This window comes from Acinetobacter gyllenbergii, assembly GCF_001682515.1.
In the GTDB taxonomy this organism is placed as follows: domain Bacteria; phylum Pseudomonadota; class Gammaproteobacteria; order Pseudomonadales; family Moraxellaceae; genus Acinetobacter; species Acinetobacter gyllenbergii.
Map to the genome: position 1 here is coordinate 1 of NZ_KV575269.1, position 57,671 is coordinate 57,671.

A 57,671-nucleotide genomic window follows, 5' to 3' on the forward strand; every position below is an offset into this window, starting at 1 on the left:
GTTCATAGCACGACCTTCTTTAGTTTTGTTGTCAGCAATCGGTTGATCCCAAGCGAAACCTTGAGTTGTCAAACGAGTTGCATTCACGTTGTATTCATTTACAAGTGCAGATTTAACAGAGTTAGCACGAGCCAAAGATAAACGTTCGTTCAACTTACGTGGACCAGTGTTATCTGTGTGACCTTCAATACGAGCTGTCGCATTCGGGTATTCAGCTAACTTCTCAGCAACCTTAGCAATTTCAGACTTGTATTGTGGTTTGATGTCAGACTTGTTCGTATCGAAGAATACGCGAAGTTCCATGTTAAGATCTTCAGTTAACTCTTGTGGTTGTGGAGCAACTGGAGTTGGTTCAACTGGAGCAACTTCTACAACTGGAGCAGCTGGCTTCAAGTGACCACCAAGAACTACGTTCAAACCAGCAAGCGCTGTATAGTTCCAGAAGTCTTCATCGATGTTATAAGTACCACGAGCTTCTGTACGAAGAGATAAAGCATCATTTAAGCGCCAGAAAGCACCAAAACCAGCATTACCTAAAGTACCTTCTTCTTTCAAGCCGCGACCAGCACGTCCGAATTCAGCAGCAGTAGCATCATCAAATTTGTATTTGTAATGACCAGCACCTAACAATACATATGGCTTGATTTTGCTGTCATAGTTTTTAGTGATCAAATCAGAAGTAACGTAGAAGTTACCATTGATTTGTTGTTGCTTATATTCAGCATTAGCAACAGTACCGTCAACATCACCTTTCACTTGGTTATATTCTGCTTCAAAACCTAACCATGGAGTTAATTCGATACCTAAAGCAGCACCAACAAATAAATCATCCTGAAGCTCAGGACCATTTGTTAGATGCTTATCACCATTATTGTGTTTAGTGTCTTGGAATGTGTAACCAAGCATTAATGGAGTTACTGTTACGCCCGCATTCGCAGCAGCTAACGGAGCAGCAACAAGCATAGCAAGTGCAATACGACTCAATTTCATGGATATCCTCCAGAGATAACAATTGTTTGTTGTGTAAGATCAGCCTATGGTTTTTCGCCCTGAGAACAGCGATGTTCTGCAGTATTATTTTTTCAGCTATTCACTTCACTTTGAATCATACAAACACTTGATCAATTTTCCAAGTGCTTGATAACTTTAACCTCGCAAATTATTGACAAAATTTCTTACAATTTCCGTTGTAGTTCAGTAAATTTTTAATTCCCATAAGATATCTGAATCGATTATTGTTCAGGGGCTTTTGCTTTAGTTTATTTTAATTTATTTTTTAGCAAAAATTAGCATAAAGATCGTGTTTTCACTTAACGCACTGTTAATAAAAAAATTAATAAAAATAGATAGGTAAAATATGTTTAAATCTTTTGGTTTCACTTTAATCGAGTTAATCATCACCTTAGGTGTTTTAGCAATTTTAAGCATCATTGCACTTCCTTATTTTCGTGAGACAATGATTGCAAATGAAGTAAAATTCCTCAAAAGAACTCTCACAATTCACATACAAAAAGCAAAAACGGATGCACAGCTTTATCATAAAAATGTGATGCTGTGCCCAAGTTTGGATTTTGAGAACTGCGACACAGATTGGAATAAGGGTTTTATTGGATTTATTGATACTAATCGAAATAGCCAACGCGATCCGAACGAAATACTACTTTTTATTGTTCCCCTGAATCATAAATATGGTCGCCTCAGTTTTAAGTCCTTTGGGCGAAGTCCCAACTCTCTTGTTTTTCAAGCTGAGAATGGCCTCCCCTTTGCCTCGAATGGCAGCTTTATCTACTGTTCCGAGTCCCCTCAGTACCATACTAAAATTGTCTTGAGCCGTATGGGCAATATTCGTTTTGAAAAGTTATCCAGTTGCTAAAAACTCTTCAGTCTAGCCTAAAATAAGTAAAACCCTTTATTCCAATCCTTTTTTTACTATACTGCTTAAGTTTGGAACATTTTTATAAATTATAAGTGTGGAGACACATCATGACTGATATCGTAATCGTTAATGGCGCTCGTACAGCAATGGGCGGCTTCCAAGGTGCATTATCTGGTGTTACAGCGCCAGAATTAGGTGCAGTTACCATTAAAGAAGCAATTGCCCGTTCTGGCCTGCAACCGACTGATGTAGAAGAAGTAATCATGGGTTGTGTTTTACCAGCAGGATTAAAACAAGGTCCTGCACGCCAAGCAATGCGTAAGGCTGGCTTACCGGACTCTACAGGTGCAGTGACCATTAACAAGCTTTGTGGTTCAGGCATGAAAGCTGTGATGCAAGCAGCAGACATGATTAAAGCCGGTAGTGCAGAGATCGTGGTTGCAGGTGGTATGGAATCAATGACCAATGCGCCATATGTTTTGCCGAAAGCACGTGCTGGTTACCGTATGGGTCATGGTGAAATTAAGGATCATATGTTCCTTGATGGTCTTGAAGATGCTGAAACAGGTCGCTTAATGGGATCATTTGCCCAAGACATGGCAAATAAACGCAGTTATACCCGTGAACAGATGGATGATTTCGCCATCCGTTCTTTGCAACGTGCACAGAAAGCGATTACTGAAGGATACTTTAAAGATGAAATCGTTCCTGTAACAGTTTCTACTCGCAAAGGTGATGTCGTTGTTGATCAAGATGAGCAGCCATTAAGTGCAAAAATTGACAAGATCCCATCATTAAAACCAGCATTTGCAAAAGATGGCACCATCACTGCTGCGAACGCAAGTTCAATTTCTGATGGCGCATCAGCGTTGGTCTTAACCTCAAGTGAAGTTGCTGCACAACGTGGTTTAAAACCATTGGCAAAAATTCTTGCGACTGCCTCTAACTCTCAACATCCTTCTGAATTTACCATTGCCCCTGTTGGTGCAATTGAAAAAGTATTGAAAAAAGCGGGTTGGGATGCGCAAGACGTCGATCTATGGGAAATCAACGAAGCCTTTGCCATGGTGACTATGTGTCCTATCGATGACTTCAAATTAGATGCAGAGAAAGTCAATATCAATGGTGGTGCTTGTGCATTGGGCCACCCTGTTGGTTCTACAGGTTCTCGTATCATCCTGACGCTAATTCATGCGCTTAAACGTACTGGCGGTAAAAAAGGTGTTGCAGCGTTGTGTATCGGTGGTGGTGAAGCGACAGCGGTTGCGATTGAATTAATCTAAGCCTTGTTAACGTAATAAAAATCCTGCTTGATGCAGGATTTTTATTTTTTGGATTACAAAAAATAATGCACCTATAGTCAAAATATCGATAAGTTATGCTGTGTATAAAAAAACAACAAGGAGTCCCATATGCAACTTAATCATTATCTAAATTTTAAAGGACAAACAGAACAAGCATTCAATTTTTATAAATCTGTGTTTGGTGGAGAATTTGCCATGCTCAGCCGTTATGGCGATATGCCACCTACTGAAGGTGTCAGTCTTTCAGAAGCAGATAAAAACTTGGTTTTACATGTTTCCCTACCCATCAATGAATTTACTGTATTGATGGCTTCGGATGTGAATGATCAATTCTGCGCTCAAAATAGTATATTCACACCAGGTAATAACCACTATATTTCAATTAATCTTGATCCAGATGAACAAGACGAAGCGCAACGACTCTTTAATGCTTTATCTGCAAATGGCCAAATTGAGATGCCCTTAGAAAAAACCTTCTGGGGTGCGCTCTATGGCGCTTTCACGGATCAGTTTGGGATTAAATGGATGATCAATTGTCAGTTAGATGGGTAATTGCTTGTATATAATGCCGCCATATAAACTTTATATGACGGCATTATACCCCTAAATATTTTCTAATATCTTCTTTACCCCAACATCTTCGAAAATCTCAGGATATTTTTGAGTAAAAGCAGGCAAATGCTGTTTCATTTCATTTTTCTGAGGTATGGTCCATCTTGGTGGATAAATTTCATAACTTAGAAATTGTAGCCGCCATCGTAAATTATAGGAAAAATTCTGCTGATCATTTTCAGTTTGTATATATTTTTGTTGAGTAACAAACCAATACAATTGGTCCCATAAACTATAGCCTTGAGTTAGATCTAATCTCTGCTGCAACGACAAATTTTCTTTGACCAAACATAAATATTGTTTGAGTTCATCCAAAGTTGGCTGAGCATCACTATATATTTTTGCTTTAATAAATTGATAAGGCAATAATATTTGTTTAGTTAATTGAATGTATTCTAAAAATTGAAGCAGATTAATCTGCTTCTGTTTCAAGGCAAATAGGACTAATGCATTTGCAATCTGTTTGGATTCAATTTTACCAACAATCTCAAAAAGATGAGATGACTCTCCTTTGTATAACACCCATTGATAAACCCGCTTTTTCAACTGTTGTTGATCCAAGCTATCAACAGAATGTTGAGAAAAATACTTTTCAAAGTCAAATTGGTGTTGCCTTAAAGCAAAATATGCATAATCCATAACTGCTAAAAAAGGACTATGCCAGAGGTAAATCAAATCATCTGTTGTTAAAAATTTTCTTTGATATAAAACATCAAATAAATGATATTGCACATCTCTAAGTCTCGATGCTTTAAGCTCGACCCTAATATCCTGATTAGATTGATGTTGAATAAAATGATCAAGCCAAAACTTGCGAACCATTTGGTCTTTCGCTGCTTTACATAACTCAATCAAACAATCCCGTTCAATCCATTTGTATTTATTGATATAGAGCAATAACATACGAGGCAACTTACCTTGTACTGAAATCAAGGTTTCTTGCAAATAAGCTGTATTATTGGCCACTTCTTGCAACAATAAAGTTTCAATTTCAGGAACAACACGCATGCGTTGTTGTATTGCCGCAATATCTAAAAAATAATCAATACAAAGCTGACTAAACTCAGACCTTTTGCTCCAACGTCGAAAGTGTGCAGCCGCTAATTGCTGGTTAATCGGTACATAATCACTTAAGCGAAATAATAAAGCAGGAAAAAGCTCAACCTCATAACAGTCTTGTAATGTTTCTAATGTCTGTTGACGTGTATATCCATCATAACTTCTAAGCTGCCAAAGCAACTCATCCAAATGATTCTGTTTAGAGTTTGCATTGCTTGTTTTTGCTACATTTACATCACAATCTTGTTCTTCAAATCCTTCAACAGCAGGTTTTTTTAATACTTCAACTGTATTTATATATTGCTCAGATGAGCCAAATATCTTTTTTAAAAATTTAAACATGTTCTTTCTAAATCAGAGAATTCATTTTTATAACAAATTATGAAATAGCTGTCATGCCCTGCCCCCAATTAAACATCAATGCAGCACAGGTAAAAGAAATAATATATAAAACTAGAGCAATACCTTGATCAAGCTTATTGACCAGTCTATTACCCTTTGCCGAGTAAAATGTCGAAAGTACATCCGTTGCGATCGCAAAGAGTAACTACCCCAGGATTTATTTTTAAAATAAGGTTCAACTTTTTATTCTTCAATTGAGTTGCTAAAAGCATGACTCATAAAAAAGCTGAACCATGGTTCAGCTTTTTTCTTTCAATCGGCTTATGCGCCAGTTTGATAACTTGCTTGTGGCACTGCGGTCGATGCTTGATAAGGATTGGTAAAATCCTGAAGCCCAGCAGCAGCTTCATGAATATCCTTACCTTCTTTCACCACAAATGTATCAAAGCCAGAACGTTTTAAATAGTTTAAAACATCCTTGAAGATATCGCCGACTGCGCGTAACTCACCTTGATACCCTTGGCGACGTAATAAGGCCGCAAATGAATAACCACGACCATCATTAAAACCAGCAAATTCAATAAAAATGGCATCAAGCTCATTCAATGGAAATTGATGGGTTTCAGGTGAATCATTCACAGTAATGTAAAGCGCCTTTTTGCCTTGTACATGTGCCAATTGATCCAACTGTTCAGTTGTCACAACCACATCACCTTGTGGAATCACGCCATCTTCAGCAATGACTTGATACGTATTGTCAGCAATTGTGCCATCTTTAGAGAGCACTTGTAGCGTTGTATTAAGCATAAGCACGCTCCTTAAATGGTTGAATACCAACACGGCGATAGGTATCGATAAAACGCTCACCTTCTGTACGTAAGTCAAGGTACGTATTCAAGATTTCATCAATCACATCTGGCACAACTTCAGCTGCAAAAGAAGGCCCTAAGATATCACCGAGTGATGCATCATGATCGGCATGACCACCTAAAGTGATTTGATAGAATTCCGCACCTTTCTTATCGACACCCAGAATACCGATATTTCCGACATGGTGATGACCACAGGCATTCATACAACCCGAAATGTTCAGATCAAGTTCACCCAAGTTATAAATGGTGTCTAGGTCATCAAAACGACGGCTGATCGCTTCTGAAATTGGAATCGATTTGGCATTGGCCAATGAACAGAAATCACCACCCGGACAGCAGATAATATCGGTAATAAAGCCAATATGTGCACGTGCCATGTCGCTGTGTTCAAGCGTTTGCCACAATTCAAATAGATCTTTCTGCGGCACATCGACCAATGAAATGTTTTGTTCGTGCGTGGTACGGAACTCACCGAACGTATATTTATCGGCCAAATCCGCAATTAAGTTCATTTCTTCACTAGTGACATCGCCTGGTGCAATACCTGCACGTTTCAAAGAAATCGTAACGATACGATAACCTTTCACTTTATGCGCATTGGTATTGACGTTAAACCACTGTTTGAATTTTGGATGTGCAGCGAATAAGTCGGTAAAGTCCTGATCTTCTAACTCTTGATAATCAAATGGCGTAAATTCTTCATCCAATTTTTTCAAGATTTCAGGCTGAATCTTCAATGTTTCACGCGTGTGCTCAAATTCAGCTTCCACTTTTTGTGCAAACACTTCTGGTGTTAATGCTTTCACCAAAATTTTGATACGCGCTTTATATTTGTTATCACGACGGCCATGTAAGTTATAAACACGTAAGGTCGCTTCTAAATAAGCAATTAAATCTTCGCGTGGTAAAAACTCACGGATCACGCTACCAATAATCGGGGTACGGCCGAGACCACCACCCACCATGATTTTATAGCCCATTTCACCGACATCATTACGTACCAGATAGACACCGATATCGTGAAATGCTGTTGCAGCACGGTCTTTTTCTTCTAAAGCCGATACCGCGATTTTAAACTTACGTGGTAAGAAGGCAAATTCAGGGTGGAAGGTACTCCACTGACGAATCAATTCACAGGTCGGACGTGGGTCCGCAATCTCACCAGCAACCACACCTGCAAACTGGTCAGTCGTTGTATTACGGATACAGTTACCCGAGGTTTGTACGGCATGCATTTGTACCGTTGCTAGCTCAGCAAGGATATCTGGTACATTTTCCAATGCTGGCCAGTTCAACTGAATATTTTGACGGGTTGAAACGTGGGCATAACCACGATCGTACTCTGTCGCAATTTCAGCAATTTTTCTGAGTTGTTTAGTATTCATCAAGCCATACGGCACAGCGATACGGAGCATAGGTGCATAACGTTGCACGTACAGACCATTTTGTAAGCGTAATGGACGATATTCGTCTTCTGTTAATTTTCCAGCTAAATAGCGTTCTGTTTGATCGCGAAACTGAGCAACACGTTGGTTAATCAGTTGTTGATCGAAATCCGTATATAAATACATGGCGTATGGCTAGTCATTCATTATAAAGGCGACTAGCATAGCGAGCTTTCATTCATCAACAAAATGCTTTTTTTGCATATTTAATAACGGTTTTATTGATAAGCCTATCTAGTTGCCACAAAAAGAAAAAGCCCAGACCAATCTGAGCTTTTTCAATCGTTTTCTAAATGAAATTAGTTCTTATCTGGCAATGCGTATGCCACAAGATAATCACCCATTTTAGTACCGAATGAACCATGTCCACCAGCCATAATCACCACATATTGTTTGCCATTGGCTTCATAAGTCATTGGTGTTGCTTGTCCACCCGCAGGTAAACGTGCTTCCCACAACTTATCACCATTTGAAACATTAAAGGCACGGATGTAATTGTCTTGTGTCGCACCGACAAACATCACATTACCCGCAGTTGAGATCGAGCCACCTAAACCTGGCACACCAATTTTCACTGGTGGTAATTGGAATAAGGTTGGCAAGCTGTCACGAATGGTACCAATACGTTTTTTCCAGACCACTTCATGTGTTTTTAAATCCACACCAGCAACAAAGCCCCAACCCGGTTGTTTACATGGTAAACCTAATGGAGATAGGAACGGACTGATATCAACACCATATGGCGTACCATACATCGGTTGCATGCCCTGCTCAGTACCTGCACCACGTGCTACAGGTTGACGGTTTGGATCTGCTGGAATTAAACGACTCACGAATGGCAAACCAATCGGGTTCATCACCGCAACTTGACGATCTGCATTCACAGACATACCGCCCCATTCAAACACACCCAAGTTTCCAGGGAAAACTAAAGTACCATTTTCAGAAGGTGGTGTATAAATACCGTCATAGTTCAAACTCTTAAATTTCACACGACACATTAACTGGTCAAACATAGTGGCACCCCACATGTCTTTATCAGTCAATTTATCTTTCGGTGCTAAATCAAAGTCAGAGAATGGTTGAGTTTTTGAGTAGAACTCACCTTTGGTTTGTGGTCCCCATTTCACCGTTTGTGGAACAGGTTTTTCTGTAATCGGCACAATCGGCTGACCATTACGACGATCTAAAACAAAGGCATTGCCTGTTTTAGTCAATACATAAATCGCTGGAACCGTTTGACCTGATTTATCTTGAATATCTGCCAATGAAGGTTGTGATGGTACGTCCATATCCCACAAATCGTGATGTGTAGTTTGGAAGTGCCATACCAGTTTACCCGTGGTTGCATTGATCGCCAGCATTGAATTGGCATAACGCTCTTTTAACTCTGTACGATCTCCACCCCAGATATCTGGTGTACCTACGCCTGTTGGAACATAGACGATATCGAGTTTAGAGTCATAGGCAAGCGGCGCCCATGCATTTGGTGAGTTATGTACAAACTGCGTGTCTTGACCTGGCATTGCATTTGGATCCGCTGCGCCTGTATCAAACACCCACAATAATTTACCGGTGTTCACGTCATAACCACGAATCACACCTGATGGCTCTTTATTCGAATGGTTATCGGTCACTGAACCCGCGATCACGACCGTTGTACCTGATACTACACCTGGTGAGGTTGGGTTATAACCGCCTGGATAAGCATATGGCATGAACTCTTGTAAATTTACTTCACCATTTTGACCAAAGTCAGAACATGCTTTACCTGTATCTGCATTGACAGCTACTAAACGGCCATCATTGACAGGTACGAACACTTTACGAGGACACTCGGTTGAGCTGGATTTTTTCGCCTGTAAGCTGGTTGCAAATTCAGTCGTGTTAGCTGCATCGTAGTACATCACACCACGGCAGGTTAAATGCTGGAAGGTTTTATCAGTTTTGAGTTTTGGATCAAAACGCCATTTTTCCTTACCCGTTGCAGGGTCAATCGAAATCAAATGTTGATGCGGCGTACACATAAACATGTTATTGCCGATTTTGATTGGCGTGACCTGATTCGTGGTTTCGCCTGAGTCATTTTCAGTTCGGAAATCACCCGTGCGTAATGTCCAAGCCACTTTCAGATCTTTCACGTTTTTATCGTTGATCTGAGTGAGTGGAGAATAACGCTCTCCCCCCTGACTACGACCATATGCAGGCCAATCTTCAGGGGCAATGCCATCCACTGCTTTCGCTTGTGCTGGCTGTGGCGTTTGAATGACACCATTAATTTCTTGTGGATCATTAAAGATCGAGTAGACCATCACCACAATTGCAATAGCTAAAGTCGATGACAGTGCCACTTTACTTGAAGTGAGGTTATCAATCCCACGTGTCACCGCTGGAATCAGCAACCACAAACCTAGAATACCGAGGATATCAAGGCGTGGCGCCAGTGCCCAGAAGTCAGTCCCAACTTCCCAAACACCCCAAACCACACTGCCTAACATCAACGCCGCATAGACCCATAATGGACCAGAGGCACGTTTATAGAGTTGTACTGCCACGATCAGCAACAGTACACCTGCGATCACATAATAAAAAGACCCGCCAATCGCTGCGAGCCAGATACCGCCAACAAGCAAGAACAATGCAATGAGGGCGATAATCACCACCGTCAAGGTTCTAAGCCCAGATTTTGAAGCAGATTGATTCATAAGATCACCTTGCATCTTTTATATTTTGGATCCACTAAAAAGATGATTTATCTATTCAATGGTCGAGTTCAAATCACAATAACAATCTTGCAGATATCGCCCATCATCTGGACTGCATCTGCAAAACTGCCCGAGTATCGAAATTAGAAAATGGTTTGGAACTTAATCCCGCCAACCCAAGTCTTATCGCCATCCTTCAATGCGCCAACATGGTGGACATATTGAATATTTGGACGAACCGTCAACCAGTTGGTGGCATGAATGCCGTAGTACAACTCAGTGTTATATTCTTCATCCAACAGACTGTTGTTTTTATCATTGGCATGAATACGAGCAACACCTATAGCCAGTTCATCTTGAGGACGTTGGTCCAATAAACCTTTATAGACTAAACCGACATTTTGCATGTCTTTGATGGCATTGGTTTTCGAATCATGTACCGTCACATTGACAAAGCCTGTCAGACCTCGATCTGATTGACCGTCATGACGAGTGAGCTGCTGCTTCGCAGTAAACCAGCCGCCTTGTTTATGTCCAGTTTTGGCAGGATTCTCAATTTCTGCGGCATCAGCTGTGCTGTAATAATAACCAAAGCGGTATTCACCAGGCAGAGACAATGCGCCTAATTTAGGATTCCAGACCACTTCTGCAGGAATAATCGCACCACGTGAACCATCGGTACTCAGGTTAAAACCTTTGCCACGTTGCAAGTTTTCAGGGTTATATTCATACGCCCCGATTTGTGCATATAGGTCTGGCTGCAAGTTATATTTAACACGCAATGCCCATTGGCTCACAGGCCAGTTGTACCATTGGTCACCGACCCAGTTACCGACCTGAGAACCGCATAGCGACAAGTTCTGGAAGTCACAGTCAAAGCTGTTGAAATCTTCACCTTCACCAAAACGACCGACTTTAATATCTAAGGCTTGATCTAAAAATTTCTTTTTGATCCAAAGGTCTGTTAGACGCCATGTTTGACCACGCCCCCAAACTTCCTGTACCGAACTTTGGTGACCTTGTAAGCCATCTGCAGTTTGTGACAAAGACTGACCATCACGATATGTCACCGTGATTTGTGCCTCTGTATCTTGCCAACCTAAAATTTTATTTAGGTCGAAGTGAGTACCTAAAGCCAATTGTCCAGTAAATTCACTGCCATGGCTTGAGTGTTGTTTAGAATCTAAAACCCCTGCGAATTCACCTGTGTAATCAGCAGAAAATTTGTAACCCTGTTCTTGCAACGCAGTGCGTTGACCGTTCCAATCACCAAACAGCCATTGACCATTTGGGTCAAATGCGGAAGAAGCTGCTTGAGTATGTTGTGTGAAAAGACTCAATGATAGAACGGATAAACAAGAAACAATCAAAGATTTAGAGATTGTCATGTTTACGTAACCTTTTATGTTATTGTGTATAAAAGGTTACTCTTATTTTTAAATTACAACTTATTCAAAATGTTAACAATCTGTACAATATTTTAACAATCAGTGATTAGTCGCACATATTTTCTACCATTTACCTTCACCCAAGCCCTGACCAATAAAGGCATACTTCATTTGTGAGCGAGAAAATTTAATTGGACAGGCCAACTGAGACTCAGTTTGTGCTGCATTTTCCGATACAGGTACGTCAACCACCCAGCCCCGTTGCTGCGCCATCGGTGAGACTAAAGCCTCGTCTAGGCTTAAAACAGGTTCTACACAGATATCCAAGCTTTGGAACAAGTGTTGCCATGCTGCAAAATCTTGGGTTTTGAACTTTTCTTGCAACGCCTGTTTTACGGTTTGGCGATCTTCAGGATCAAACGAGGTGCCTTTAGCAAGCAGTACAGGTAATTCTAAAGCTGCGGCTAAGCCTGCCATAAATTGTGGCTCTAGGCTTCCGACCGAGAAATAACGTCCATCTTTAGTTTGATAGTAATCATAGAAGCTTGCACCATTCAGCATGCCAGCCTCAGGTGCTTGTGGCGTTTGTCCTGCTAGACTAGCTGAAGCCGCCATACTATTCAGACTGGCCACACAATCAGTCATGGAAATATCAATATATTGCCCAAGACCACTGCGTTGACGTTCAACCACGGCAGCAAGAATACCAATCACTGCATGTAAGGAACCACCTGCCACATCAGCAATTTGAATACCTAAGGGCGGTGGCCCACCATCCTGACGACCGCTATGTCCAGAAACACCTGCCAGTGCCAAATAATTAATGTCATGTCCTGCCCGATCTTTATACGTGCCAGTCTGACCATAACCTGTAATTGAACAGTAGATTAAACGTGGGTTAATCTCGGCCAACGTTTCATAGTCCAAACCTAAACGGCGCATCACATCGGGACGAAACTGTTCCAGCACAATATCAAACTCAGAGATTTTATTTTTGATCAGCTCAATATTACTTGCATCTTTAAGATCAAGTGCAATCGACTGCTTATTTCGATTCAGATAACTATGCGCAGTGGCCTGACCATTGGCATAGGGTGGCATAATCCTTACCAGATCGGGACGCGTCGGAGATTCAACATGGATAACTTCTGCACCCATGTCCGCAAGGTACATACTGGCAAATGGTCCTGGTAATAAAGTCGAAAAATCGAGGACTTTCAATCCCTTTAGTGCAGATGGCATAATATTTTTTACTCAATTTGTTCAAATTTTCTTTTATACTAGGTGTGGATAAACACAAAAACAATGTCATGTTCAGCCATTTACCTTGATAGTTTCGGCAATTTAACATGTATACAAGGCGCAATTATTTTTCTTGTCAATTGCCATAGGGCTTGTTAATTGATCATATATATGTTGCGTTGTTGGCAAAAATTTTATTAGACGAGGCATGAAACGACAGGAATGACAATTCATTTCCGAGTTTTATAACGGTGTATGAGGAAATTTTTGTTACAACCCTACGGGACAAAGGCATTTTTTGATGCTACTGCGTTATGTCATGCTCATTTAGAAGTACTAAATTTCACAAGCCACGCCTTGTACCATCTAAAAAATGTCTATTGCCGCAGCTATATCTGATCAACTAACAAGCCCTTTTTATTTTAGACGGTTATTTAGGTCAATTATCGTGAATAGTAAAGAAACTGAAGGATTCAATATGAGCCGTGATACGATCAGCATCCACTTCGTGAATGCGGCTTTAACAGGTGTTAAACGCCTAGGCATGGACGTTGAAACGTTACTTTCACATGTCGGCATAGAGGCTGAATTACTGCGCCAACCGAAGGCTCGAATCTCTCCAGAGCAGTACACCCGTTTTGTAAAAATGTTATGGATGGTTACCCAAGACGAACACGTGGGCTTCGATGTACAGCCACGTCGCTTGGGTACATTTGCGATCATGTGCCAATTGATCATCCACTCAAAAACACTTGGACAAGCACTGGAACTCTCCTCTCAATTCTACAAACTGTTTGGAGATGAATGGTCTGTGAGCTTGGAACGTGACAAGCATGAAGCCCGTTTAGTACCGCATATTCCTAAAGCTTTAGATCCTGATCATTTCATTACTGAAAGTATGCTGATGATCTGGCATGGTCTTGCTTCATGGTTAATTGAACGTCGCCTACCTTTAGAGCGTGTGCATTTTGGTTATGAGCGTCCAAATCATGCTGATGAATATGATGCATTGTTCTTTGCACCTGTGATGCAATTCGATGCGCCACGAACCGAAATTACATTTGCAGCGGATTATCTAGACCTCCCAATCCGTCAAGATGAAAAAACTTTAGAAGAGTTCTTAAAAGCAGCACCTGCACAATTATTAGTGAAGTTCAAAAATACCAACTCATTGACTTCACGCATTCGCGATGTATTAAAGAGCCAGATTGGCGAAGAAATGCCAACGCTCAACGATGTGGCAGCAATGTTGTATTTATCGCCACAAACTTTACGTCGTCGTTTGGCTGCCGAAGGTAAAAGCTATCAAGGTGTTAAGGATGCCTTACGTCGTGATGCGGCGATTCATTTATTGTTGACTCCTAATCTCACTCTTGAAGATGTAGCACAGCAAGTCGGCTTTAGTGAAACCAGTACTTTCCACCGTGCCTTTAAAAAATGGACAGGTGTTACCCCTGGTCTATATCGCCAATTACACGGTCATCACAACTAAGAGTTTCAATGCAGTGTTTAACGTTATGTCGTTGAACACTGCAATTTAAATATGCTAATAATTAAGCAGACCTCTACAATTTGCTTGAATAACAATGATCATTAAAGAAGCTGACTTCTCTCACCCACAAGTTCAAAATTTGATTCATATCCATTTGCATGGCCTGCATCAAAACACTCCACTTGAACATAGTTTTGCTTTAGACCTCAGCAGTCTGCAACAAGAGTCAATTAGCGTCTATACCTTATGGAACGATGATGAATTACTGGGCTGTGGTGCAATTCAAGAACTGACATCCGACCATGCAGAACTCAAATCTATGCGGACTCATCCCGACCATTTGCGCCAAGGTGTCGCAAAGCAGTTGCTGGAGTATTTACTAAAAGTTGCTCAAGAGCGTCAATATCAACGAGTCAGTTTAGAAACGGGAAAAGACGTTCACTTTGATGCAGCAATCAAACTTTATAAGAAGTTTGGCTTTGTTCAAGGTGCAGCTTTCGCAGAATATACCGAATCAGCCTATAACCAATTCTTTCATTTAGATTTATCAAAGGAGTCCATAAACGCAAACTTGAGATGATCTAGTTATTGAATAGCCATTGCTCAATGCCTTTTGGATAAACAGGAGATTGAGTGAGTTTTATTTGTTCTTGACTCAACCACTGTGCGATATAGCGATATCCATTGGTTTCATTACCCTGTATTTCTTGCTTATTGTACACATCCGAATCGACAAATTTGGCATCATATATAAACACAATTTCATGGCCTTGCTGCCCATCAAAGCGAAATAGATTTTCCAACACACAGATAAGTTTTGGCTGTGTTATCTGCTGCTGAATTTCCTCTTCGACTTCTCGTTCTATTGCCTGCACAGAAGTTTCTCCAAACTCAACGCCACCACCAATTGGTCTGAAAAAATATTCGTCCTTGTTGGGATCATACGCTTTTGCAAGTAAGACCTTGTCATTGTGGCGAAATAGGCATAACGCTTTGGCGCGAATAGATGTCATTGTTTAGCCTTAATCTGCTGTAAAAACTCAGCTGCTTGTTTCGGGGAGCTTAAATGAACAAATCGAATTTGCTGGTATTGGGGATCATTCATCATCGTCAAATACTTTTTCCGATTTTTAGCATGATGACTAATCATCCATAAAATAATCGAATCTTTAGACAGAAAACTGCTCTTAAAACTTTCTCGATTATTCGAATTCGCCCACAATCTTTTTTGCGTTACTGCTCGACTGATCGCCCGTTTCACTGAGCGATACAGATTCAAGGAAAAGGAATAATCTAACCAAATAATCGTATCAACATATCTCAGCTTCAAATCCTGCGTTCGAGAATAATTACCATCAAGCACCCATCCAGCAGTAGCTTGCTCCATTTGAGCTTGTAATTTAGCAAAAAATTCCTGATCAGGTGTTTCCTGCCAATCATCCAACCAAAACAAATCATCCATTTCAATATGCGCCACAGCCAGCTTTTGAGCAAGCTGACGAGCAAAAGTGGTTTTCCCTGAAGCAGATGTTCCGACAACATTAATAAATTTCATCACTCCCCCCCCCTGATTGTATAACACATGATTTTACTTACACTGATGATGAGTATTTATAAGTGTAGACTTTCTAAAAAACGTCTGGTTTGCGTTGGTGTGGTTAAACGAATAAACCGAATATGCTGATAGTCTGGATGTTGCATCATGGCTAAATATCGCTGCTTATTTTGCGGATATTTCTGCAACATCCACAGAAAGATCGATTTCTTGGAGAACATCATTTTCCAACTCTCTCTGTTGTTTGAATCTTCCCATAATCGTTCTCGACTCAAAGCCCGCCATAAGGTTCGTTTTGTCAGTCGATATAAATTGATCGAAAATGAATAATCCAACCAGATCACCGTATCGACCTCAGACCAAATCCTATCGATACTACGCGTATACAGATTATCAATCACCCAACCTGCGGGTGCCGCGTCCATGCTTGATTTAAGCTTGCCAAAAAAATCATCATTCGGTGACTCCTGCCAGTCATCCAACCATAGTAAATTATCCAGTTCGATGTATTGTAATTGTTGTTTTTGCGCCAACTGTCGGGCAAGCGTCGATTTACCTGAGCCCGTGGTACCAATAATATTAATAAATTTCATTTGTTATTAGCACAATAAAAAGGCATGTGAGTTTATACAACTTGCATCAGCTTGTGAATCCGCAGACGCAAGTTGCAAATCAATTACTTATCTCTTGCGGCTTGAATAAGTTTCGCAGCATTTTCTCCAGTCACTTGCCAAGTGAGGCAACGCACGCTGCCACCCATTGGACAAACACTTTCAGCATTTACAGGAATAACCTTTTTACTGGTATTTTGCTTGATAATCGTGAGTGCTTTTTGGTCATGTGGCATATTAAAAGTTGGCACATAAATATTGTGAGGTGTGACTGTTGCATTTAAATTCACACCACAGGCCGATTCAAAACCTTCCCACTGCCCTTTTGGATTGGTCTTATATTCAACAGGTACTTCCACAATTTTTGCAGTTGGAAATGACGCTTTTAACTCCTTCATTACGGTGGTTCTAAATGATGGTGTTTTTGAATAGTCATTCACAAGCAAAGTATTTTTATCTACCCAACTAACCATGCCATCGGAATGTGCCAGCACTTCTTCATCTGGCTCTAGAATGGCAACTTCAGTTGCACCCAACGTGGCTTTTAACTCTTGTTTGGCCTCGTTATAACTAAGCTCATTATCTTCCATAAACCGTGTGGTAGTAATCACACGACCCGCATAGTCATCAACTAGGTTACCCCCATCTAGCATCAAATCAGTTTTGGCTCTTTGAATTTGATAACGGTCAGCAAATTGGCTAAAACTTTTTTGCACATCTTTACTTTGTTTCTGCGTCATCGACGCCCAAGTATAGGTAAATTGCACGGGCTGCATTGGATTAACCGTGGTGAAGTCGCGCATCCAGATATCACGCACATCATCCACCAGTAAAATGTCTTCTGGCACTTTGCCGGTGAAATACGGTTTGGTGTCTTTATCGACCACAATCACCACATTATCATTGCCCAAAATGGACTTGGCGTAATCAATTTGGAAATCGACAATCCGTTGAAAAGCAGACTTGTAATAAGGATCGTGTACAGAAGGCGCAGACAACACCAACAACATTTTGTCATCAGCAACTTGATTGGAATAGGTTTGACTCATCTTGTTTTTATCCTGCTTTGCTGTGCTGTTTTCAACATCCCGTCCAGATGTATCGCATCCAAAAAGTGACAAGATCAATGCCATCGCTGCATAGTGACGCTTGGTTTTTATCATGTGGTTTTGCCCATCATTTCTATCTCTCATTTTCAAGCACTAGTCTAATCGAAGACCCTGCCAGACATATTCAAAAGACACCAAAATTAACGATTGCCGATATTTCCAACTCCATTGGCGAAAAACATCAAACTTGTCAATGTTTATCATCATTGCACTGACATTTAAATTGAGTACACTCGATAAACAACAATTTTAAGGTGATACAAGGAAAACCTATGAGCGAGGCCTACATTATTGATGCCATTCGCACGCCACGCGGAAAAGGAAAAAAAGATGGCTCACTGCATGAAGTTAAACCCATTACTTTACTGACATCATTACTGAATGAATTACAACAACGTCACCAACTAGACACCTCAAAAGTCGATGACATCGTTTTAGGTTGTGTCACTCCAATTGCAGATCAAGGTGGCGATATTGCCAAAACCGCTGCGATTGCCGCAGGGTGGAATGATGATGTAGCAGGTGTGCAAATCAACCGTTTCTGTGCGTCTGGCTTAGAAGCCGTCAATTTGGCAGCACAAAAAGTCCGTTCAGGTTGGGAAGATGTCGTGGTTGCAGGTGGTGTGGAATCCATGTCACGTATCCCAATGGGTTCTGATGGTGGCCCTTGGGCACTTGATCCTGAAACCAACTTAAAATCTTCTTTTGTACCACAAGGTGTTGGTGCAGACCTCATTGCTACTTTAGATGGCTATAGCCGCGAAGATGTTGATGCATTTGCCGTCGGCTCACAACAAAAAGCAGCGGCAGCACAAGCCAACGGTTATTTCGATAAATCCGTTGTGCCTGTTAAAGATCATTCAGGTGTACTGATCTTAGAAAAAGATGAATTTATTCGAGGTGCGACCACAGTTGAAGGCTTGGCAAAACTCAATGCCAGCTTTGAAATGATGGGACAAATGGGCTTCGATGCAGTTGCTCTACAAAAGTATCCAGAAGCGCAAAAAATTAACCATGTACATCATGCGGGTAACTCATCAGGTATCGTCGATGGTGCAGCGGTGGTGTTATTGGCTTCAGAAAAAGCCGTCAAAGAACAAGGCTTAAAACCACGTGCCAAAGTATTGGCAACCGCATTGGTGGGTACAGACCCGACCATCATGCTGACAGGTCCTGCACCTGCTGCACGTAAAGCCTTGGCCAAAGCTGGCTTAACGATTGATGATATTGACCTATTTGAAGTCAATGAAGCATTTGCGGCCGTGGTGATGCGTTTTATCAATGAACTCAACGTTCCAGCCGAGAAAGTCAACGTCAATGGCGGTGCCATTGCCATGGGTCATCCATTGGGTGCGACTGGCGCGATGATTTTAGGCACTTTGCTGGATGAATTAGAGCGTCAAGGTAAAAAACGTGGCTTGGCTACATTATGTGTTGGTGGTGGAATGGGGATCGCCACCATTATTGAGTTGGTGTGAGGAGAACAACATGAGCGCTATTAAATACGAAAAAAACGCTGACAATATTGTAATTCTTACCCTTGATTCATCGGGTCAATCTGCCAATACCATGAATGCAGAATTCCGTGATTCACTCAATGACGTCAGCCAAAAGCTTAAAGCAGAAACCGATCTAAAAGGTATTATTTTCCGTTCTGCCAAGAAAACCTTCTTTGCAGGCGGTGACTTGGATGAGCTGATTCAAGTACAACCTGAACATGCCACTGAATTCTTCAAAATGATTGAAGAGCTCAAAGGTGACTTACGTGCGATTGAAACTTTAGGTGTGCCTGTTGTTGCTGCCTTAAATGGTACGGCACTGGGTGGTGGTTGGGAAATTGCATTGGGCTGTCACTACCGTATTGCCATCAATGATCCAAAAACCAAATTTGGTTTGCCTGAGGTCACTTTAGGCTTACTGCCAGGCGGTGGTGGTATCGTGCGTATGGTACGTTTGCTTGGCTTACAAAATGCATTTCCATTCTTGATGGAAGGTAAGCAGTTTGGCGTGGATAAAGCAAAATCGCTCGGCTTAGTTCATGACACCGCTGAAAATGAACAAGAGCTGTTAGACAAGGCGATTGCTTGGGTCAAAGCCAATCCGAAATCGCAACAACCTTTTGATGTCAAAGGCTACAAAATTCCAGGCGGCGATCCAAAAACGCCTGCGGTGGCACAAGTGCTTGCAATTGCCCCTGCGATGCTGCGTGACAAAACCAAAGGCTGTTACCCTGCGCCTGAAGCGATCATGGCGGCTGCGGTTGAAGGTGCGCAGGTTGATGTTGATACCGCTTTACGTATCGAATCACGTTACTTTACTCAACTCACAGTCGGTCAGATTTCTAAGAATATGATCGGTACTTTTTGGCATGGTCTCAATGCAATTAAGTCTGGTGCAAGTCGCCCTGCGGATGTTGCAAAATGGCAAGCGACTAAAGTCGGTGTGTTAGGTGCAGGGATGATGGGTGCAGGCATTGCCTATTCAACTGCAATCAAAGGCATTCCTGTCGTCCTCAAAGATGTTTCAGTTGAAAATGCAGAGAAAGGTAAAGCTTACTCACAAAAACTTCTCGATAAGCGTGTTTCTCAAGGGCGTATGAGCGCTGAGAAACGTGACCAAGTGCTGGCACTGATTACCGCAACAGCTGATGCAGCTGACTTGCAAGGCTGTGACCTAATCATCGAAGCAGTATTTGAGAACCAAGATTTAAAAGCCAAAGTGACCCAAGAAGCTGAACAATATTTGGCAGAAGGTGGAATCTTTGCATCGAATACCTCTACCCTACCCATCACTGGTTTGGCGACGGCGAGTAAAGATGCTCAAACGTTCATTGGACTACATTTCTTTAGTCCAGTCGATAAAATGCAGTTGGTTGAAATTATCAAAGGTAAACAGACCTCTGCTGATACATTGGCGAAGGCCTACGACTTTGTTCAGCAAATTGCCAAAATCCCAATTGTTGTGAATGACAGCCGCGGCTTCTTTACCAGTCGCGTATTTGGTACTTTCATCCAAGAAGGAATGCGTTTACTCGCAGAAGGTGTACACCCTGCCAAAATCGAAATGGCAGCATTGAAAGCAGGTATGCCTGTTGGTCCACTGGCGATTCAGGATGAAGTGTCTTTAACGTTGACTGAGCATGTTGCTGGGGAAACCCGTAAAGCCTTGCAAGCAGAAGGTAAAGATTTGCCAAAAACCCCTGTGGATGAAGTGGTATATACCATGATTCATGAGCTGAACCGTAAAGGCAAAGCAGCAGGTGCAGGTTTCTATGACTATCCTGAAAATGGTAAAAAACATTTATGGGATGGGCTCAGTCGCTGGCAGAAAGAGAACAACATTTCTGAACAAGACATGATTGATCGTTTCCTGTTTGTGCAGGCACTGGATACGTTACGCTGCTATGAAGAAGGTGTTTTAGAATCTGTGATTGATGCCAATGTCGGTTCAATTTTTGGAATTGGCTTTGCCCCTTGGACAGGCGGTGCCATTCAATTCCTGAATCAGAATGGTATTCAAGAATCCTTGCAACGTGCTGAGCAACTGGCGGCACAATATGGTGAACGTTTCACACCACCAAAGTTATTGAGAGAAAAAGCACAGCAAAATACTGTGATTCAATAATCTTGATTTAGCCAAGCCGATTAAGGCCCGTATGGAACTCCTTGTCTGTACGGGCTTTTTCATATGTTCGACAAAATCACAGCAAATCATCTGAGTAATGCATCACAATTTATGCTATAAGTTTAGTAATTCTGCTTTATTTTTTTGCATCATTTGGAAATTTCTTATGTCTGAAAAACTCTGCCCAGAAACTTCGCCTTGGGGCTGGAAAGCATTAATTATCACCACTATTCTTAGTTTTTTGTTTATGGTGATTTTCTACTTGGCTATTAACAATGAACCAGATTATATGCCAATGAATCAGAAGAAAGCGGCAACCCCTGCGGAAATGTCACAATCCTCAATGTCGACAGAAACTGGCTCAACTGAAGCACATCAACACAATCACTAAAATATTAGGGTCTGTCGACATTTCACCTTACGAGCTATAGCTCTCATTGCGACAGAGAATATTTTTTAGACGATACAAGGCATGTCTTATGCAATTTAGTTATTCTAAATAAATTAAGGCATAACGAAGTAGCGGCAAAAAATGTCCTTGTCCCGCAGGGTTATGGCTAAAACATCCATAAACTGCATTATGAAACTTGACAAGGGTATCGCCATTGCCTTCATTTCATGCCTTGTTTATGTCGTTTTAGCCGATAACGCAATGCATGGCTGAAATATCAACAGACCCTGTTGTCGAATATGATAAATCCGTGTAAAACATGGGTTTATCATGGTACTCGAGATTTTCAATGCTTCAACAAAATCGTCAGGCACTGGTCGTTGAAGGCGGTGGAATGCGCGGTGCATTCACCAGCGGTGTCTTAGATGCATTTTTACAGCAACAATTTAACCCTTTTGATCTCTGCGTCGGCGTCTCTTCAGGCTCAACCAATGTCGCCAATTACCTTGCCGCACAGCAAGGTCGTACGCTAAATCTCTACCTCGACCACTCGCTTCGTTCTGAATTTATCCAATATGGTCGCTTTTTCAAAGGTGGTGACTTACTGGATTTAAAATGGATGTGGGACATTGTCGAAAAAGAGCATCCGCTCAATCAAGCCCATCTATTTGCCAATCATCCTGAATTTTATATGGTGTTAACACATGCCATTTCGGGTGAAGCCACTTATATCAAAGCGTCCAAAGACAATATCCTTGATGGATTAAGAGCCTCGAGCTCGATTCCTGTATTAACACGTCAAGCGGTTGAAGTGTTTGGTGAGCCCTACTTTGATGGGGGTGTTGCCGATGCTTTACCCGTACATTGGGCGGCACAACAGCATGATGTCTCTAAACTCATGGTACTCAGAACTCGCCCGAAAAATTATTATAAGGCCAGCAGTAAAGGTGACCAATTGCTTGCCAAATACCTGTTTAAGCAGCAACGTGGTTTTGCGCATAGTCTTTTGACTCGCACACAACGTTATAACGATGCCGTCGAATTTACCCGCTCAGCCGCTAACCAGAAAATTTTGGAAGTGTGTCCCCCTGATTTAAAAAACATGGCAGGTCGTCTTTCTAAGGATAAAGCCAAGATTCGCTATAGTTATGATGTGGGTCTAGAAACAGGCTATAAAGCGATTGAAGACTGGAATACGCTTTAATCCTTATTCAGTCGACTTTGGATGGTGAAGCGGTTTTATTCTTAATACGCTTCCCTCTCTAAAGTATGAGCCCATTGCTGATCACTTTCCCCCAACTCCATATTTTTACTTGGCAAATCAGCCCAAAAAGGCGCAAAATCTAGTTTTGCTTTTTGTTATTTTTGGAATTTATTATGAATAACCAACCATCCCCCAAAAAAGATTCAAATGAAGAAACGGTATTGGGATGGAAATTTGTCATCATTGTCGGTGTACTCAGCACCATCTTTTTAAGCTTTTTCTATTTGGCCATGACCCAAGAACCTGATTATATGCCAGGTGCACAACGTAAAGCGCAACAGCAAGAACAGCAACACACTCAACAATCAGCCACTTCTGAAGTCGTAACAGAACAGCATTAACCAGTTTTGCCCCTGACAAACTTCTCTTATTGGGAGTTTGTCATCTGACTGGAAAAAATCAAAGTGTTCATCTTTATTCGTCTTTCCTCCAAAACTTCCACTTATCTTTTGGGCAGATATAGGCTTGCTCTGAGACAGGAACCAATTGCTTCGACGCTAAATCATAGACCTTAAATTGGCATTGCTGGTTTTCATTCTCTCCCAATATTTCATACTCGCGGCCTGCTTGCGGTTTAAATGAAGCTTCCGTATTCTCACATCCATCGACCACTTTGGCTTTGCCCGTAGTCTGCTCTGTACCCACTACAAATCCATGCAGATTGATCGGTTGATTGGCCGTTACCACATATTCCTTATAGGTCACCATCTGATAGGTATTAAAATTCTGCTCAATGTCCTTTTGTATGATTGTGCGTGGCATACCAATCGAATAATTCATATTGATTCGGGTATAGGTTTTGAAAGCATTCCATGCCCCGTAGCCACTTAAATTTTCACGTATCCCTTGTTTTCTACTTTTACAATCAAAAGTATGCTGCATATATATTTGCTGGCCATTTTGGCCATATAAACGAACTCTGGCTTGCGTTGAAGGATTAAAACTGACAACGCCCTTCTGATTGAGTGGACTCTCAAACTCTTTTGCTTCACTTAAATTGGAGAAGACCAAGAGCAAAACAGCGAGATACATTTTGTTTTTCATCATTGGAATGACTCGACTTGTTATTCTTCAATTTTTATTTACAACCCTATCGCATAAGTAACGATATCAACCCATATTGATTGATATCGTTAGATTTATCCAGCAATCAATTCATGTGATTAGCACTTACAACCGATATTCTCGATTGGCATTTGATCTTGCAATAACAACTCCAGACTTTGTTTTTCAATGCCATACATGGCTTTTAAGGCTTGGATTTGCTGCATGATCTTGGCATCTGGTTGCTGAATATCCTTTCGTTTCGTCGCCAAAATCATTTTATTCTTACTGGTATGCTCCAAAGATACAAACTCGAATACTTTGGTTTCATAACCATAAGCTTTTAACAATAAGGCACGTAAAGTATCGGTCAGCATTTCCGCCTGTTGCCCTGCATGAATCCCGAATTGCAACATCGGCTGTAACACCTCTGGACTTTTTAGCTGTGGACGGAGTTCCTTATGGCAACACGGCGCACACATAATCATCGACGCATTCAGACGAATACCGGTATGAATGGCAAAGTCAGTCGCAATATCACAAGCATGTAAGGCGATCATTACATCCAACTTTTCAGGTTGATAACTCCGCACATCCCCTTCAAAAAAATCAAGATGATTAAAACCGGTCTGAGCAGCAACATCTTGGCAAAACTCAACTAAGTTTGAACGCAGTTCAACCCCCGTAATTAACGGTGTTTTCTGTTGCGCTTGTAGATAGTCATACAAGGCAAAGGTTAAATAGCCCTTTCCTGAACCAAAATCGACAATATTCAATTCTTGCTGTGATGCATCAATCTGCTCATAGGCATGCGAAAAGATTTCAATAAATTTATTAATCTGCTTCCACTTACGCGCCATGCTTGGAATGATTTGCCCTTTTTCATCGGTAATACCGAGATACTTTAAAAATGGACTTTGTTGTTGTACATAACGCTGCTTTTCACGATCATGCTGCTGTTGCTCTACTTTGGCTGTAGGAACTTGTTTTTTCTGGCTATTCAACATCGCTTTCTTTTTATTTTTCTTGAGTTGAATATCTTGATCAGAAGTGAATAGATTGGCTTGCTTAGACAGGTTCAATAGCTCAGCAATTTTTTCTAAGCCTTCATCAATCGCATAGTTTTTGGTCATGTCTTGTGTGGTGTAATGATATAAACAAGATAAACTTGCCTGACCCTGTAGTTCAATTACACGGAAAGTCATCTTTTCTAATTGTGCCATTTCGCCTTTGTACTGACTCAAAATCAGACGATCAAAGCTTTTATTTTCAATAGCTTGCTGGATATCCAAGAAAAACTGCTGTTCTTGTTCAAAAGAAAATTTCGGCGCAAACATAATGAAAACCTGACAAATAGAAACTAAATTTTAAAGCGTCTTACTTTAAAAGGGAAATTGCATTACGATACAGTTGTATTTTTATGCAACCAGATCGCTTGATGAACACAAACACATTGCTGGACTATGACCCCAAAGAAGAACTGATTAATGCCTATAGTCATGGGGCTGGCGCAGTACTGGCTTTAATTGCCTCAATCTTTTTGATCATCAAAGGCTATGGCCTGCCTTTAGGGCAATGGATCAGTTTATGGGTCTATGGTTTTAGCTTGGTACTGTTGCTCAGTAGTTCCATGCTGTATCACTTTGCCCAAGACGAACGTAAACGCTATTGGTATAAGAAACTGGATCATACCGCGATTTACTATCTGATTGCAGGCACCTATACCCCTTTTCTCAGTATCGCCATCCCGACTGCCAAAGCGCATTATTTACTGATTGCCTTATGGGCCATTGCCCTGATCGGGACACTATTCAAATTGGTCTTCATTCATCGCTTCCAAAAGCTTTCTTTAGCCGCCTATTTAGTCATGGGTTGGCTGGCTGTTTTAGTCATGGATGATATGCAACGTTACCTGTCTAAAGAGGCGGTACAACTGCTGATTGCAGGGGGGGTGGCTTATACCATCGGCACATTGTTTTATGCCTTAAAAAAGGTAAGATATACCCACGCAATTTGGCATGTTTTTGTGCTATTAGGCGCAGGATTACACTTTTTGGCAATCTACTGTTATGTATTATAAGCCCATATGTAGCATTAAGTTTTCGAAGTAAAACTGCATATTCAAAAGGAATTTTCAAGACAGCCATTAGGGCTGTTGAGCTTTCATCCATACATTGCTTTATTGGCTAAAAAACACCCTCTATCGCAATGAGAGCTATAGCTCATAAAGTGAAATATCAGCAGTCCTTATATGTTCTTGAATGAATAACATGAAGGTCTTGTATGTCGTCAAGCACTACGACTGCCACTCCAGAAGTGGCCAGCAATTCAAAAGTACGAGTATTATTTGCCAGTCTAGTCGGTACCACGATTGAGTTTTTTGACTTTTATATCTATGCCACAGCAGCAGTATTGATTTTTCCACATTTATTTTTCCCTGAAAGTAGCGATGGTGCTGCGGTACTCAAATCACTGGCAACCTTTGCGATTGCCTTTATTGCTCGTCCCATTGGTGCAGCACTCTTTGGACATCTGGGTGACCGAATCGGACGCAAAGCCACGCTGGTTGCAGCCTTGCTCACGATGGGGATTTCAACCGTCTGTATTGGCCTGTTACCGACCTATGCACAAATTGGTTTGGCTGCACCGCTATTGCTTGCCCTATGCCGTCTAGGCCAAGGTTTAGGCTTAGGTGGTGAATGGAGTGGTGCTGTACTGCTAGCCACTGAGAACGCGCCAGAGGGCAAACGCGCTTGGTATGGCATGTTTCCACAATTAGGCGCCCCGATCGGCTTTATCCTTGCGACAGGCTCATTCCTATTACTCAATGCCTTTATGTCCGAACAAGCCTTTATGACTTGGGGCTGGCGTATTCCATTTATCGCAAGTGCAGTATTGGTTTTGGTCGGTCTCTATATCCGTTTAAAACTACATGAAACCCCCGCTTTTCAAAAGGTCTTGAATAAGCAGAAAGAAGTAAATATCCCTTTTAAAGAAGTGATGACCAAACATTTGCCGATGTTGGTACTTGGAACGATTGCCGCAATCTGTACCTTTGTGGTGTTTTATCTCACCACCGTATTTGCCTTGAACTGGGGAACAACAAAACTCGGCTATGCACGCGGTGACTTCTTGGTATTACAACTGTTTGCAACCCTCTGTTTTGCTGCCTTTATTCCTCTATCTGCAATTTTTGCAGAGAAATTTGGTCGTAAAAATACTTCGATTGTCGTGTGTATTCTTTCAGCCTTGTTCGGACTGTGTTTTGCGCCACTACTCGGCTCAGGTAGCCCAATTCTGGTGTTCTTGTTCTTATGTATCGGTCTTTCGATTATGGGCTTGACCTATGGCCCAATCGGTACGGTCCTGTCTGAGATTTTTCCAACCTCAGTTCGTTATACAGGTTCAGCTTTAACCTTTAACTTGGCTGGTATTTTTGGTGCATCCTTTGCACCGTATATTGCGACTAAGTTGGCAGAAAGTTATGGCTTAGGCGCAGTGGGTTTGTACCTCAGCTTAGCGTCGATCCTCTCTTTAATTGCATTTTTAATGATTCGTGAAACCAAACATGATGATGTAAATAACCAAATTTAATCATTATTTTTTCAGATGATCTGAGAAATATCACCGCTCAGATCATCTGAAATACCATTTAATTTCATAGTTTTTATCTTATAAAGTTGCTTTTACAACTGCATTCTTCCAAATATCTTTTGTGCTAAAATAACCGCCTTCATTTTTTTTAGACGATTGTGTTATGTACGCAGTGATTATCGTTGCCGTATTTTTAGTCAGCTTTTTGTATACTTATTTACGAGGCAAAGAACGATTAAAAGCATCTCGACAATTATTTGACCATTCGACATTTTTAGCGCCAATCAATATGTTTATGACTGGCTTTTCTAAATTGCCGAACCAACCTTTCTTCGATGTAGCGCAGTTTCCTGAACTCAAACCACTACAAGATAATTGGCAAGTGATTCGTGAAGAGGCCATCCAACTACAGAACCAAATTAAAGCGTCTGAAAAAAACAATGATGCCGGCTTTAACACCTTTTTTAAACGCGGTTGGAAACGCTTTTATCTGAAATGGTATCAAGACAGCCATCCATCAGCGCAACAACTTTGCCCAAAAACAGTGGCCTTATTGGAAAGCATTCCGTCAGTCAAAGCTGCCATGTTTACCGAACTCCCTTCTGGCAGTTACTTGGGTAAGCACCGAGACCCTTATGCAGGTTCAGTACGTTATCACCTCGGTCTCGTGACACCCAATAGCGATGATTGCTTTATTGAAGTCGATCAAGAGCGTTATAGCTGGCGAGATGGTGAAGCCACAGTCTTTGATGAAACCTTTGTACATTGGGCCGAAAATAAAACCGATGAAACTCGTATTATCTTATTCTGTGATATCGAACGTCCGATGAAATGGGGTTGGGCACAGACATTCAATCACTGGTTTGGTCGCAATGTCATGTCTGCGGCAAGCTCACCCAATGATGACCAAGACAAAACTGGTTTTATCAACCGTATTTTCAAATATGGTTATGCCGTGCATCACTATGGTCGTGGCTTAAAAGAGCGCAATCGCCCACTCTACTATGTATCCAAATGGTTGCTATTTGCTATTTTAATCGGTCTAATTTTGCTTCCAAGCTTCTTATAATAAAATTCATTCATAAAAAAAGAGATGCGATTGCATCTCTTTTTTTATTTCAAATCAATTGAAATTAATTTGCTTTTGCAGTCTGTGTACCTGCTGTTTGTGCCGCCGCAGCGTTGGCCGCTTGAACAGCTGTTTCACCAATTAAAGCAACCTTGGCTTTCTCTTGGCTCTGTGCAGATAATGCAGGATTTGATGCCACAATACGGTTGATATTGGCAGAGTTTGCAGGCGCAATTGCAGCCGTTTGCAATACGATTGGACGGTTGCCTGTATCACCTAGAGTATAGCGAATGCCAGTACGTGGACTAATCACAGTTGTGACTTCACGCTTGACTTGTGCTTCAGCTGTATTGGTGCCTTTTGCCGCTAAGACTTTATCCACAGTCGTGGTTTGTGGCGCATCGTCTGCAAATGCAAAACCCGATACCGCCGCACTTGCCAAAATTAAAAGTTGTAATGGTTTTTTCATTGTCTTCCCGCTTTTAATGCGAACTCAATCAAGATCTGTAAGTCCAATAATGAAACTACAAAGCGTGTCTGGACTCAAGTAAATTCTCGTAAAAAAAGCAGAGGCCAATGCTCTGCTTTTTTATTTCAGCCTAAATCAAGTCGAAACTTAGATTTTACCGTGACATTGCTTATACTTTAAGCCTGAACCACATGGGCAAGGTGCATTACGACTTTCAGGTACTGGGAATGCAGTATCACCTACATTTTCAATCTCTTCAGAAGCCGTCACTTCGCCCGTTAAACCATCGACATCATCATGTTCAAACGACAGACGCATTGATTCCGCCTGACGTTGTTGCTGTGCTTCAAGTTCTGCCAATTCTTCTGCCGTTGGTACATGAACACGAGAGAGATCGGTCACAACATCGGACTTGATCACACCCAACATATTTACAAACAAGTTGAATGCTTCTTTCTTGTACTCTTGCTCAGGATTTTTCTGTGCGTAGCCACGTAAATGAATCCCTTGACGTAAATAGTCCATCGCAGCCAAATGATCTTTCCAATGGCGATCAAGTGAGTTCAACATAAAGTGGCGTTCCAACATTGCTGCTGAATCATCCCCCATTTGCTCACGACGTTGGCGGTAGCGATTAATGACTTCATCAGAAATCCGAGCCACTAAACCTTCTTCATCCAAACGACGATCTTGGTCTAACCATTGCTGTACAGGCAGCTCAATACCTAAATCACTCTGTAAGGCACTTTCCAAGCCTTCGATATCCCATTGGTCATGAATCGACTCTGGTGGAATAAAGTTTGCGATCAGACCTTTCACCACTTCCTGATGCATTTCTTCAATATAATCTTGAAGTGTGCTTTCAGCTAAAACTTCATCACGTTGTGAATAAATGATTTTACGCTGTTCGTTGTTCACATCATCGTACTTCAATAAGTTCTTACGAATATCAAAGTTACGTGCTTCAACTTTACGCTGTGCATTTTCGATTGAACGACTGACCATTTTATGTTCAATTGCTTCACTTTCTTGCAAGCCCATTGCACGCATCATGGCAACCACGCGATCACCCGCGAAGATACGCATCAAATCATCTTCAAGTGACAAGTAGAAGCGAGATACACCTGGGTCACCTTGACGGCCTGCACGACCACGTAACTGGTTATCAATACGACGTGATTCATGACGCTCTGAACCAATGATATGTAAACCACCTGAACTTAAAACGTCTTCGTGATCTTTTTCCCACTGTGCCTGTAAGCGTGCTTCATCTTCTGGGGTTGGGTTTTCAATTTTGGCAAGCTTGGCTTTCCAGTTACCACCCAGCAAAATATCGGTACCACGACCCGCCATATTGGTGGCAATCGTTACCGCATTTGGACTACCCGCTTGCGCAATAATATCTGCTTCACGTTCATGCTGTTTTGCGTTCAAGACTTCGTGATGAATACCCGCTTGTAGCAATTTAGAAGACAAGATTTCACTGGCTTCAATCGTTGCTGTACCAATCAAGATCGGTGCAACACCCTGCTGACGAATATTGGTAATTTCTTCAATAATCGCAGTGTATTTACCATTCCGGTTTAAATAAATTAAATCGTTATGATCCTTACGAACCATTGGACGGTGTGTTGGAATAATCACAACGTCTAGGCCATAAATTTCTTTCATTTCAGCAGCTTCAGTATCGGCAGTACCGGTCATCCCTGAAAGCTTTTTATACAGACGGAAATAGTTCTGGAAAGTTGTGGTTGCAAGCGTTTGGTTTTCAGGTTGAATTTCCATGTTTTCTTTGGCTTCAACCGCTTGATGCAGACCTTCAGACCAACGACGACCTGGCATGGTACGACCCGTGCTTTCATCCACAATAATGACTTCTTCTTTTTGCGTCTGTGGATTCACACCGATAATGTAATGAACGTTCTTTTGATAAAGATAATGCGCACGAATCGCAGCGGTGACATGGTGAACCAAGTTGAGGTTAGTTGCTGAATACAGACTCTCACCCTCAGCCAACAAGCCCATTTCAATCAGTTTTTGTTCAACTGTTTCATAACCAACTTCAGTCATTTCAACTGAGCGTTGTTTCTCATCAACCCAGAAATGTCCGCCATCAGCCACTTTTTCTTCTTTCTGTGGACGTAATGTTGGAGGAATGCTGTTAATCAGTTGATAAAGATGAGATGAATCTTCACTTTGACCTGAAATAATCAACGGCGTACGTGCTTCGTCAATCAAGATTGAGTCGACTTCATCGATGATGGCATAACTTAAACCGCGTTGCTTTTTCTCTTGCAGAGAAAACACCATGTTGTCACGAAGATAGTCGAAACCAAATTCATTGTTAGTTCCGTAGGTAATGTCGGAAGTATAGGCTTGTGCTTTTTCATCCGGCATTTGCATCGAGTAAATCACACCAATGCTAAGACCTAAAAATTCGAATAATGGACGGTTTAACTCAGCATCACGTTGTGCCAAGTAGTCGTTCACTGTAATCACATGAACGCCTTGACCACTTAATGCATTGAGATAACAAGCCAAAGTACCCATCAGGGTTTTACCTTCACCTGTACGCATTTCGGCAATCTTACCTTCGTGTAAGGTAATACCACCAATCAACTGCACGTCATAATGGCGCATGCCCATGACGCGTTTTGCTGCTTCACGACACACCGCAAACGCTTCTGGCATAAGCTTATCTAAACTTTCGCCATTACTAAAACGTTGTTTGAATTCTGGAGTTTTTGCAGAGAGGTCTGCATCGTTAAGAGCAGATATCGTCGGTTCAAGCGCATTAATTTGTTCAACAATTTTACGCATGCGTTTGAGCTCACGCTCATTTTTTGTACCGAAGATACCTCCGATCAGACTTGCCAACATGAATAAACTCTCTAATCCTGTTTGTTATAAGGTTTGTCAATTTCAACAAACCCTAGGTCGGTTAATTTTTTCTTAGCTGTTATTATGGAGTCAGAAATAAGAACTACAAGTGCTTTGCATTCAAACAGGCAAAAAAATCTGCGAGGCGATTCTGACGTCACATCACTAAAGATGCGTTAATGTAGCAAATTTGCATTTAACTTACATCGACTTGAATGTGAATTTCTGATCATTTTTTTTACAAGATCAATAATCTATATCTCAAAAGTTCATAACAAAATACAAAAACAATAATTTTATTTATAAAGTAGATGCTGCATATTAATTGGAGATAGAAAACATAAAGAATGTATAGAGGACTGATCATGACACTACGTTTAGGCGACATTGCCCCGAATTTCCAACAACAATCAAGTGAAGGAGATATTGATTTCTATGGCTTTTTAGGGGATAGCTGGGGAATCCTTTTTTCCCATCCTGCGGACTATACCCCAGTCTGTACCACCGAACTCGGCTATACGGCAAAGTTGAAAGATGAGTTTGACAAGCGCGGCGTAAAAGCCATTGCACTGTCTGTGGATGATGTTGAGTCGCATAAAGGCTGGATTCAAGATATTAACGAGACACAGAGCACCACGGTTAATTTTCCGATCCTTGCCGACAAAGACCGTAAAGTGTCTGAACTGTATGGATTTATTCATCCCAATGCCAGTGAAACCTTAACCGTACGTTCATTGGTGATTATTGATCCGAACAAAAAAGTTCGTTTGATTATTACCTACCCAGCATCAACAGGTCGTAATTTCAATGAAGTACTTCGTGTGGTCGATTCACTGCAATTAACAGACAAGCATAAAGTGGCAACTCCGGCAAACTGGCAACAGGGCGAAGATGTTGTGATTGTGCCATCATTGAAAGATGAAGAAGAAATCAAACAACGCTTCTCGAAAGGCTATAAGGCCGTCAAACCGTATTTACGACTCACACCACAGCCTGAGTGAGGATCAAACGAGCAACGCTCGTTCCGAAACGCAAGTCGAACAGCTATGCTGTGAGTTAAGAAATTAAAGCGTATGCTTTAATCGCAGTGCAAGACAAACGGAGTGCGTAGTAATAAAAACGAGCAACGCTCGTTCCTGAGAAGCGACTAAAGCTTCGCAAGAAGTCGAACAGCTATGCTGTGAGTTAAGAAATTAAAGCGTATGCTTTAATCGCAGTGCAAGACAAACGCAGTGCGTAGCAATAAAGACAAGCAACGCTCGTTCCTGAGAAGCGGCTCAAGCTTCGCAAGAAGTCGAACAGCTATGCTGTGAGTGAAGAGATTAAAGCGCGATCACGTCTGCAATGAATAACTCGAATAAGATTGAATAACAATCGCTCCGCCTATCCCCCAGATAGGCTTTTTTATATCCAAGCTAAAATTGTTTTGGTATTTCTGAATCAATCGGTTATAAAAACAATTCGATCCGCTACACAATAAAAAAAGCATCATGATCTACAATATTCATCATCTGCATTGTGGCAGCTTCTGCCCGTCTTGTGCACCGCTGTTTGGACAAAAAGGCTGGAAAGCACATCTCGTTTGTCACTGCCTGCTGATTGAAACAGACCGTGGCTTAGTTTTAATTGATACAGGCTTAGGTCTTCAAGATTATTTGCATACAGAACAACGCTTAGGGCCTTTGCTCAAACGATTTGGTTCGATTGTGCCAAATCTAAAACTCACCGCTATTCAGCAAATTCAAAAACTCGGTTTTAATCCGAGTGATGTACAACATATTTTTGTGACCCATCTAGATTTTGATCATGCGGGTGGAATTTCAGATTTCCCCAATGCGACAGTACATCTTTTAGCTGCCGAGTTTAATGCCACCCAATCCCTCACAACCAAAGGCAAACTTCGCTATAAGACAGAGCAATTTAAACAACATCGTCACTGGAACTTTGCTGAGCATAATGATGGCGAAGCATGGTTTAACCTGCAAAAAGTCCAAGGGCTTCCGTTATTTCAAGATGAAATTTTAATGATTCCCTTGATCGGGCATACGGCAGGACATTGTGGTATTGCGATCAAAAAGGCGGATGGTTGGATGCTATTTTGTGGTGATGCCTATTACACCCATCTAGAGCTCAATCCGAAAAATAAACTGAGAGCCTTGGATCTGACAGAACGTTTATTGGCCGAAGATAACCAACTGCGTTTGCAAAATCTAAAACAGTTACAATATCTCGCTCAACATGAGCCAAGCATTGAGTTAATTTGTGCCCACGATCCAGTCGAATTCAGTCGCTATCAGTAATGAAGAAAACACTCCTGAGCCTCGTGCTCATTTCTACGCTCAGTATGGGCGGCTGCATGAAGCATGCCAGCCTAAATGATGAACAACGCCCCAAAAACTGGGGAACATTGATTTCCCATACGCATAACTTTTATCAGATTAGCGATGATGTCTTTCGTAGCGATCAACCCAGCACTGAACTCATTCCGAGTTTAAAACACTATAATATTGATACGGTTATCAATCTTAGAGCCAGAAATGAAGATGCCAAAGTTTTAAAAGATCAGCCTTTTAATCTGGTGCATATTCCGATTTATACATGGGCGATTAACCGTCAAGATCTCTTACAGACCATGCAAGCGATTCAAACGGCCAAGCAAAATCATCAAAAAGTATTAATTCACTGTTACCACGGTTCAGATCGTACAGGGGCAAACATTGCCATGTATCGTATTATTTTTGAAAACTGGTCAATTGAAGATGCGGTCAAAGAAATGAAACAAGGCGGTTATGGCTTCCATGTGATCTGGAAAAACATTGATCACTTATTTACGCCTGACAATGTCAAATGGATTCGGCAACAACTATCACATTCCAGTAGCTAAAGACTGGATTGCTTTGCTATGCAAGCGTGATTATTAAGCAAATAAGTTGGCTCGAGCAGCAACTTATTTGTTGTTTTTATTCTTATTAATCACTGAGCACAATTCAAACACAAATGACCATCAAACAATAGGGTTTACCGTTATGATGTTTCCAAAGCGGAGTGGCTGAGTAAGACCTTCAAAATTTCAGACTCACCGCCATCACTGTCTGTCACTAATAAAAAGACTTCGCCATCAGACCTTGACTCGAGCCATGTAATCCCTTCAACCTTGATTGGCAGCGTCTGCCCTTTTGCATCTTGAATCAAATGCGTCGCTAAAGCTTTACCATCAGGTGAGAATACCAAGATAAAACTACCCAGCACATCACCATCATCATAGGTATTTAATGTTTGCTCAACCGCTGCCGTGGCCACTATTAGATTTTTATCCACAAAAAAATAGGCATCAGAAATCCCACTTGCAGCACCCTCGATCTCAGGCAAGTTGAGATTAAGCGAGTTGATAAGCGCATTTTCTAACGATTTTCCTGCTTGAATTTTAGCTAAATCAAAGACTAAAACACCATGATGGCGATTAATATTGCCACGTTGAAAAATATACAGATGACGATCGTCTGAACAGATGGCTTCTATATTGAGATCTGCTCCACCCGTTAATTCAACACTGTTTTCCAAAAAGTGATAATCAACTGCATCCAGAAAAATGCGGATTTGATTGTTAGATGGATTATAAAGTAATGCTTGTTTCCGATTTTCGGTAGAACCTGATCCCATCACCAATAGCTGCTGTTGGCCATCCAAGGTTATGCAACTTAATGCTTCAAAATCAGGCTTTTTTGCTTTGCTCAATATGCTAAGTGATATTTGCTCAGACGACTCAGATAACGGAACTTTTTCAAAAACCGCGGCACTAGTCAGGTTATTGTTTCGATTGGTTTTTAATAAGTAACGAACATCGTCACCCACAAAGTAAACATCGTCCCCTATACAGGCGACACCAGACAGTGCACTAACCTCAGAATCTTTTGTAAAAACAAATCGTTCTAATATTCTGATCGCTGTATTCATGATCGCGAGTCCCCTATTTAATTTTGATGGAACACTCACAGCATCAATAAAGCCTGTGATGTGTTCCTGATTTGATCTAGGGGATGATCAACGTTTATCGCTGATCAAGCGGAACCCAATCAATCACCCAAGCCGATTTCATATTTAAGCTTTCATCTGTGGTAATTTTCTTACGGGTTGCATCAGCAATGTCACGGTCCTTGGCTGGGCCAACCATAATCCGAATCCCTTTCGAGGTTGGACTCGTCGTCACTTTATAACCTTTGGCACGTAATTTAGACACGACCGCATCCGCATTGGCTTGGTTTGCGGCTAGCGCCACTTGTACCATCCATTTCTTATCACCATTTTCCATCAGATCACGTGCTTTTTCAGCTTCGGCTTTCTTGTCTGCTTCTGCTTTACGTTTATCTTCGGCGGCTTTCTTGTCTGCTTCAGCTTTACGCTTGTCTTCTGCTGCTTTCTTGTCAGCTTCTGCCTTACGTTTGTCTTCGTTGGCTTTTTTGTCCGCTTCTGCCTTACGCTTGTCTTCAGCTGCCTTCTTGTCAGCTTCAGCTTTACGCTTGTCTTCAGCTGCTTTCTTATCCGCTTCAGCTTTACGTTTATCTTCAGCTGCTTTCTTGTCAGCTTCGGCTTTACGCTTATCCTCAGCTAACTTCTTTTCAGCATCAGACTTCTGTTGAGCTGTTGTTTTCTGCTGCTCAGCGCGCTTCTTTTCATCTGCAAGTCGCTGTGCCTTGGCTTTCTCATCTTCAACAAGCTCTGGCGGAATGTTGTCTGAACTTTCCTGAGCAGCTGCACGACGCGCATTAATCGCTGCATATTCTTCGGCTGCCTTACGCGCTGCTGCTGCTTCAGCCTGCTGCTGCATCTTTAAAAATTCAGCGGCACGTGCTTCTTGTTCAGCCACCGCTTTCTCACGTGAACGACGTTGTTCTTCAAGCAAACGCTTTTCGGTTTCAACATCAACCGCCAAAGGTTGTAGAGAAACCATTTCACTCTCTTGAGCAGGCTGAGCTGTTTTTGGCTTAGACTCTGTTTTGGGAATCGGATGAGTAACGGTCGCTTGAGTCTGATCTTGCTCTATTTCTTCATTACCTTTCAGAAGCAATGCTGCCAATAAAACACCACCACCTAATAGAACAACGCCACCCATCCAGCGTTGTTTGTTATTCATCGACATTCTTCTAAATACTCCCAGACCGCTTCTAAAGTATGAAACGAACCACAGACTAAAATCAGCTGATTGTTATGACCTTGTTTCAGCACAGTTTCAAACGCTTGCTGGATACTGCCAAACTCATGCACCTGTTGCCCTTGCAGTGCTTCTTGGATTTGTTGCACTGGTGCGGCTCTCGGCACATCTAAATTAGCAATAAACCAATCTTTTACTGTTGTTTTTAGTAAATCAGTGACCGATGGAATGTCTTTATCAGCCAACATTGAAAATACTGCAACAACTTCTGTGTACTGTTTATTGTATTTTAGGAATTTTCGCAACTGCTTCAATAAAAATTCGACGCCATGCGCATTGTGGCCAGCATCAAAAATGACGGTTTTATCTTGAATCTGACGTATTTCAAAACGCCCTTGTAAGCATGCTTGCTGAATCCCGCTGGCAAGCGCTTGCTGAGAAACCTCAACACCACTCACCAGTACGGCTGCGACTGCAGTGGAAATATTATCTAAGGCCAGTTGTCCAACTGGAAGTCTTAAGGTCGTACCCGAGGATGCAAATGACCAGGTTTCACCATCATCATTGAGCTGATAAAAATAATCACGATCTAAGGCGTATAACTGCGCTTGGGTTTCAGCCACTTTCTCTTGAATGGCTTGCGGCAGTTGCTGCTGACCTGCAAAAACGACTGGAATATTTGAACGGATAATACCAGCTTTTTCAAATGCAATTTTTTCGACGGTATCACCCAACCAATCGACATGGTCTAAACCAATATTGGTAATGACGGCAATATCGGGGTCAATCACATTGACCACATCAAGACGACCACCTAAGCCAACTTCGAGTACCCAAACATCACATTGTTGCTGCTTAAAAATAACAAAAGCAGCCAAAGTGGTTGCTTCAAAAAAAGATAAACTTAAACCACACTCACGGCGGGCTTGATCCACTAAAACAAACGCATCGACCAGACTTTGATCATCTACCTCTGTACCTGTCAATTTAACTCGTTCATTAAAACGATAAATATGCGGTGACTGATACAGCCCCACCTTATACCCTTGTGCATTTAAAATTGCAGCCAAAGTCGTCGTGGTCGAGCCTTTACCATTGGTTCCTGCGACGGTAAACACCTTCGCTTGTGGTTGCATTACCCCCAACCTTTCAGCGACGGGAATAACGCGTTCTAAGCCTAAATCAATGCCTGTAACGTGAACATGGCCCCAATAATCGAGCCATGTTGTTAATGTATCTGTTGCATGTGGAGCGAGTGGTTTCAAGGTAAATTCATCAGCTTAGCGACAAGTCTGTATACAGTATCACGTAATGCATGACGATGAACAATTTGATCGACCACACCATGATCAAGCAAATATTCTGCGCGTTGGAACGGTTCTTCCAGTTTTTCACGCACGGTTTGTTCAATCACACGTTTACCCGCAAAGCCAATCATCGCTTTTGGTTCAGCAATATGTACATCACCGAGCATTGCCAATGAAGCGGTCACACCACCATAAACAGGATGAGTGAGTACCACTAAGTATGGAACACGTGCTTCTTTCATTTTTTGAATCGCAGCTGCTGTACGCGCCATCTGCATCAAAGACAACATGCCTTCTTGCATACGTGCACCACCCGAAGCAGCAAAACAGATCATCGGTTGATGTAAGGCAATCGCACGTTCAGCCGCTTGTACAAAACGGTCTCCGACCACAGTTCCCATCGAACCGCCCATAAAGTCAAAGTCAAAAGCACATGCAATCAGGTCTAGGCCTTTCAACGAACCCTGCATGACCACCAGTGCTTCAGTCTCACCCGTTTTGTCTTGCGCTTCACGCATACGATCTGGATAAGCTTTGCTATCCACAAATTTTAATGGATCTTTGGCACTAAATTCTTGGCCCAGCTCTCCATTCACCTGATCAAAGAACCAGTTCAAACGATCACGTGCGCGCATACGTAAGTGTTCATCACACTGAGGACATACATAGGCATTAAATGACATTGCGGTACGTGTTACCAGTGCATGGCACTCAGGACATTCAATGGTCGGCTCAGTAAACGTTGCTTTGAATGTTTGCTGTTGATCTACAACCTGAATACCAGGAACATGACGCTCTGTCCAAGGTGTTGAAGGGCTAAGAACCTTCCCTGATGTTAACTCTTGACTCATACTAACTCATCGAGCGCAGCTCGAAGCTCCTTCACTTTATTCACCGTCTGTTGCGCAGCTTGATCCGCTGGCAATGTCGCAAAAGATTTAACGAAAGCACTTCCTACAATCACGGCATCAGCAACTTGACCCATCGCTTTTGCAGACGCTGCATCACTAATTCCAAAACCGACACCCACAGGGACATTGGTCTTCGACTTAATTTTTGCAATACGCGCCGCCGCTTCAGAGGTATCTAATGTCGCTGCACCGGTCACACCTTTCAGTGATACATAGTAAACAAAGCCGCTGGCTTGATTGACCACATGTTGGATACGTTGATCGGTTGAGGTTGGTGCAAGCAAGAAGATCTGATCCATTCCATTTTGTTTAAGAACTTCACCTAATTGCTTTGATTCTTCTGGCGGTAAGTCCACCAAAAGTATTCCATCAACACCACAGTCTTTCGCATAAGCAACAAACTTTTCATAACCAATCACTTCAACTGGATTTAAATATCCCATCAAAACGACTGGTGTGGTTTGATCTTTTTCACGAAAGGCTTTCACCATATCCAATGCATCTAAAGTATTGGTTCCACCGGCCAAAGCACGCTCAGCGGCTAAGGCAATCACAGGACCATCCGCCATTGGGTCAGAGAATGGTAGACCCAGTTCAATGACATCGACCCCTGCTTCAACCATTTGATGAAGTAAAGGAACAGTGACTTGTGGATGCGGGTCACCTGCCATCACATAAGAAACAAGCGCTTTACGTTGCTGAGATTTAAGCTGTTCAAAACGAGTGGCAAGACGTGACATAGGATTATGCTTTCCTTGATTTATATAAATTGAGGAGTTGTTTGTAGTCATACAAAAACACTGCATTGTAACGCTATTTTTTGTTCATTGAACAGAGTTTGACGTGATTGCGACCGTGAATCTTGCGACTTACAACGCCTCGTGTACATTTATCTATATTTTGAGTTTTTTCTCAATGATCAAAGCTTCCTAATTTTGGGCTTATCTCATCGCATTTTAGAAATCAGCCAAGCTCCTTTATACTAGCCGCAATTTTTAAGTTTTCTTTTTATTTTTATGTCTGCCCACTCTCAGGAAAAAGTACAAAGCAATGCCCTTGCTTTGCTACCGCTATTGGTATTTTTGATCATCTTTCTCGGGAGTGGTGTCTATCATTCAATGATCGGGACAGAATTTGCCTTCTATCAAGTCAAAGCACCTGTAGCCGCAATTCCAGCCGTTATTTTAGCTTTGCTGCTATATAAACAAAAACTCAACGTAGCCATCGAAGATTTTTTGCAGGGCGCCAGTCATCCCAATCTGGTTCTAATGCTTATGGTGTTTATGTTAGCGGGTGCTTTTGCCAGTGTCTCCAGTGCTATAGGCAGCGTCGATGCAACCGTACAGTTAGGGCTTTCACTGATTTCGCCACAATTTGTGTTACCTATGCTGTTTATCATTGCTGCATTTATTGCAACCGCGATGGGAACTTCAATGGGCACCATTGCAGCCTGTGCCCCGATTGCCTTTGGTTTCGCCCAAGCCACTGATATTGCACCCGTCTATGCCATTGGTGCTGTAGTCGGTGGTGCTATGTTCGGTGATAATTTATCGATGATCTCAGACACCACCATTGCCGCAACCCGTAGCCAGAATGTTGAATTAAGAGATAAATTTAGAGTCAATGTCTGGATTGCCCTCCCTGCGGCCATTATTACCTTATTGGTTTATATTTCAATGAGCCACGAAGCGGAAGCGATTCAATCACAGCCTTATGATCTCTGGCTGATTCTGCCTTATCTGGCTGTGTTTTTCCTCGCCTTTACCCGTCTGCATGTCTTGGCAGTGCTGATGATTGGAGTAATTCTATCTGGGTTGATGGGACTGATTGAGAAACCAGATTTTGACCTTCTCAAACTGAATAGTGCGATTTATGATGGCTTTGTTAGCATGTTTGAGGTGGCATTACTTTCCATGTTGTTGGGTGGACTATCCACCCTGATGCAAAAAGAAGGTGGTTTGCAGTGGTTGATCCAACGGATCTATGCCATTACACGTCTATTCAAATTCGGTAAACAACGTGCTGGTGAATTCGGGATTAGCTTTCTGGTGGTCTTCTCGAATTTATTTGTGGCCAACAATACCGTCGCGATTATTTTATCTGGCGATATGGCACGTGAAGTGGCCAGAGAATATGGGGTTGATCCAAAACGTAGCGCGGCTTTACTGGATATTTTTTCTTGTGTGGTTCAAGGGATTATTCCCTACGGCGCACAACTACTGCTTGCCTGTTCAATTGCCAAACTCTCTCCAATTGAGTTGATTGGCAATATCTACTATTGCTGGATTCTTGCGGTTTGTGCAGTCCTTGCAATTGTCTTTAATTATCCACGTTTAAAAAACCAATAGAAAGTTTGGGTTACTGATCAAATCCCACTCTCAATAACGCTTTAATTTAGACAAGAATCTACTATCGTGACAGGCGACATGGATGTCGCCCGTTGGACTGGCCTTGCGCTGCATTTCAAAGCAGTGCTTGAAAATTTGCTCAGGACGTACCGTCAGTCCAACAGAGGATTTTTGTTACTTTTCATCCCTGAAAAGTAAGGGAAATATCAAACCTATCTGATTATTCATCAATTAAACAATCTTAGCTAAACTCACTTATTAATTAAAAGTTTGATTAGCAGTCTGATCTAAAATCTAAAGTGATTTCAAAAACTGCTTGGGCGTAACGCCTGTCCAACGCTTAAACGCCCGTCCAAACGCACTCTGATCCGCATAATTCAACCGCTCCGCAATTTCAGAAAAAGACTTCCCTTGCTGCAAATACAACTTACTCTGCTCCAAACGATACTGATCTAGCACATCCTGAAAATTCAGCTCATGGGCTTTGAGCTGACGTTGTAGCGTTCGTTCCGAACAATGCAGACGCTTCGCCACATAACTTTGCAATACCTCTTCCTGTTGCAATAAACCTTGCTCGATAAAGCCATGTATTTTTTGGCGAAATTGCTGCTGTTGGACTTCAAAAGAACTCACGCTATTCAATGAATGCTGCGCTTGAGTGGATAACACTTGATTCAGTTGCTGATCTGCGGCAATACTTTTTGCCTTTAAAATTTGATTGGAAAAGCGGATGGCGTACTGCCCCTGCTGAATTTGAATCGGGCAACCATAGAATTTTTCAAAATGATAAAGTGCAGTATGCGGCGCATAGCCAAATTGGATCATTTGCGGTGGCACTAAAGCATCTTGCACAATCGACTGCGAAATTTTAAAGATCAAGGCCAGATTGAGCTCATACATTTCCCGATAATCACTATAGGATGCACTCCAAACAATTTGGATATATTCAGAGAATTGCTGTACATCGAGCTGCTCTAAATTGGTTTGTTTAAACACCAGCGAATAGTAACGTTGTAATAATTGCAAGGCTTGCTGTAGATCAATACTGGTCGATGCCAAATAGCCCATCAAACCTAAATCTTGTAAATTGGCATGCTCTGCCAATACCAAAGTAATCGGACGAGTAAAGTGTGCTTGAGCAGCCTGTAACAATAAGGCGTAACGTTCGACATCAAAGTCACGCTCATCGGGGTTTTCCAAACAGGCTTGAAAGGCTTGCCAAAGTTCAGGTGCAACAACTTTAGACAAATCAATTTGTTCCTGTTGTAAAACACGATTAAACAAACGCAAATAGCCAATAATTATTTTAACTGACATGGGGCAATCTCATCCTGAGCTGTCGTTATTTGTATAAAACTTGGCTGTAACTGTCAAAACATTTCATCGGACTTTTTTCATACTGAGTACATGAAGAAAAACAAGGAATAGTCAAGATGAATGCACATGTTTCCTATCAAGTTGATCCTGTTGTCAGAACCAAACTGGACTTCCACCTCGACCAAGCGCCACGCTTCTGGTTTGGGGGGGATCCGTTCCGTACCCGTATGTTTGATGCTTTAAGCCTCACCTTCCCTGATGGCGAGCGCTACTTTATTGAATGTGTCCGTTTATTCCGTGACAAAATTGATGATCCAGACTTACAGGAACGTGTGGCTGATTTTATTCGTCAGGAAGCACAGCATGGTATTGCGCATGACAAAATGAACCAAGTCATGAAAGATCAAGGCATGCCTGTAGACCAGTTCACGACGCGTTTAAAGAAAATTTTTCGTTTTGAGCTCAAGAATCGCTCACCACAATACAACATTGCCATGACCGCAGCTGCCGAGCATTTAACGGCGCTAATGGCCGATACCTTTTATAGTAAAAAAGAAACCCTAGCAGAGGCTGATCCTTTTGTACGTGCACTTTTTGCTTGGCATGCGATTGAAGAAATGGAACATCGTGATGTGGCTTTTGATGTGATGCGTGAAGTTGGTGAAGTACCTGAAGCCACCCGTCGCTTTGCCCTAGTGTTCACCACAGTGATGATGTTTGGCTTCACCCTGTATCGTACTGATGTGATGCTCAAAACCGATGGTTTTAACTTAAGACAACGTTTTGATATGGCACGTAAAGGTTTACCGTGGTTCTTTGGTCGCAACGGTATTTTAACGGCAAAAAGAGCACAATATAGCGACTGGTTTAAAAAAGATTTTCATCCAAATCAACATCCGGTTATTCGCCAGTATGATGTTTGGATTGATACTTTAGCCAAAACCAATGATCCGATTGCTGCGGGTGAAGCTTTTTGGCAAGCAGGGCTATGACCGAAGGCAATATTGCAATGAGATCATCTTATTTCGGTATTGCTCTTATTTCAATGTTTGAATAAGGATTGCCTACAAGCAGAATGCCTTGCACTCCTCATCAGTAAGTCTTCAATTACGGTGTACTTTCTTCACATGATCTGCAAGAAAGTACACATGATTTTTTAAGCAATATTTAATGAAAAACTTACCAGCAACATTAAATACAACAGCGAGAATATATTCAGGGACGAGGAAAAATTATTCTTCCTCAACTTTTAAAACAAAATCCTGATCAAAATCTTTTAATCCATCCCTGACCGTACCAGAAATATTTATCTTATAAATACCAGACTTCGTGGGTGTGCCCTCAATCTTCGTCAAAGCATGCCGAGCAAATTGTTTTTCCCCTTGATCTGATGAAACAATCAAACCACTGTTTTGATCAATATTTGATGCCACAACAAAAGTATCTTCAATTACACCATATTCTTTCATCTGTATTTCTGCATAATAAGGACTTCCAACTTTTGCCATTGGAATTTCTTTTGTCAAAAAGACATCACTATTCTCATGAGAACATCCCAATAGAAATAAAAATGTAAGTACGGCAAGCTTAGGTCGCAAGAAAAACTGATTGGCTGACACTGAATTTAAAAATTGAACATGACATGTATGTTGTTGTACGCTTGATTCACGCTTCTTCAAAAAATAATTTTCCTTAAAAATCATGTTTTTATATTTAACCACCCTCGATTAAATGAATATTTTATATGGACTACAAGGAGCTAGAGACAAAGTCAGCTGATGATAAAAACAACCAACTTAAACCATTATTATGACTAAAACCGCTCAATTCGGTATGCCTACCACTTCGCATAGTGCTGTTCTAACAAACCATATTGATTATCTAATGACACCACTTCAACCTGCTCATGTGCAATGGTCCCGCTGACTTTGGCCTGCCATTGATTGAACTGGCTGCCAATCAAACGCAGGTTAATATTTTCAAAACGACACCAACCTGTTTCCACCATCAAGTTTAAACATCCACCCAAAGAACGAATCGACCATGTGTTTTCATTTTGCTGTTCGAATAATACATCAGTTAAAGGATACAAACGCCCGTTGACCCACAAGGCATTTTCATTACCAAAACTTTCATTGACTCCTGAAGCAAGGTTAAGACCAATTCGCCGATCCTGTGCATCACGGAACTGGCAAGATAGCCAGAACCAAGCTGTTTCAGGACGTAGGAAACCACAGGTATCATCCAAAGCTGCAAGGCTATGTGCATTAAATTCAATCTGTTGTCGATCAGGACTCATAAAGAATCCTTCAACTGCCAGTGTGGTTTGCTTCTGGGTATAGGTCCAGCCATTGATCCCCGTCGGGCTACACAAACTTAAAGCATCCGTGCCCGCACAAAAAATTCGGGCTTTCAGTTGTACTTCACCATGTTTGGTCACTTGAATGTAGCGCACCCCATTGGCATGTTGCATATCGAATTGATAGGCTGATTTCTTAAAATGGCTTTGACTAAATAAGGGTTGCTCATCAAGCTGTGTTTTGAATGCCAAGGGCTGAATCGCATTCCACTCAATCACTTTTTGGGTTTGATGATCATAAACATAAAAGAAACCATGTCCTGCCCAAGATAAATCAACAATCGCCACGCCAATGCTGTAATGCGCATGTTGCAAACCACAGAATTTAAATTTCTTATATTTAAGCTGTTTGCGCCAACCTTTCAGTATCTGCCCATAAGGCGTTTTATAAATATAGTCGTCCAGATTAATCCGCGAAGGGACTTGTTCAAAACGTCCATAACGCGGTTGGCCATTGGCTTGTATCAAATCCATTTTATATTCCATGATTGCGAGATCGCATCTATGTCCATAATAGACTGTAAGTGATCAAATTTACTACTATTTCTATATAAAGAAGTGCTACTTAATTCGCATTTTACCCGATAAACCCAAGCGCTTAATGGACTTTTTAGCTTATAATTTCATCAAAGATTCATACATAAGTTTTATTTTAAAAAACAATCTTATACCACTCGATCAAAAAACATGACGACTCGACGATTCTTAAAAGCAAATATGCTCTGTCTCATGATGCTGGCTTTAACAGCATGTAATGACGACAATGATAATAACCAAACACCGACCGTTGAACGCAAAAATCAAAATATCAATATCCTTGCGTTTAATGATTTTCATGGCAATTTAGAACCGCCAAAACGTTTTATTGAAGCCGATGATCCAAACGATAATAGTAAAACCGTACGTATTCCTGTCGGTGGGGTGAGTTATTTTGCGGATGCAATTAAAAAGCTACGTGCGCAATATCCAAACAATGCCGTCGTGTCAGCAGGTGACTTGATTAGTGCTTCACCGCTCACATCATCGTTGTTCTTGGACGAGCCCACCATTGAAACCATGAATGACATTCAGATTGATTTCAATGCCGTTGGTAATCACGAATTTGACCGCGGTACAGATGAATTACGTCGTTTGCAAAATGGTGGTTGTCAGCAATATACCAGTGCTAAACCCTGCCAGATCAATCCAAAATTTGAGGGTGCCAAATTCAATTTCTTGGCTGCCAATGTCTCGATGAAGGCTGATCCGAAGAAAACGCTATTCCCAGCCTATAAAGTCAAAACTTATGGCGGCATTCCTGTTGCCTTTATTGGCATGACCTTGAAAGCGACGCCGAGCATTGTGTCGGCTGCGGGTATTAAAGATGTCGACTTCCATGATGAAGCAGATACGGTCAATGCCTTGATTCCTGAGTTAAAGAAACAAGGTATTGAAGCGATTGTGGTGGTGGTGCATGAAGGTGTCGCACCAAGTACCAAATTTAATAAAAAAACCTGTGATGGTCTCAGCGGTCCGTTACTCGGTATCCTTGATCGCTTAGATCCTGCGGTCGATGTGGTGGTTTCTGGTCATACCCATCAATCTTATATTTGTGATTACGCAACCAAAAATCCACAAAAGCCGTTTTTATTGACGTCTGCGGGCCAATATGGCACGGCGATTACCAACATCCAATTAGAACTGGATGGCAAAACAGGTGATGTGATTAAGAAGGATGCCAAACAAGTTCCGATTCAAAGTGAAGCCTATAGCTCTGGTTCAACCACAGTGAACCTGACTGATCTTTATGAGAAATTCAATAAAACCCCAAGTATTGAAGCGATTTTGGATAAATATCGCCAAGCCGTCACCACCATTTCAGCCCGTGTGGTCGGCACAGCCAATGCGGTGATTAATCGCAATGCCACCGAAAGCGGTGAAAGCTCTCTTGGTAATTTAATTGCCGATGCACAACAAGCGATGGCCTTGACTGCGAGTAATCAAGGCTCTGACTTTACCCTGATGAATCCAGGCGGTGTCCGTGCTGATTTGTTGGTGAATAGCAGCAATCAGATCACCTTTGGCGATGTCTTTACCGTACAGCCTTTCGGTAATTCGATCGTGACCCTTAGCCTGACAGGCAAACAGATCCGTGACGTGCTAGAACAGCAATGGTCAGGTGCGAATGCTGGAACGGTTCGGATTTTACAGCCATCCAAAGAATTCAGTTATGCTTATAAGAAAGACAATTCGACTTCTCCACGCGCCAGCAATATCTTGGTGGCAGGAAAAGCGTTGGATGATAACAAGGTTTACCGTGTGACGGTCAACAGCTTCCTTGCTGATGGTGGAGATAACTTCACGGTATTAAAACAAGGTAAAAATCCAGTCGGTGGCGGGCAAGATATCGATGCCCTTGAAAAATATGTGGTGCAGTACTCACCGCTAAATGCACCGAAAACCGATCGAATCAAACTGATGCCTTAACTGCATACACGCTAAAAAAAAACAGGGAAGCCATAGCTTCCCTGTTTTCATTTTAATTGTTGATTAATCCAAGGTCAGATAAGTATTTTCCCAAATTGTGGGGTTAAACTCACCTTGAACTAAATGGATATAACGCCCTGCAACATGATCAATTGGAATACAATCATCGACATCGACCACACGATCGGTATGCGGTTTATGCCAATCTGGTTCGATAAACTGCTTACCCAACTGTTTTGCAATCACGGCATCTGATGCAACTACCAAATGATAGTTATGCAATTCACCAAAAGTATTAAGTGAATATCCACCTAAGTTAATCAAATATAATTTTTCAGCCAAAGCAGGTGGTGCCGCATCAGAAAACTGAATTTGATAATTCACGCCTTGTGATTGAACACCTGAAATCTGTGCCCAAGCATCAATATGTAAACCTTTCAATTCCCCAAACCAAGCCTGTTTAAGCTGCGGTGTAAGCTCAGACAAACTGTGACCAATTGTCATCACCACATCATGCACTTCAGTATTGGCTTTCGCATGTCGGCCACCCAACATCACCATAAACAAACTTGGCATTGTGAAAACTTACATCTCGACCATTTCAACGCCATCAATACGCGCAACGGTCATCAAGTCTTTATCTCCACGACCTGAAACAGTGGCAATAATGATTTGATCTTTCGACATGGTTGGCGCAAGTTTCGTGACGTAGGCCATGGCATGTGAACTTTCAAGCGCAGGAATAATCCCTTCGATCTTGGTGAGATCACGGAAACCTTGTAGCGCTTCATCATCATTGATTGGCACATATTCAACACGGTTCATGTCTTTCAGGAAACTATGTTCAGGACCTACGCCCGGATAGTCCAGACCCGCTGAAATACTATGAGTTTCGATGATCTGACCTTGTTCATCCGACATCAAATACGTACGGTTACCATGTAACACCCCCACATGACCTGCATTCAATGGCGCAGAGTGTTTGCCTGTTTCAATGCCATAGCCTGCCGCTTCAACACCGTACATTTTCACGTCTTGATCATTCAAGAATGGATAAAACAAGCCCATCGCATTTGAACCACCACCCACACAAGCCACAAGAGCATCAGGTAAACGCCCTGCTTGTTGTTGGATTTGTTGGCGCGCTTCGCGACCAATAATCGACTGGAAATCACGAACAAGCTGTGGATATGGATGTGGACCAGCCACGGTACCAATCACATAATAGGTGCTATCAACATTGGTGACCCAATCACGCATCGCTTCGTTCATGGCATCTTTCAAGGTTTTTGAACCACTCTGCACAGGGACCACCGTTGCACCCAACAAACGCATACGATAGACATTCATGGCCTGACGTTTCACGTCTTCAGCACCCATGTACACCACACATTCCATGCCTAAGCGTGCTGCAATGGTTGCTGTTGCCACACCGTGTTGACCTGCACCTGTTTCCGCAATAATACGCTTTTTACCCGACAGCTTTGCCAATAAAGCCTGACCAATGGTGTTATTAACCTTATGCGAACCCGTATGGTTCAGGTCTTCACGTTTCAGGTAAATTTGCGCACCGCCGAGGTGCTGAGACCATCGCTCAGCATAATAAAGTGGACTAGGACGACCAACATAGAAGGCAAGATCACGGTCAAACTCTGCCAAGAATTGAGCATCATTCTTCATACGACCATAAAGACTCTCGAGGTCTTCAAGTGCAGCCATCAGCGTTTCTGATACAAAACGTCCACCATGAATACCGAAATGCCCTTGCGCATCTGGAAACTGGGTGTAGTCAATCACGTTATTTTGCTGATCCACGTTGGACTCCTTGCATAAATTTTTCAATCAGTTGTTGGTCTTTTATACCTTTTGCGGACTCGACGCCTCCGCTGACATCTACAGCAAAAGCCGCTGTAGTATCAATAGCTTCACTGACATTTTCAGGGGTCAAGCCGCCTGCCAAGATAAGTGGAATTTCAAGTTGTGGGAATTGGGTCCAGTCAAAACTGTGCCCTGTGCCGCCTTTCAGTTCAGGATGCCATGCATCCAACAGGACGGCACTGGCTCCCGCTGCTTGATAACGCTGGATTTCAGCCACAACATCTAAATCTGGTTTGACTTGAATGGCCTTATACCAACGGCGTTTACAGTGTGCTGCAATTAATTGACATTGTTCTGGCGTTTCATCGCCATGTAGTTGTAATACATCCAAAGCAACGGAATCAAGCACCGTTTGAATTTCTTCAGCACTGGCATTTACAAATAAGCCGACCAATTGCACATAAGGTGGTACCAGCTTTGCCAAGCTTTGGGCTTGCTCGATACTGACATGACGTGGACTGGGTGGAAAAAACACAAAACCAATCGCATCTGCCCCGGCTTGGACAACGGCTTGGGTATCCTGTGCTCGAGTAATTCCACAAATCTTGGCGCGAGTTCGCATTTGGCTTTGGCGCATGAGCTGTCCAATTTAAACTGAATATTTTTGAAACTCTCGCATTGTAATGCAATTTGACTTGCTTTGGGCAAAGTTCATTCGCAAATGCAATTGTTTAAAAAACGTTAACACTTTATACTTTGCGTAATCTTGCAACAAGTCTAAAGCAAATTCTTTTGTTTATAGGGAAGTTGGTGTAAATCCAACACTGCCCTCGCAACGGTAACACCGAATCACTCATCTCAGCTCAACGCCAAATCACTGCATCGGTATGATGTGGGAAGATGATGAGTAACATCATTTATTTGATGATTATAGTGGAGTCCGGAGACCTGCTTGTTGTTTATTTCCACATTATCATTCACGACGGGTGAATGTCTGGAGCGCGCATGTCTACTGTTTTTCAACCGACTCGTTTAGTTGGTGCTATTGCTATTGCAATGGGGTTTTCTTCACCTGTTTTTGCTCAAGATCAATCAAGCGATAAAACTGCGACGCTAGATACGATTGTTGTGACGGCATCCCGTACTGAACAGAAAGTTGAAGATGTCCCTGCCCGTATCACTGTCATTGATGAAAAAACAATTCAACAATCACCTCTTGCTGATTTAGGGCAGCTTTTACAACGCGATGCAGGCTTACATATCCTTCAACAAGGTGGAATGGGACAAAATTCTTCTTTGTTTATTCGTGGTACAAACTCAAACCATAGCTTATTTTTAAAAGACGGCGCACGCTTAAATACCGCATTAGATGGTGGGACAAGTATTCCCTACATTGATTTAAGTGATGTAAGTCAAATTGAAATTCTAAAAGGCCCAGCATCGGTTCAATATGGTACTGATGCGATTGGCGGTGTTATCAATGTACGAACAGCACCTCCAAAACAACAAAAATTATTTTTAACCACCGAAGCTGGCGAAAATAAAACATATAAATCGATCTTAGGCGCTGATCTTGTCGCTGAAAATGGTTTGTATGCTCAGCTCCGAGGTCAACGCCAAGAAAGTGATGGTACAGCCGTAACCAATAAGTCTAATAAAAAAGCTAGCTATGATCAAAAAGGCTACAGTGCAAAAATTGGCTATGAACAGGCTGAATATGGCGCCAATGTGAGCATCAATGAAAATAAAGGGACCAATGTTTATTATGGTGGCTCACATGACTTCCTGAACCGCCTGATCAATACCAATGCCTACTACCAAGTTTTAGAAAATTTAAAAGTGAATGCTCGCTATTCAAACTTTAAGGATGAACTCACAGGAAAAAGTTCAAGCTATTATTTTGATACTGAGCGCAATGAAGGTGATATTAATCTTCAATGGAATTTTGCTAAAAATCAAAATCTATTAGTCGGTGCATCAGTCAACAATGCTGATGTAAAAAGTCTTGCCATTAAGGGGAAAAAACAAAGTTTAGACTCAACTGGCTATTACATCCAACATCAATATAACGACTCAAATGGTCTGAGTACACAAGCAGGCATCCGTGTCGAAGACAATGATCAATTCGGTACCAAAACTGTAGGCCAACTCGCAGGTCGAATCCAGATTACACCACTAACCAGTGTATACGCGAATGTTGGAACTGCTTTTAAAGCACCAACTGGAAATCAACTCTATTATTCATCACAATTTAAAGATGAATACGGGACATATATCACCGTAGGAAACCCTGACTTAAAGCCAGAAGAAAGCCTATCTTATGAAATTGGTATTGACCAAAAATTAGCTTATGGCCTGTCTGCGTATGCATCTGCATACCATACAAAAGTTAAAAATCTAATCCAATACGTTTCAAGTTATGATCCAGTGAATCAAATTTCAGCTGCGACCTATACCAATGTCAATAAAGCAAAAATGCTGGGTGGTGAAGTAGGTTTGAAATGGAAACAAGATGATCTGTTTTTAACAACTGAATACGGTTATGTAAAAACAGAAAATGAAGAAAATGGCTATGAATTGATTCGTAGACCACGTCAAAGTTTAACGCTGACAGCTGGACTTGAAAATGAAACTTATGGATTAAGCACTTCTTTGATTGCTAAATCACATGCAAAGATTTCAGAATCAAAAACATCTAAATACACACCAGGCTATGCAACAGTAGACTTAAATGCTTATTGGAATGTCACTTCAAATATAAAATTGTTTACCAATATCGAAAACGTGGGCGATGTTCAATACAAAACTGCGAACTATTATGCAGATGAGTTTTACATCAACGGTGGTCGCCTAGCTTCTGCGGGTGTCACATTCCGTTATTAATCGCGTGATAAAATTATAAAAAATATTTTATTAACTCCAGTTTCGGGGTAATGTTCTGACCGACATTATCCCCTTTTTATTTTCAGGATCAGAGAAACAGAACTATGGGACATCGTTTAAGTAAAATCTATACCCGTACAGGCGACTCAGGTACAACTGGCCTAGGGGATGGTTCGCGCGTTGCCAAAGATGATTTACGTATTGCTGCGCTTGGTGATGTTGATGAACTGAATGCAACTATTGGTGTGCTTCGCGCACAAATCAGCGCTAGCCAAATTGAAAATAAAGTGCACTGGGACAAAAGCTTAAGCCTGATTCAACATTGGCTGTTCGACTTAGGCGGTGAAGTGTGTATCCCGAATTATCACTTACTACAACCTGTATGCATCGAATTTCTGGAAAAAGAAATCGATCACATGAACGAGTCTTTACCGATGTTAAAAGACTTCATTCTGCCATCAGGTACTTTAGCATGTAGTTATGCACACCAGGCCCGTGCAGTCTGCCGTCGTGCCGAACGTGCTTTATTGTCGGTACATCATCGTGACCAAAATATTCAGACAACCGCATTACAATTACTGAATCGCTTATCGGACTGGTTGTTCGTTGCTTCACGTGCCTTACAACGTGCTGAAGGTGGTAACGAAGTGTTGTGGCAAAAGAATATTAATGACAGTATCGATCAAGCATAATCATTTCTTGGGTAGATAAAGATGCGAATTATTGGTCATCGTGGTGCGCGTGGTGAAGCGCCTGAAAATACTTTAGGTGGATTCCGCTATCTGCATGATTTAGGTGTACGTGCCGTTGAATTTGATGTACGTCAACTAAAAGATGACCACTTGGTGGTGATTCATGATGATGATTTTGTACGCACCGCGGGCCGTTCACAACAAGTTGAAAACAGTAGCTTAGTTGAAGCCCAGCAATTCGATCATCGCCATCAATGGCAAGCATGGGCCTTTGAAGAGTATACCCCGAGCCTGCTACATGTTTTAGACTGTCTCACTGACTTTGAGCATATTGAAGTTGAGATTAAAGCGGTTGCAGATGAAGCTGCGGCTGAACGTTTGGTTCTGCAGTTACAACAAGATTTAAAAGGTTTTGAAACAACGGCGACCATTACCAGTTTTGATGTCAAAATCTTGGCCGCATTACAGCAACAACAGAGTTCGTTTAAACGTGGACTGTTGGTAGAAATCCCGATTGGTGAATATGCGATTGAACTGGCACAGCAATATGAATGCTGTCAGATTGGTTGGGGGGATTTGCTGGCAACCGATGAGATTATTCAACGAACCCAACAAGCCAATCTTGCAATCAGTGTGTGGACGGTGAATGATGTTGTACGTGCCAAGCACCTACAACAACTTGGAATTCAAGGTTTAATTACCGATCTACCCAGTACCATGCTGCAACACTTAAAATAATAAAAAGGCGGAACTCATTCCGCCTTTTTTGTTATCTTTTTCGCTGTGCTTGAATCAAACGCTGCCCTTTGGCATCCAATAGGTATAAGTTGGTACCCTCCAACTGAAAACGTTCAACACGCTGTATCGCATCCATCAAGTCTGCTTCTTGCGCCAACGCCTTATCACAACTTTGATGCTGTGCCATCACATCAAAATCCAGCTTACCTTGAGCAAAGTCATACTTATAGCGACCATAAATCTGATTACAGCCAGTATGCCCCGCCACCATTTTTGAAACAGAATTGAGCGAGAAACTTGGATATTGATTAAAGAACAATGCACGTTTGCCCTGAATCGAGGTGATCTGCCATTCCACATCCTGAACCCCATCGGTGCTTTTACGCACTTGCATCGCCGGCGCTTGCGTTACACGCTTGGGCTGTAAGGTGTTTTTTTGTGGGGGCGTAGGTTGACTTTGGCATGCTGCGAGCAGGATACCAGCCGATAATATTAAAGTTTTGTTAAAAAATGCCTTCAAAGAAAAAATAGGATTTTTCACGGTAATTTGCTCAGACATTGATTTATTTCACCTTTTAATTCATTGATCAATCTTACAAATGAATTCTGTTACTGTTCTTCCGATACAACTGTAGAATAATGCTAGTGCTAATTGATTTGGACATGCTAATATCGGCGATAAAATAGCAATATATCGTCATGATTGGTTTTGCTATCTCGTTTAGTTTTATTATCTTGTACAAACAAGGTTTTTAGGAGCGCTGACGGATATGACTTCCGCCCCACTCAAAAAAGCACCCATTAACTGGACTGCTAGCATTACCTTAATTGGAACACCAATTGTTGCTGCCATTTTAATTCCTTTATACGCCTATTATTATGATTTTAGTGTAAGTGCATGGGTCAGTTTATTCTTCCTGTTAGCACTGAGTAGTCTAGGAATTACCGCAGGTTATCACCGTCTTTGGGCACATCGTGCTTATGAGGCAGCCTTACCACTTAAAATTTTATTGATGATTGGCGGTACATTCGCAGTTCAAAACAGTATTTTGTTCTGGGCTTCAGGCCACCGTACCCATCACCGTCATGTTGATGATGTGGATGAAGACCCGTATTCAATCAAACGTGGCTTTTGGTATGCGCATCTTGGCTGGATGATCCGCGATCATTCTCCATCTAAACCAGATTTTAAAAATGCACCTGATTTGATGAATGACAAATTAGTGATGTTCCAACACAAATACTATGTACCGATGGTGATTGCAGTTCATGTTGGTGTATTGGGTGGTATTGGTTGGGCAACGGGTGATATCTGGGGCGTAATTTTACTTGGCGGTTTATTGCGTTTGATCATTAGCCATCACGTAACCTTCTTTATCAACTCACTGTGTCACATGTGGGGTAAACGTCCTTATACCGATGAAAACACGGCACGTGACAACTTTGTGTTGGCTATTTTCACTTGGGGTGAGGGTTATCACAATTACCATCACATCTTCCAATACGATTACCGTAATGGGGTGAAATGGTGGCAATATGACCCAACAAAATGGTTAATCTGGACCAGTTCTAAACTTGGTTTAGCGAAAAACTTACGTCGTATTCCAAGCTTTAATATCAAAAAAGCAGAGCTTGCGATGAAGTTTAAATATGCTGAACGCGACTTGGCGATTTATGGTCATGATGTCAATACGGACATCGTGCAAATGAAACAGCGTATTGCACAAGAATATGAAGCCTTTACCCATACCTTAAATGATTGGGCGAAGCTGAAAGAGCAAGAGCTTCAAGCGAAGAAAGCAGCGATGGCTGAGAAGATCCATCAAATGGATCACAAACTTAAAGTTGATTTCCAACTGCTTGAACATCGCTTAAGCCATCATCGTGAATGTTTAGAAACCTTGATGCGTAATATCAAAAAAGCGCCAGTTTCTGAATAAAAGATTGATAACTAAAAATGGTCTCAAGAGAGGCCATTTTTTATGCCTGTTTATCTAGCATTCCTTTCCCCTAACGATTCCCCATTTCACGTTGATATTTGCTATAGTCATGATTCAGCTCTCTCTGATGTTTCAGTTATGCAATTCAATCCCCGCTATGCTTCCCTCAATCCAAAGCTCTATCACCAACAGCAGCCAAGTCCATTGCGCGGTGCCAAAGCAGGTCATTTTAATGAAGCATTGGCTGATGAATTGCAATGGAGCGAAGAAGATAAAGCCAACTGGGTAGAAATCTGTAGCGGACAAAAAACCTTTGCTGAATTTCCCCCACTCGCCATGGTTTATGCTGGCCATCAGTTTGGACAATGGGCTGGACAGTTAGGAGATGGTCGTGGCTTATTGATTGCACAAATCCTAAATCAGCAAGGCGAAACGATTGATCTACATCTCAAAGGTGCAGGTTCAACCCCCTACTCGCGTATGGGTGATGGTCGTGCGGTGCTGCGTTCAGTGATTCGTGAATATTTGGCGGGACATGCATTAAATGCGCTTGGGGTTGCATCCAGCCATGCTGTGGGTTTTACCACCTCGACACAAGGTGTACAGCGCGAAACTCTAGAGCTGGGTGCGATGCTATTACGGACCTCAGAATGCCATATTCGTTTAGGGCATTTTGAATGGATCAATCAATATGCTCCTGAGCTATTAGCTGAATTCACGCAGAAATGTATTGAATGGCACTATCCAGAATGCCTGAAAGCTGAAAATCCGATTCTTGCATTTGCCCAAGCAGTGATTGAGCGAACCGCCATCATGATTGCCAAATGGCAATTGGTTGGTTTTGCTCATGGGGTGATGAATACCGACAATCTCAATATTACAGGTTCAACTCTGGATTTTGGCCCATATGGTTTTATGGAACGTTTCCGCCCCAATTGGATTAATAACCATTCCGATTACCAAGGTCGTTATACCTATCAAAACCAACCGAGTATCGGTCATTGGAATCTGTGGACGTGGCTGAATAATTTAATTCCGTTGGCGAGCACAGAAAACAAAGAACAATTCAAACTCGATCTAGCAGCATGCTTAGAACGGTTTGAGCCGATCTTCTTACAATATTATGGTCAAGGCCTATGCCAAAAAATGGGGCTGCCAGAATTTCATAAAGACAGCCTAGATTGTAGTTTTGCCTTTCTTGGTATCATGCAAACCGAGCAGCTAGATTACACCCAAAGTTTTCTTCGTTTACAGCAACAGGATTACAAAGCATTAAGAGATGACTGCATCCATATACAACAGTTTGATGACTTCCTGATACGCTATCAAAATATTCGACAGCATCAAGATATAGATCAATTGAATCAAACCATGCAACAGGTTAATCCACAGTATATTCTACGCAATCACATGGCACAGAAAGCCATTGAACTCGCGGAGCGTGGTGACTTTAGTGAGGTTGATCGTTTGTTTAAGCTGCTGAATCAACCTTATCAAAAACAAGCTGATTTAGAAACAGAAGCAGATACTGCACCATTGCCAAGCGATGTGCCTGAAATTTCTGTCAGTTGTTCATCTTAGAAGAAAAAATCTATGAAAATTGGGCGAATGATTGGATGTGCAATTTTAATCCTGTTATTGGGACTGGCTTATTTCCAGTATGGCAAGTTCATTCCAACTGTGGGAGCAGCACATCAGCCTCTTTCAGCCCATGAAATACAACAGCTTCAACAAAACAAACCCGTGACCTCAATTGAAGTGTTTAAAAGCCAGCGCATTTTACAATTGAAACATCA

Annotated in this window: 52 protein-coding genes, 1 pseudogene and 1 riboswitch (1 of these 54 running past the window's edge); of the genes and pseudogenes, 25 read left to right on the forward strand and 28 right to left on the reverse strand. The window is 41.8% G+C overall.

The window, feature by feature from the left end:
• Window positions 1-990, reverse strand: a 990-nt coding sequence (gene omp38 / locus NG55_RS17120) for an outer membrane protein Omp38 (protein WP_065343922.1), incomplete at its 3' end; no start/stop codon positions are given.
• A 367-nt stretch (window positions 991-1,357) separates the two neighbouring features.
• On the opposite strand from omp38, the gene NG55_RS17125 reads away from it, so the two are divergent.
• The 3 genes from NG55_RS17125 (at window position 1,358) to NG55_RS17135 (ending at window position 3,732) form a co-directional block, all read left to right on the forward strand.
• Window positions 1,358-1,873 carry a GspH/FimT family pseudopilin gene (locus tag NG55_RS17125; RefSeq protein ID WP_065343923.1) on the forward strand — a complete coding sequence of 172 codons (516 nt, stop codon included), beginning with the start codon at window positions 1,358-1,360 and terminating at the stop codon, window positions 1,871-1,873.
• 110 nt (window positions 1,874-1,983) lie between these two features.
• Window positions 1,984-3,159 carry a thiolase family protein gene (locus NG55_RS17130; protein ID WP_016540616.1) on the forward strand — a complete coding sequence of 392 codons (1,176 nt, stop codon included), beginning with the start codon at window positions 1,984-1,986 and terminating at the stop codon, window positions 3,157-3,159.
• 129 nt (window positions 3,160-3,288) lie between these two features.
• Window positions 3,289-3,732 carry a VOC family protein gene (locus NG55_RS17135; protein ID WP_065343924.1) on the forward strand — a complete coding sequence of 148 codons (444 nt, stop codon included), beginning with the start codon at window positions 3,289-3,291 and terminating at the stop codon, window positions 3,730-3,732.
• 51 nt (window positions 3,733-3,783) lie between these two features.
• Here NG55_RS17135 and NG55_RS17140 read toward each other — a convergent pair whose 3' ends face one another.
• The 7 genes and pseudogenes from NG55_RS17140 to NG55_RS17165 all read right to left on the reverse strand — a co-directional run bounded on the left by NG55_RS17140 (window position 3,784) and on the right by NG55_RS17165 (window position 12,845).
• On the reverse strand, window positions 3,784-5,193 hold the full coding sequence (locus NG55_RS17140) for a hypothetical protein (RefSeq protein WP_065343925.1): 1,410 nt from the start codon (window positions 5,191-5,193) through the stop codon (window positions 3,784-3,786).
• A 58-nt stretch (window positions 5,194-5,251) separates the two neighbouring features.
• Window positions 5,252-5,465, reverse strand: a pseudogene (locus tag NG55_RS20725) (hypothetical protein); the annotation flags it as partial.
• Window positions 5,466-5,514: 49 nt separating this feature from the next.
• A complete protein-coding gene (locus NG55_RS17145) occupies window positions 5,515-6,000 on the reverse strand; it encodes a DUF934 domain-containing protein (protein ID WP_023271393.1) in 486 nt (161 codons plus the stop codon).
• Window positions 5,993-7,636 carry a nitrite/sulfite reductase gene (locus tag NG55_RS17150; protein ID WP_065343926.1) on the reverse strand — a complete coding sequence of 548 codons (1,644 nt, stop codon included), beginning with the start codon at window positions 7,634-7,636 and terminating at the stop codon, window positions 5,993-5,995. The genes NG55_RS17145 and NG55_RS17150 overlap by 8 nt, the downstream gene beginning before the upstream one ends.
• Before the next feature lie 173 nt (window positions 7,637-7,809).
• On the reverse strand, window positions 7,810-10,215 hold the full coding sequence (locus NG55_RS17155; protein WP_016540620.1) for a glucose/quinate/shikimate family membrane-bound PQQ-dependent dehydrogenase: 2,406 nt from the start codon (window positions 10,213-10,215) through the stop codon (window positions 7,810-7,812).
• A gap of 143 nt (window positions 10,216-10,358) precedes the next feature.
• Window positions 10,359-11,582 carry a carbohydrate porin gene (locus NG55_RS17160; RefSeq protein ID WP_171258005.1) on the reverse strand — a complete coding sequence of 408 codons (1,224 nt, stop codon included), beginning with the start codon at window positions 11,580-11,582 and terminating at the stop codon, window positions 10,359-10,361.
• A gap of 144 nt (window positions 11,583-11,726) precedes the next feature.
• Window positions 11,727-12,845, reverse strand: coding sequence for a CaiB/BaiF CoA transferase family protein (locus NG55_RS17165; protein WP_023271390.1), 1,119 nt, complete (start codon window positions 12,843-12,845; stop codon window positions 11,727-11,729).
• 478 nt (window positions 12,846-13,323) lie between these two features.
• Here NG55_RS17165 and NG55_RS17170 point away from each other — a divergent pair, with 478 nt between their 5' ends.
• Together NG55_RS17170 and NG55_RS17175 are read left to right on the forward strand one after the other, a co-directional pair.
• The gene (locus NG55_RS17170) at window positions 13,324-14,337 is read left to right on the forward strand and encodes an AraC family transcriptional regulator (RefSeq protein WP_004652394.1); all 1,014 of its coding nucleotides are present in this window, start codon (window positions 13,324-13,326) and stop codon (window positions 14,335-14,337) included.
• A gap of 94 nt (window positions 14,338-14,431) precedes the next feature.
• Window positions 14,432-14,917 (forward strand): GNAT family N-acetyltransferase, encoded by a 486-nt coding sequence (locus NG55_RS17175; protein WP_065343928.1) that lies wholly within the window; start codon window positions 14,432-14,434, stop codon window positions 14,915-14,917.
• 1 nt (window position 14,918) lies between these two features.
• On the opposite strand, the gene NG55_RS17180 is transcribed toward NG55_RS17175, so the two are convergent.
• The 4 genes from NG55_RS17180 to NG55_RS17195 form a co-directional block, all read right to left on the reverse strand.
• A complete protein-coding gene (locus NG55_RS17180; protein ID WP_065343929.1) occupies window positions 14,919-15,350 on the reverse strand; it encodes an NUDIX hydrolase in 432 nt (143 codons plus the stop codon).
• Window positions 15,347-15,892: a P-loop NTPase family protein gene (locus tag NG55_RS17185; protein ID WP_016540625.1), complete on the reverse strand. Its 546-nt coding sequence runs from the start codon at window positions 15,890-15,892 to the stop codon at window positions 15,347-15,349. Before NG55_RS17185 ends, NG55_RS17180 begins: the two co-directional genes overlap by 4 nt.
• Before the next feature lie 56 nt (window positions 15,893-15,948).
• On the reverse strand, window positions 15,949-16,485 hold the full coding sequence (locus NG55_RS17190; protein WP_016540626.1) for a P-loop NTPase family protein: 537 nt from the start codon (window positions 16,483-16,485) through the stop codon (window positions 15,949-15,951).
• An 83-nt stretch (window positions 16,486-16,568) separates the two neighbouring features.
• The gene (locus NG55_RS17195) at window positions 16,569-17,666 is read right to left on the reverse strand and encodes an agmatine deiminase family protein (RefSeq protein ID WP_065343930.1); all 1,098 of its coding nucleotides are present in this window, start codon (window positions 17,664-17,666) and stop codon (window positions 16,569-16,571) included.
• 218 nt (window positions 17,667-17,884) lie between these two features.
• Between NG55_RS17195 and NG55_RS17200 the strand changes: the two genes are divergently transcribed.
• The 5 genes from NG55_RS17200 (at window position 17,885) to NG55_RS17220 (ending at window position 23,232) form a co-directional block, all read left to right on the forward strand.
• A complete protein-coding gene (locus NG55_RS17200; RefSeq protein WP_016540628.1) occupies window positions 17,885-19,090 on the forward strand; it encodes an acetyl-CoA C-acetyltransferase in 1,206 nt (401 codons plus the stop codon).
• Window positions 19,091-19,100: 10 nt separating this feature from the next.
• Window positions 19,101-21,236, forward strand: coding sequence for a 3-hydroxyacyl-CoA dehydrogenase NAD-binding domain-containing protein (locus tag NG55_RS17205; protein WP_065343931.1), 2,136 nt, complete (start codon window positions 19,101-19,103; stop codon window positions 21,234-21,236).
• A gap of 166 nt (window positions 21,237-21,402) precedes the next feature.
• Window positions 21,403-21,627, forward strand: a complete 225-nt coding sequence (locus NG55_RS17210) for a hypothetical protein (RefSeq protein ID WP_005244151.1) — start codon at window positions 21,403-21,405, stop codon at window positions 21,625-21,627.
• 349 nt (window positions 21,628-21,976) lie between these two features.
• Entirely contained in the window at window positions 21,977-22,831 is an 855-nt protein-coding gene (locus tag NG55_RS17215; RefSeq protein ID WP_016540630.1) for a patatin-like phospholipase family protein, read from the forward strand.
• 173 nt (window positions 22,832-23,004) lie between these two features.
• The gene (locus NG55_RS17220; RefSeq protein WP_016660169.1) at window positions 23,005-23,232 is read left to right on the forward strand and encodes a hypothetical protein; all 228 of its coding nucleotides are present in this window, start codon (window positions 23,005-23,007) and stop codon (window positions 23,230-23,232) included.
• A 73-nt stretch (window positions 23,233-23,305) separates the two neighbouring features.
• Here the strand turns inward: NG55_RS17220 and NG55_RS17225 are convergent, their stop codons facing one another.
• On the reverse strand, window positions 23,306-23,938 hold the full coding sequence (locus tag NG55_RS17225; protein WP_016660168.1) for a hypothetical protein: 633 nt from the start codon (window positions 23,936-23,938) through the stop codon (window positions 23,306-23,308).
• A gap of 116 nt (window positions 23,939-24,054) precedes the next feature.
• Window positions 24,055-25,272, reverse strand: a complete 1,218-nt coding sequence (locus NG55_RS17230; protein WP_065343932.1) for a class I SAM-dependent methyltransferase — start codon at window positions 25,270-25,272, stop codon at window positions 24,055-24,057.
• A 101-nt stretch (window positions 25,273-25,373) separates the two neighbouring features.
• Here NG55_RS17230 and trhA point away from each other — a divergent pair, with 101 nt between their 5' ends.
• The 3 genes from trhA (at window position 25,374) to lpxO (ending at window position 28,598) form a co-directional block, all read left to right on the forward strand.
• Window positions 25,374-26,015, forward strand: coding sequence for a PAQR family membrane homeostasis protein TrhA (gene trhA / locus NG55_RS17235; RefSeq protein WP_065344010.1), 642 nt, complete (start codon window positions 25,374-25,376; stop codon window positions 26,013-26,015).
• Window positions 26,016-26,218: 203 nt separating this feature from the next.
• Window positions 26,219-27,529 carry an MFS transporter gene (locus NG55_RS17240; protein ID WP_016540633.1) on the forward strand — a complete coding sequence of 437 codons (1,311 nt, stop codon included), beginning with the start codon at window positions 26,219-26,221 and terminating at the stop codon, window positions 27,527-27,529.
• 163 nt (window positions 27,530-27,692) lie between these two features.
• Window positions 27,693-28,598 (forward strand): lipid A hydroxylase LpxO, encoded by a 906-nt coding sequence (gene lpxO / locus NG55_RS17245; RefSeq protein WP_023271381.1) that lies wholly within the window; start codon window positions 27,693-27,695, stop codon window positions 28,596-28,598.
• 64 nt (window positions 28,599-28,662) lie between these two features.
• On the opposite strand, the gene NG55_RS17250 is transcribed toward lpxO, so the two are convergent.
• Window positions 28,663-29,067: a thioredoxin domain-containing protein gene (locus NG55_RS17250; RefSeq protein ID WP_016540634.1), complete on the reverse strand. Its 405-nt coding sequence runs from the start codon at window positions 29,065-29,067 to the stop codon at window positions 28,663-28,665.
• A gap of 147 nt (window positions 29,068-29,214) precedes the next feature.
• Window positions 29,215-31,947: a preprotein translocase subunit SecA gene (gene secA, locus NG55_RS17255; RefSeq protein WP_016540635.1), complete on the reverse strand. Its 2,733-nt coding sequence runs from the start codon at window positions 31,945-31,947 to the stop codon at window positions 29,215-29,217.
• A gap of 365 nt (window positions 31,948-32,312) precedes the next feature.
• Here secA and NG55_RS17260 point away from each other — a divergent pair, with 365 nt between their 5' ends.
• The 3 genes from NG55_RS17260 (at window position 32,313) to NG55_RS17270 (ending at window position 34,831) form a co-directional block, all read left to right on the forward strand.
• A complete protein-coding gene (locus tag NG55_RS17260) occupies window positions 32,313-32,948 on the forward strand; it encodes a peroxiredoxin (protein WP_065343933.1) in 636 nt (211 codons plus the stop codon).
• Between the two features lie 489 nt (window positions 32,949-33,437).
• On the forward strand, window positions 33,438-34,247 hold the full coding sequence (locus NG55_RS17265) for an MBL fold metallo-hydrolase (protein WP_016540637.1): 810 nt from the start codon (window positions 33,438-33,440) through the stop codon (window positions 34,245-34,247).
• On the forward strand, window positions 34,247-34,831 hold the full coding sequence (locus NG55_RS17270) for a dual specificity protein phosphatase family protein (RefSeq protein WP_016660167.1): 585 nt from the start codon (window positions 34,247-34,249) through the stop codon (window positions 34,829-34,831). The genes NG55_RS17265 and NG55_RS17270 overlap by 1 nt, the downstream gene beginning before the upstream one ends.
• A gap of 140 nt (window positions 34,832-34,971) precedes the next feature.
• Here the strand turns inward: NG55_RS17270 and NG55_RS17275 are convergent, their stop codons facing one another.
• The 5 genes from NG55_RS17275 to trpA all read right to left on the reverse strand — a co-directional run bounded on the left by NG55_RS17275 (window position 34,972) and on the right by trpA (window position 40,054).
• A complete protein-coding gene (locus NG55_RS17275) occupies window positions 34,972-35,901 on the reverse strand; it encodes a DUF6929 family protein (protein WP_065343934.1) in 930 nt (309 codons plus the stop codon).
• Between the two features lie 94 nt (window positions 35,902-35,995).
• Window positions 35,996-37,084 (reverse strand): SPOR domain-containing protein, encoded by a 1,089-nt coding sequence (locus NG55_RS17280; protein ID WP_023271377.1) that lies wholly within the window; start codon window positions 37,082-37,084, stop codon window positions 35,996-35,998.
• Window positions 37,075-38,361 carry a bifunctional tetrahydrofolate synthase/dihydrofolate synthase gene (folC, locus tag NG55_RS17285; protein ID WP_065343935.1) on the reverse strand — a complete coding sequence of 429 codons (1,287 nt, stop codon included), beginning with the start codon at window positions 38,359-38,361 and terminating at the stop codon, window positions 37,075-37,077. The genes NG55_RS17280 and folC overlap by 10 nt, the downstream gene beginning before the upstream one ends.
• Entirely contained in the window at window positions 38,358-39,254 is an 897-nt protein-coding gene (gene accD, locus NG55_RS17290; RefSeq protein ID WP_016540642.1) for an acetyl-CoA carboxylase, carboxyltransferase subunit beta, read from the reverse strand. The genes folC and accD overlap by 4 nt, the downstream gene beginning before the upstream one ends.
• Window positions 39,251-40,054 (reverse strand): tryptophan synthase subunit alpha, encoded by an 804-nt coding sequence (gene trpA / locus NG55_RS17295; RefSeq protein ID WP_005269294.1) that lies wholly within the window; start codon window positions 40,052-40,054, stop codon window positions 39,251-39,253. Before trpA ends, accD begins: the two co-directional genes overlap by 4 nt.
• A 276-nt stretch (window positions 40,055-40,330) precedes the next feature.
• On the opposite strand from trpA, the gene NG55_RS17300 reads away from it, so the two are divergent.
• Window positions 40,331-41,662: a Na+/H+ antiporter NhaC family protein gene (locus NG55_RS17300; protein ID WP_065343936.1), complete on the forward strand. Its 1,332-nt coding sequence runs from the start codon at window positions 40,331-40,333 to the stop codon at window positions 41,660-41,662.
• 294 nt (window positions 41,663-41,956) lie between these two features.
• On the opposite strand, the gene NG55_RS17305 is transcribed toward NG55_RS17300, so the two are convergent.
• Window positions 41,957-42,979, reverse strand: a complete 1,023-nt coding sequence (locus NG55_RS17305; protein WP_023271374.1) for an AraC family transcriptional regulator — start codon at window positions 42,977-42,979, stop codon at window positions 41,957-41,959.
• Between the two features lie 116 nt (window positions 42,980-43,095).
• Between NG55_RS17305 and NG55_RS17310 the strand changes: the two genes are divergently transcribed.
• Window positions 43,096-43,971 (forward strand): metal-dependent hydrolase, encoded by an 876-nt coding sequence (locus NG55_RS17310; RefSeq protein WP_005206151.1) that lies wholly within the window; start codon window positions 43,096-43,098, stop codon window positions 43,969-43,971.
• 240 nt (window positions 43,972-44,211) lie between these two features.
• Here NG55_RS17310 and NG55_RS17315 read toward each other — a convergent pair whose 3' ends face one another.
• Window positions 44,212-44,658: a hypothetical protein gene (locus NG55_RS17315; RefSeq protein ID WP_228129628.1), complete on the reverse strand. Its 447-nt coding sequence runs from the start codon at window positions 44,656-44,658 to the stop codon at window positions 44,212-44,214.
• A 158-nt stretch (window positions 44,659-44,816) separates the two neighbouring features.
• Window positions 44,817-45,812, reverse strand: coding sequence for a DUF2804 domain-containing protein (locus tag NG55_RS17320; protein ID WP_016540646.1), 996 nt, complete (start codon window positions 45,810-45,812; stop codon window positions 44,817-44,819).
• Between the two features lie 213 nt (window positions 45,813-46,025).
• Here NG55_RS17320 and NG55_RS17325 point away from each other — a divergent pair, with 213 nt between their 5' ends.
• Window positions 46,026-47,804 carry a bifunctional metallophosphatase/5'-nucleotidase gene (locus tag NG55_RS17325; protein WP_065343937.1) on the forward strand — a complete coding sequence of 593 codons (1,779 nt, stop codon included), beginning with the start codon at window positions 46,026-46,028 and terminating at the stop codon, window positions 47,802-47,804.
• 63 nt (window positions 47,805-47,867) lie between these two features.
• On the opposite strand, the gene NG55_RS17330 is transcribed toward NG55_RS17325, so the two are convergent.
• Genes NG55_RS17330 through NG55_RS17340 form a run of 3 tightly spaced genes read right to left on the reverse strand, consistent with a single transcriptional unit; the run spans window position 47,868 to window position 50,259 of the window.
• The gene (locus tag NG55_RS17330) at window positions 47,868-48,380 is read right to left on the reverse strand and encodes a DUF1543 domain-containing protein (RefSeq protein WP_065343938.1); all 513 of its coding nucleotides are present in this window, start codon (window positions 48,378-48,380) and stop codon (window positions 47,868-47,870) included.
• Window positions 48,381-48,389: 9 nt separating this feature from the next.
• On the reverse strand, window positions 48,390-49,619 hold the full coding sequence (gene trpB, locus NG55_RS17335; protein WP_065343939.1) for a tryptophan synthase subunit beta: 1,230 nt from the start codon (window positions 49,617-49,619) through the stop codon (window positions 48,390-48,392).
• A complete protein-coding gene (locus NG55_RS17340) occupies window positions 49,603-50,259 on the reverse strand; it encodes a phosphoribosylanthranilate isomerase (RefSeq protein ID WP_023271369.1) in 657 nt (218 codons plus the stop codon). Before NG55_RS17340 ends, trpB begins: the two co-directional genes overlap by 17 nt.
• Before the next feature lie 119 nt (window positions 50,260-50,378).
• Window positions 50,379-50,592: riboswitch (cobalamin riboswitch) on the forward strand.
• Window positions 50,593-50,627: 35 nt separating this feature from the next.
• Here NG55_RS17340 and NG55_RS17345 point away from each other — a divergent pair.
• The 3 genes from NG55_RS17345 to NG55_RS17355 all read left to right on the forward strand — a co-directional run bounded on the left by NG55_RS17345 (window position 50,628) and on the right by NG55_RS17355 (window position 53,935).
• Window positions 50,628-52,505 (forward strand): TonB-dependent receptor plug domain-containing protein, encoded by a 1,878-nt coding sequence (locus NG55_RS17345; RefSeq protein WP_065343940.1) that lies wholly within the window; start codon window positions 50,628-50,630, stop codon window positions 52,503-52,505.
• Between the two features lie 104 nt (window positions 52,506-52,609).
• Window positions 52,610-53,197, forward strand: coding sequence for a cob(I)yrinic acid a,c-diamide adenosyltransferase (locus NG55_RS17350; RefSeq protein WP_065343941.1), 588 nt, complete (start codon window positions 52,610-52,612; stop codon window positions 53,195-53,197).
• A gap of 21 nt (window positions 53,198-53,218) precedes the next feature.
• The gene (locus NG55_RS17355; protein WP_016540653.1) at window positions 53,219-53,935 is read left to right on the forward strand and encodes a glycerophosphodiester phosphodiesterase; all 717 of its coding nucleotides are present in this window, start codon (window positions 53,219-53,221) and stop codon (window positions 53,933-53,935) included.
• Window positions 53,936-53,966: 31 nt separating this feature from the next.
• Here the strand turns inward: NG55_RS17355 and NG55_RS17360 are convergent, their stop codons facing one another.
• Window positions 53,967-54,494, reverse strand: coding sequence for an META domain-containing protein (locus NG55_RS17360; protein WP_016540654.1), 528 nt, complete (start codon window positions 54,492-54,494; stop codon window positions 53,967-53,969).
• Window positions 54,495-54,705: 211 nt separating this feature from the next.
• On the opposite strand from NG55_RS17360, the gene NG55_RS17365 reads away from it, so the two are divergent.
• The 3 genes from NG55_RS17365 to NG55_RS17375 all read left to right on the forward strand — a co-directional run.
• Window positions 54,706-55,875 carry an acyl-CoA desaturase gene (locus tag NG55_RS17365; RefSeq protein ID WP_016540655.1) on the forward strand — a complete coding sequence of 390 codons (1,170 nt, stop codon included), beginning with the start codon at window positions 54,706-54,708 and terminating at the stop codon, window positions 55,873-55,875.
• A 138-nt stretch (window positions 55,876-56,013) separates the two neighbouring features.
• The gene (locus NG55_RS17370) at window positions 56,014-57,456 is read left to right on the forward strand and encodes a protein adenylyltransferase SelO (RefSeq protein ID WP_065343942.1); all 1,443 of its coding nucleotides are present in this window, start codon (window positions 56,014-56,016) and stop codon (window positions 57,454-57,456) included.
• A 12-nt stretch (window positions 57,457-57,468) separates the two neighbouring features.
• Window positions 57,469-57,671: the beginning of a L,D-transpeptidase family protein gene (locus NG55_RS17375; protein WP_065343943.1), read on the forward strand. Its footprint extends 379 nt past the window's final position; 203 of the gene's 582 nt are visible here — the first part of the coding sequence; it begins with the start codon at window positions 57,469-57,471; the stop codon falls past the right edge of the window.

What these genes read in the sequence shown, in the direction of transcription:
- trhA (WP_065344010.1), top strand. Translation starts at nt 25,374, where the DNA reads ATGAACACAAACACATTGCTGGACTATGACCCCAAAGAAGAACTGATT.
- NG55_RS17140 (WP_065343925.1), bottom strand. Translation starts at nt 5,193, where the DNA reads ATGTTTAAATTTTTAAAAAAGATATTTGGCTCATCTGAGCAATATATA.
- NG55_RS17205 (WP_065343931.1), top strand. Translation starts at nt 19,101, where the DNA reads ATGAGCGCTATTAAATACGAAAAAAACGCTGACAATATTGTAATTCTT.
- NG55_RS17185 (WP_016540625.1), bottom strand. Translation starts at nt 15,892, where the DNA reads ATGAAATTTATTAATGTTGTCGGAACATCTGCTTCAGGGAAAACCACT.
- NG55_RS17130 (WP_016540616.1), top strand. Translation starts at nt 1,984, where the DNA reads ATGACTGATATCGTAATCGTTAATGGCGCTCGTACAGCAATGGGCGGC.
- NG55_RS17135 (WP_065343924.1), top strand. Translation starts at nt 3,289, where the DNA reads ATGCAACTTAATCATTATCTAAATTTTAAAGGACAAACAGAACAAGCA.
- secA (WP_016540635.1), bottom strand. Translation starts at nt 31,947, where the DNA reads ATGTTGGCAAGTCTGATCGGAGGTATCTTCGGTACAAAAAATGAGCGT.
- NG55_RS17265 (WP_016540637.1), top strand. Translation starts at nt 33,438, where the DNA reads ATGATCTACAATATTCATCATCTGCATTGTGGCAGCTTCTGCCCGTCT.
- NG55_RS17330 (WP_065343938.1), bottom strand. Translation starts at nt 48,380, where the DNA reads ATGCCAAGTTTGTTTATGGTGATGTTGGGTGGCCGACATGCGAAAGCC.
- NG55_RS17280 (WP_023271377.1), bottom strand. Translation starts at nt 37,084, where the DNA reads ATGTCGATGAATAACAAACAACGCTGGATGGGTGGCGTTGTTCTATTA.
- NG55_RS17365 (WP_016540655.1), top strand. Translation starts at nt 54,706, where the DNA reads ATGACTTCCGCCCCACTCAAAAAAGCACCCATTAACTGGACTGCTAGC.
- NG55_RS17175 (WP_065343928.1), top strand. Translation starts at nt 14,432, where the DNA reads ATGATCATTAAAGAAGCTGACTTCTCTCACCCACAAGTTCAAAATTTG.
- NG55_RS17170 (WP_004652394.1), top strand. Translation starts at nt 13,324, where the DNA reads ATGAGCCGTGATACGATCAGCATCCACTTCGTGAATGCGGCTTTAACA.
- NG55_RS17340 (WP_023271369.1), bottom strand. Translation starts at nt 50,259, where the DNA reads ATGCGCCAAAGCCAAATGCGAACTCGCGCCAAGATTTGTGGAATTACT.
- NG55_RS17250 (WP_016540634.1), bottom strand. Translation starts at nt 29,067, where the DNA reads ATGAAAAAACCATTACAACTTTTAATTTTGGCAAGTGCGGCGGTATCG.
- lpxO (WP_023271381.1), top strand. Translation starts at nt 27,693, where the DNA reads ATGTACGCAGTGATTATCGTTGCCGTATTTTTAGTCAGCTTTTTGTAT.
- NG55_RS17325 (WP_065343937.1), top strand. Translation starts at nt 46,026, where the DNA reads ATGACGACTCGACGATTCTTAAAAGCAAATATGCTCTGTCTCATGATG.
- NG55_RS17210 (WP_005244151.1), top strand. Translation starts at nt 21,403, where the DNA reads ATGTCTGAAAAACTCTGCCCAGAAACTTCGCCTTGGGGCTGGAAAGCA.
- NG55_RS17305 (WP_023271374.1), bottom strand. Translation starts at nt 42,979, where the DNA reads ATGTCAGTTAAAATAATTATTGGCTATTTGCGTTTGTTTAATCGTGTT.
- NG55_RS17370 (WP_065343942.1), top strand. Translation starts at nt 56,014, where the DNA reads ATGCAATTCAATCCCCGCTATGCTTCCCTCAATCCAAAGCTCTATCAC.
- NG55_RS17240 (WP_016540633.1), top strand. Translation starts at nt 26,219, where the DNA reads ATGTCGTCAAGCACTACGACTGCCACTCCAGAAGTGGCCAGCAATTCA.
- NG55_RS17345 (WP_065343940.1), top strand. Translation starts at nt 50,628, where the DNA reads ATGTCTACTGTTTTTCAACCGACTCGTTTAGTTGGTGCTATTGCTATT.
- NG55_RS17320 (WP_016540646.1), bottom strand. Translation starts at nt 45,812, where the DNA reads ATGGATTTGATACAAGCCAATGGCCAACCGCGTTATGGACGTTTTGAA.
- NG55_RS17310 (WP_005206151.1), top strand. Translation starts at nt 43,096, where the DNA reads ATGAATGCACATGTTTCCTATCAAGTTGATCCTGTTGTCAGAACCAAA.
- NG55_RS17195 (WP_065343930.1), bottom strand. Translation starts at nt 17,666, where the DNA reads ATGATAAAAACCAAGCGTCACTATGCAGCGATGGCATTGATCTTGTCA.
- NG55_RS17190 (WP_016540626.1), bottom strand. Translation starts at nt 16,485, where the DNA reads ATGAAATTTATTAATATTATTGGTACCACGGGCTCAGGTAAATCGACG.
- NG55_RS17230 (WP_065343932.1), bottom strand. Translation starts at nt 25,272, where the DNA reads ATGTTTGCGCCGAAATTTTCTTTTGAACAAGAACAGCAGTTTTTCTTG.
- NG55_RS17275 (WP_065343934.1), bottom strand. Translation starts at nt 35,901, where the DNA reads ATGAATACAGCGATCAGAATATTAGAACGATTTGTTTTTACAAAAGAT.
- NG55_RS17300 (WP_065343936.1), top strand. Translation starts at nt 40,331, where the DNA reads ATGTCTGCCCACTCTCAGGAAAAAGTACAAAGCAATGCCCTTGCTTTG.
- NG55_RS17200 (WP_016540628.1), top strand. Translation starts at nt 17,885, where the DNA reads ATGAGCGAGGCCTACATTATTGATGCCATTCGCACGCCACGCGGAAAA.
- NG55_RS17180 (WP_065343929.1), bottom strand. Translation starts at nt 15,350, where the DNA reads ATGACATCTATTCGCGCCAAAGCGTTATGCCTATTTCGCCACAATGAC.
- NG55_RS17350 (WP_065343941.1), top strand. Translation starts at nt 52,610, where the DNA reads ATGGGACATCGTTTAAGTAAAATCTATACCCGTACAGGCGACTCAGGT.
- NG55_RS17165 (WP_023271390.1), bottom strand. Translation starts at nt 12,845, where the DNA reads ATGCCATCTGCACTAAAGGGATTGAAAGTCCTCGATTTTTCGACTTTA.
- NG55_RS17355 (WP_016540653.1), top strand. Translation starts at nt 53,219, where the DNA reads ATGCGAATTATTGGTCATCGTGGTGCGCGTGGTGAAGCGCCTGAAAAT.
- NG55_RS17225 (WP_016660168.1), bottom strand. Translation starts at nt 23,938, where the DNA reads ATGATGAAAAACAAAATGTATCTCGCTGTTTTGCTCTTGGTCTTCTCC.
- NG55_RS17215 (WP_016540630.1), top strand. Translation starts at nt 21,977, where the DNA reads ATGCTTCAACAAAATCGTCAGGCACTGGTCGTTGAAGGCGGTGGAATG.
- NG55_RS17150 (WP_065343926.1), bottom strand. Translation starts at nt 7,636, where the DNA reads ATGTATTTATATACGGATTTCGATCAACAACTGATTAACCAACGTGTT.
- NG55_RS17360 (WP_016540654.1), bottom strand. Translation starts at nt 54,494, where the DNA reads ATGTCTGAGCAAATTACCGTGAAAAATCCTATTTTTTCTTTGAAGGCA.
- accD (WP_016540642.1), bottom strand. Translation starts at nt 39,254, where the DNA reads ATGAGTCAAGAGTTAACATCAGGGAAGGTTCTTAGCCCTTCAACACCT.
- NG55_RS17260 (WP_065343933.1), top strand. Translation starts at nt 32,313, where the DNA reads ATGACACTACGTTTAGGCGACATTGCCCCGAATTTCCAACAACAATCA.
- NG55_RS17155 (WP_016540620.1), bottom strand. Translation starts at nt 10,215, where the DNA reads ATGAATCAATCTGCTTCAAAATCTGGGCTTAGAACCTTGACGGTGGTG.
- NG55_RS17270 (WP_016660167.1), top strand. Translation starts at nt 34,247, where the DNA reads ATGAAGAAAACACTCCTGAGCCTCGTGCTCATTTCTACGCTCAGTATG.
- NG55_RS17220 (WP_016660169.1), top strand. Translation starts at nt 23,005, where the DNA reads ATGAATAACCAACCATCCCCCAAAAAAGATTCAAATGAAGAAACGGTA.
- trpA (WP_005269294.1), bottom strand. Translation starts at nt 40,054, where the DNA reads ATGTCACGTCTTGCCACTCGTTTTGAACAGCTTAAATCTCAGCAACGT.
- NG55_RS17125 (WP_065343923.1), top strand. Translation starts at nt 1,358, where the DNA reads ATGTTTAAATCTTTTGGTTTCACTTTAATCGAGTTAATCATCACCTTA.
- NG55_RS17145 (WP_023271393.1), bottom strand. Translation starts at nt 6,000, where the DNA reads ATGCTTAATACAACGCTACAAGTGCTCTCTAAAGATGGCACAATTGCT.